47 protein-coding genes and 1 pseudogene (2 of these 48 only partly in view) are annotated in these 57,671 nt (G+C 47.4%); 34 read left to right on the plus strand and 14 right to left on the minus strand.

The annotated features are described in order from the left end of the window. Both AC4G47_RS07440 and AC4G47_RS07445 read left to right on the plus strand, forming a co-directional pair. On the plus strand, positions 1 to 136 hold the 3' portion of the coding sequence (locus AC4G47_RS07440) for an MFS transporter (protein WP_491105571.1). The gene continues 1,067 nt to the left of window position 1, outside the view; only the last 136 of its 1,203 coding nucleotides appear in the window; its start codon lies off the left edge, out of view; its stop codon occupies positions 134 to 136. Positions 137 to 327: 191 nt separating this feature from the next. Beyond that, the gene (locus tag AC4G47_RS07445) at positions 328 to 771 is read left to right on the plus strand and encodes an Hsp20/alpha crystallin family protein (protein ID WP_491105572.1); all 444 of its coding nucleotides are present in this window, start codon (positions 328 to 330) and stop codon (positions 769 to 771) included. A gap of 133 nt (positions 772 to 904) precedes the next feature. Here AC4G47_RS07445 and AC4G47_RS07450 read toward each other — a convergent pair whose 3' ends face one another. Further along, positions 905 to 1,462, minus strand: coding sequence for a DUF1697 domain-containing protein (locus AC4G47_RS07450; protein WP_491105573.1), 558 nt, complete (start codon positions 1,460 to 1,462; stop codon positions 905 to 907). Between the two features lie 33 nt (positions 1,463 to 1,495). Continuing rightward, entirely contained in the window at positions 1,496 to 2,146 is a 651-nt protein-coding gene (locus AC4G47_RS07455) for a hypothetical protein (RefSeq protein ID WP_491105575.1), read from the minus strand. Between the two features lie 327 nt (positions 2,147 to 2,473). On the opposite strand from AC4G47_RS07455, the gene AC4G47_RS07460 reads away from it, so the two are divergent. After that, complete coding sequence (locus AC4G47_RS07460; RefSeq protein WP_491105576.1) at positions 2,474 to 4,108, plus strand: nucleoside hydrolase-like domain-containing protein; 1,635 nt, start codon at positions 2,474 to 2,476, stop codon at positions 4,106 to 4,108. A gap of 84 nt (positions 4,109 to 4,192) precedes the next feature. On the opposite strand, the gene AC4G47_RS07465 is transcribed toward AC4G47_RS07460, so the two are convergent. Together AC4G47_RS07465 and AC4G47_RS07470 are read right to left on the minus strand one after the other, a co-directional pair. Further along, positions 4,193 to 4,756: a TetR/AcrR family transcriptional regulator gene (locus tag AC4G47_RS07465; protein WP_491105577.1), complete on the minus strand. Its 564-nt coding sequence runs from the start codon at positions 4,754 to 4,756 to the stop codon at positions 4,193 to 4,195. Next, positions 4,749 to 5,963: an MFS transporter gene (locus AC4G47_RS07470; protein WP_491105578.1), complete on the minus strand. Its 1,215-nt coding sequence runs from the start codon at positions 5,961 to 5,963 to the stop codon at positions 4,749 to 4,751. Before AC4G47_RS07470 ends, AC4G47_RS07465 begins: the two co-directional genes overlap by 8 nt. A 219-nt stretch (positions 5,964 to 6,182) precedes the next feature. Between AC4G47_RS07470 and AC4G47_RS07475 the strand changes: the two genes are divergently transcribed. Both AC4G47_RS07475 and AC4G47_RS07480 read left to right on the plus strand, forming a co-directional pair. Next, positions 6,183 to 6,989 carry an alpha/beta fold hydrolase gene (locus AC4G47_RS07475; protein ID WP_491105579.1) on the plus strand — a complete coding sequence of 269 codons (807 nt, stop codon included), beginning with the start codon at positions 6,183 to 6,185 and terminating at the stop codon, positions 6,987 to 6,989. A gap of 24 nt (positions 6,990 to 7,013) precedes the next feature. Continuing rightward, entirely contained in the window at positions 7,014 to 7,997 is a 984-nt protein-coding gene (locus tag AC4G47_RS07480) for a sensor domain-containing diguanylate cyclase (RefSeq protein WP_491105580.1), read from the plus strand. A 131-nt stretch (positions 7,998 to 8,128) separates the two neighbouring features. Here the strand turns inward: AC4G47_RS07480 and AC4G47_RS07485 are convergent, their stop codons facing one another. After that, positions 8,129 to 9,616, minus strand: coding sequence for a right-handed parallel beta-helix repeat-containing protein (locus AC4G47_RS07485; protein ID WP_491105582.1), 1,488 nt, complete (start codon positions 9,614 to 9,616; stop codon positions 8,129 to 8,131). A gap of 102 nt (positions 9,617 to 9,718) precedes the next feature. Between AC4G47_RS07485 and AC4G47_RS07490 the strand changes: the two genes are divergently transcribed. Next, positions 9,719 to 10,375: a DUF2625 family protein gene (locus AC4G47_RS07490; protein WP_491105583.1), complete on the plus strand. Its 657-nt coding sequence runs from the start codon at positions 9,719 to 9,721 to the stop codon at positions 10,373 to 10,375. A 135-nt stretch (positions 10,376 to 10,510) separates the two neighbouring features. On the opposite strand, the gene AC4G47_RS07495 is transcribed toward AC4G47_RS07490, so the two are convergent. Beyond that, entirely contained in the window at positions 10,511 to 11,851 is a 1,341-nt protein-coding gene (locus tag AC4G47_RS07495; protein WP_491105584.1) for an MFS transporter, read from the minus strand. A gap of 284 nt (positions 11,852 to 12,135) precedes the next feature. Here AC4G47_RS07495 and AC4G47_RS07500 point away from each other — a divergent pair, with 284 nt between their 5' ends. After that, entirely contained in the window at positions 12,136 to 12,519 is a 384-nt protein-coding gene (locus tag AC4G47_RS07500; RefSeq protein WP_491105586.1) for a VOC family protein, read from the plus strand. A 398-nt stretch (positions 12,520 to 12,917) separates the two neighbouring features. On the opposite strand, the gene AC4G47_RS07505 is transcribed toward AC4G47_RS07500, so the two are convergent. Continuing rightward, positions 12,918 to 15,569: a cation-translocating P-type ATPase gene (locus AC4G47_RS07505; RefSeq protein WP_491105587.1), complete on the minus strand. Its 2,652-nt coding sequence runs from the start codon at positions 15,567 to 15,569 to the stop codon at positions 12,918 to 12,920. Between the two features lie 315 nt (positions 15,570 to 15,884). Here AC4G47_RS07505 and hcp point away from each other — a divergent pair, with 315 nt between their 5' ends. From hcp to AC4G47_RS07555, 10 genes and pseudogenes are all read left to right on the plus strand, one after another. Continuing rightward, positions 15,885 to 17,177 carry a hydroxylamine reductase gene (gene hcp, locus AC4G47_RS07510; RefSeq protein ID WP_458123565.1) on the plus strand — a complete coding sequence of 431 codons (1,293 nt, stop codon included), beginning with the start codon at positions 15,885 to 15,887 and terminating at the stop codon, positions 17,175 to 17,177. A 236-nt stretch (positions 17,178 to 17,413) separates the two neighbouring features. Next, complete coding sequence (locus AC4G47_RS07515; RefSeq protein ID WP_491105588.1) at positions 17,414 to 18,823, plus strand: PTS sugar transporter subunit IIC; 1,410 nt, start codon at positions 17,414 to 17,416, stop codon at positions 18,821 to 18,823. Positions 18,824 to 18,870: 47 nt separating this feature from the next. Then, positions 18,871 to 19,260 (plus strand): annotated as a pseudogene (locus AC4G47_RS07520) (NAD(P)/FAD-dependent oxidoreductase); the annotation flags it as partial. A 307-nt stretch (positions 19,261 to 19,567) separates the two neighbouring features. Further along, positions 19,568 to 19,780: a sigma factor gene (locus tag AC4G47_RS07525; protein WP_491105589.1), complete on the plus strand. Its 213-nt coding sequence runs from the start codon at positions 19,568 to 19,570 to the stop codon at positions 19,778 to 19,780. A 165-nt stretch (positions 19,781 to 19,945) separates the two neighbouring features. Further along, positions 19,946 to 20,458: a hypothetical protein gene (locus AC4G47_RS07530; protein ID WP_491105591.1), complete on the plus strand. Its 513-nt coding sequence runs from the start codon at positions 19,946 to 19,948 to the stop codon at positions 20,456 to 20,458. A 93-nt stretch (positions 20,459 to 20,551) separates the two neighbouring features. After that, on the plus strand, positions 20,552 to 20,950 hold the full coding sequence (locus AC4G47_RS07535; protein ID WP_458123561.1) for a hypothetical protein: 399 nt from the start codon (positions 20,552 to 20,554) through the stop codon (positions 20,948 to 20,950). Further along, complete coding sequence (locus tag AC4G47_RS07540; RefSeq protein WP_491105592.1) at positions 20,904 to 21,683, plus strand: hypothetical protein; 780 nt, start codon at positions 20,904 to 20,906, stop codon at positions 21,681 to 21,683. Before AC4G47_RS07535 ends, AC4G47_RS07540 begins: the two co-directional genes overlap by 47 nt. Positions 21,684 to 22,444: 761 nt before the next feature. Further along, positions 22,445 to 22,987: a CueP family metal-binding protein gene (locus AC4G47_RS07545; RefSeq protein ID WP_491105593.1), complete on the plus strand. Its 543-nt coding sequence runs from the start codon at positions 22,445 to 22,447 to the stop codon at positions 22,985 to 22,987. A gap of 182 nt (positions 22,988 to 23,169) precedes the next feature. Next, a complete protein-coding gene (locus tag AC4G47_RS07550) occupies positions 23,170 to 24,171 on the plus strand; it encodes an ABC transporter substrate-binding protein (RefSeq protein ID WP_491105594.1) in 1,002 nt (333 codons plus the stop codon). After that, positions 24,168 to 26,219 carry an iron ABC transporter permease gene (locus AC4G47_RS07555; protein ID WP_491105595.1) on the plus strand — a complete coding sequence of 684 codons (2,052 nt, stop codon included), beginning with the start codon at positions 24,168 to 24,170 and terminating at the stop codon, positions 26,217 to 26,219. The genes AC4G47_RS07550 and AC4G47_RS07555 overlap by 4 nt, the downstream gene beginning before the upstream one ends. 191 nt (positions 26,220 to 26,410) lie before the next feature. Here AC4G47_RS07555 and AC4G47_RS07560 read toward each other — a convergent pair whose 3' ends face one another. Next, positions 26,411 to 27,583 (minus strand): aminotransferase class I/II-fold pyridoxal phosphate-dependent enzyme, encoded by a 1,173-nt coding sequence (locus tag AC4G47_RS07560; RefSeq protein WP_491105596.1) that lies wholly within the window; start codon positions 27,581 to 27,583, stop codon positions 26,411 to 26,413. A 151-nt stretch (positions 27,584 to 27,734) separates the two neighbouring features. Between AC4G47_RS07560 and AC4G47_RS07565 the strand changes: the two genes are divergently transcribed. Then, complete coding sequence (locus AC4G47_RS07565; protein ID WP_491105598.1) at positions 27,735 to 27,959, plus strand: hypothetical protein; 225 nt, start codon at positions 27,735 to 27,737, stop codon at positions 27,957 to 27,959. Between the two features lie 172 nt (positions 27,960 to 28,131). Here AC4G47_RS07565 and AC4G47_RS07570 read toward each other — a convergent pair whose 3' ends face one another. Continuing rightward, positions 28,132 to 30,420 carry a helix-turn-helix domain-containing protein gene (locus AC4G47_RS07570; RefSeq protein ID WP_491105600.1) on the minus strand — a complete coding sequence of 763 codons (2,289 nt, stop codon included), beginning with the start codon at positions 30,418 to 30,420 and terminating at the stop codon, positions 28,132 to 28,134. Positions 30,421 to 30,755: 335 nt separating this feature from the next. On the opposite strand from AC4G47_RS07570, the gene AC4G47_RS07575 reads away from it, so the two are divergent. From AC4G47_RS07575 to AC4G47_RS07605, 7 genes are all read left to right on the plus strand, one after another. Further along, complete coding sequence (locus tag AC4G47_RS07575; RefSeq protein WP_491106662.1) at positions 30,756 to 31,652, plus strand: ABC transporter permease; 897 nt, start codon at positions 30,756 to 30,758, stop codon at positions 31,650 to 31,652. Between the two features lie 13 nt (positions 31,653 to 31,665). Beyond that, complete coding sequence (locus tag AC4G47_RS07580) at positions 31,666 to 32,535, plus strand: carbohydrate ABC transporter permease (RefSeq protein WP_491105601.1); 870 nt, start codon at positions 31,666 to 31,668, stop codon at positions 32,533 to 32,535. 52 nt (positions 32,536 to 32,587) lie between these two features. Beyond that, positions 32,588 to 34,147, plus strand: coding sequence for an extracellular solute-binding protein (locus AC4G47_RS07585; protein ID WP_491105602.1), 1,560 nt, complete (start codon positions 32,588 to 32,590; stop codon positions 34,145 to 34,147). A 63-nt stretch (positions 34,148 to 34,210) separates the two neighbouring features. Continuing rightward, entirely contained in the window at positions 34,211 to 36,487 is a 2,277-nt protein-coding gene (locus AC4G47_RS07590; protein WP_491105603.1) for an Ig-like domain-containing protein, read from the plus strand. 30 nt (positions 36,488 to 36,517) lie between these two features. Beyond that, positions 36,518 to 37,309 (plus strand): glucosamine-6-phosphate deaminase, encoded by a 792-nt coding sequence (locus AC4G47_RS07595; RefSeq protein ID WP_491105604.1) that lies wholly within the window; start codon positions 36,518 to 36,520, stop codon positions 37,307 to 37,309. Continuing rightward, a complete protein-coding gene (locus tag AC4G47_RS07600) occupies positions 37,306 to 38,469 on the plus strand; it encodes an N-acetylglucosamine-6-phosphate deacetylase (RefSeq protein ID WP_491105605.1) in 1,164 nt (387 codons plus the stop codon). Before AC4G47_RS07595 ends, AC4G47_RS07600 begins: the two co-directional genes overlap by 4 nt. 10 nt (positions 38,470 to 38,479) lie before the next feature. Then, a complete protein-coding gene (locus AC4G47_RS07605; protein WP_491105607.1) occupies positions 38,480 to 41,911 on the plus strand; it encodes a glycoside hydrolase family 3 N-terminal domain-containing protein in 3,432 nt (1,143 codons plus the stop codon). Positions 41,912 to 42,126: 215 nt separating this feature from the next. Here AC4G47_RS07605 and AC4G47_RS07610 read toward each other — a convergent pair whose 3' ends face one another. Together AC4G47_RS07610 and AC4G47_RS07615 are read right to left on the minus strand one after the other, a co-directional pair. Beyond that, a complete protein-coding gene (locus tag AC4G47_RS07610) occupies positions 42,127 to 42,846 on the minus strand; it encodes an SDR family NAD(P)-dependent oxidoreductase (protein ID WP_491105608.1) in 720 nt (239 codons plus the stop codon). Positions 42,847 to 42,967: 121 nt separating this feature from the next. Then, positions 42,968 to 43,330, minus strand: a complete 363-nt coding sequence (locus AC4G47_RS07615; RefSeq protein WP_491105609.1) for a winged helix-turn-helix transcriptional regulator — start codon at positions 43,328 to 43,330, stop codon at positions 42,968 to 42,970. 199 nt (positions 43,331 to 43,529) lie between these two features. Here AC4G47_RS07615 and AC4G47_RS07620 point away from each other — a divergent pair, with 199 nt between their 5' ends. From AC4G47_RS07620 to AC4G47_RS07645, 6 genes are all read left to right on the plus strand, one after another. Continuing rightward, complete coding sequence (locus tag AC4G47_RS07620) at positions 43,530 to 44,093, plus strand: NAD(P)H-dependent oxidoreductase (RefSeq protein ID WP_491105610.1); 564 nt, start codon at positions 43,530 to 43,532, stop codon at positions 44,091 to 44,093. A 701-nt stretch (positions 44,094 to 44,794) separates the two neighbouring features. Then, a complete protein-coding gene (locus tag AC4G47_RS07625; RefSeq protein WP_491105612.1) occupies positions 44,795 to 45,835 on the plus strand; it encodes an NAD(P)/FAD-dependent oxidoreductase in 1,041 nt (346 codons plus the stop codon). A 341-nt stretch (positions 45,836 to 46,176) separates the two neighbouring features. Beyond that, positions 46,177 to 47,724 (plus strand): PTS transporter subunit EIIC, encoded by a 1,548-nt coding sequence (locus AC4G47_RS07630; RefSeq protein ID WP_491105614.1) that lies wholly within the window; start codon positions 46,177 to 46,179, stop codon positions 47,722 to 47,724. Positions 47,725 to 47,733: 9 nt separating this feature from the next. Continuing rightward, positions 47,734 to 48,579, plus strand: a complete 846-nt coding sequence (locus tag AC4G47_RS07635) for a PRD domain-containing protein (RefSeq protein ID WP_491105615.1) — start codon at positions 47,734 to 47,736, stop codon at positions 48,577 to 48,579. Between the two features lie 239 nt (positions 48,580 to 48,818). Continuing rightward, the gene (locus tag AC4G47_RS07640) at positions 48,819 to 50,270 is read left to right on the plus strand and encodes a glycoside hydrolase family 68 protein (RefSeq protein WP_491105617.1); all 1,452 of its coding nucleotides are present in this window, start codon (positions 48,819 to 48,821) and stop codon (positions 50,268 to 50,270) included. Between the two features lie 106 nt (positions 50,271 to 50,376). Continuing rightward, positions 50,377 to 51,909 carry a glycoside hydrolase family 32 protein gene (locus tag AC4G47_RS07645; protein ID WP_491106663.1) on the plus strand — a complete coding sequence of 511 codons (1,533 nt, stop codon included), beginning with the start codon at positions 50,377 to 50,379 and terminating at the stop codon, positions 51,907 to 51,909. Positions 51,910 to 51,959: 50 nt separating this feature from the next. Here AC4G47_RS07645 and AC4G47_RS07650 read toward each other — a convergent pair whose 3' ends face one another. Both AC4G47_RS07650 and AC4G47_RS07655 read right to left on the minus strand, forming a co-directional pair. After that, entirely contained in the window at positions 51,960 to 52,796 is an 837-nt protein-coding gene (locus AC4G47_RS07650) for a sulfurtransferase (RefSeq protein ID WP_491105618.1), read from the minus strand. A 63-nt stretch (positions 52,797 to 52,859) separates the two neighbouring features. Continuing rightward, positions 52,860 to 53,804, minus strand: a complete 945-nt coding sequence (locus tag AC4G47_RS07655) for a DMT family transporter (RefSeq protein ID WP_491105619.1) — start codon at positions 53,802 to 53,804, stop codon at positions 52,860 to 52,862. 228 nt (positions 53,805 to 54,032) lie between these two features. Between AC4G47_RS07655 and AC4G47_RS07660 the strand changes: the two genes are divergently transcribed. From AC4G47_RS07660 to AC4G47_RS07670, 3 genes are all read left to right on the plus strand, one after another. Next, entirely contained in the window at positions 54,033 to 54,935 is a 903-nt protein-coding gene (locus AC4G47_RS07660) for a polysaccharide deacetylase family protein (protein ID WP_491105620.1), read from the plus strand. A 40-nt stretch (positions 54,936 to 54,975) separates the two neighbouring features. After that, complete coding sequence (locus AC4G47_RS07665; RefSeq protein ID WP_491105622.1) at positions 54,976 to 55,629, plus strand: YkyA family protein; 654 nt, start codon at positions 54,976 to 54,978, stop codon at positions 55,627 to 55,629. A gap of 142 nt (positions 55,630 to 55,771) precedes the next feature. After that, positions 55,772 to 56,662, plus strand: a complete 891-nt coding sequence (locus AC4G47_RS07670; RefSeq protein WP_491105623.1) for a DUF8580 domain-containing lipoprotein — start codon at positions 55,772 to 55,774, stop codon at positions 56,660 to 56,662. A 244-nt stretch (positions 56,663 to 56,906) separates the two neighbouring features. On the opposite strand, the gene AC4G47_RS07675 is transcribed toward AC4G47_RS07670, so the two are convergent. Beyond that, positions 56,907 to 57,671 carry the 3' portion of a mannitol-1-phosphate 5-dehydrogenase gene (locus AC4G47_RS07675; protein WP_491105624.1) on the minus strand. The gene runs 408 nt beyond the window's last position, so only the last 765 of its 1,173 coding nucleotides appear in the window; its start codon lies beyond the right edge, outside the window — the gene reads right to left on this strand; the stop codon is at positions 56,907 to 56,909.

The following is a 57,671-nucleotide window of genomic DNA, read 5'->3' on the forward strand; positions in this document are numbered from 1 at the left end:
AACGACACTCTATCAGGTGGACAAACATATTCCATTTATGTTAGTAGCCGTTCTTGTTGTTATAATGGCAATCTTGATGCTGGGAATGCGGAAAAATGAATCCAATACTGTAGCGGACGCCATTCATTCGTTATAGTCAGACTAGGTCAGAAGGTCAAAAAAAGTCAAAATGGAAGAAAAAAGGATCTATTTTAAAATAGTGAACTAGGGTGGAAGTAAATCGTTTTATTTCGACTTTTACGGACTTTGAGCCTGATCTGCGCTGGTATTATAATAATCCATGTAAGCAACAACAATAAACCAACCACACAAAAGGAGCTGATTTTCATGTTTGATCTGATTCCGTTTCGTAAACGAAATGAAGACCCATTCGGACACATGTTGAAATCCTTCAATGACATGGTTGAGACCTCCTTCCTCTCCCCTTTTGGAACTCGCTCCCAGCCATTTCGGACCGACATTCGAGAGGAAGAAGACAAATATTCAGTAGAAGCCGAGCTGCCGGGCATCGCCAAAGAGAACATAGACATTCAGGTTCAAAGTAATGAATTAATTATTCGTGCCAAACGCAATGATATGGTGGAGCAGAAGGATGACTCCAATCGAATCATTCGGCAGGAACGCCGATCCGGTGAATTTATCCGACGTTTCTATGTTGATCATATTGATGAGGAGCATATTAAGGCCAGATTGGAAGATGGTGTGCTGAAACTCGAGATTCCGAAACGTCCTGGTAATGATCAATCTCGCAGACGCATTCAGATTGACTAATATACAGAGAAAAGAATAGTTTCCTAATATGGTGAAAAGCATGCAGGAGACATCCGTAAGGATGTGTTCTGCATGCTTTATTTTTCACTGAGTTGGAGCGATATAATTGAATATCTATTTTGCTGAGTCCGTGTTATTTCTCTGCTGCTGCCTGCATTAGTGCATATATCTTACGTGTGGTATTCACGTTTCTTACGGTCATATAAGTATAGACTTTGGACCCTACAAGCTTGTTCATGCCACTTCTACCTGCGTCCTCTCTGCTGACTGAATATAAAATGGATCCTGGAACATAGATCAGTCTACCGATTTCCGGTTTGATGGGCAGTTTGTCCAGCACAGAAGGATCATTGATTTCATCCCAGAGAAACAGTACATCACTTTTGGCCGTGTCATCATTAGCCCATTCCGCTGGCAACGCCTGTATAACGGATTGGATTTCATCCATATTCCGCACCATCACCTTGATCTGTAAGCCGAAATCGGCCGCGATGGCCTGTTCTAACACATGGGATATCTCCACATTAGCGTTGGCACGTTCCTGATGATCGGCAAAAATAATATTGCCAGAGTTGATATATGTAACGACATCCAGCATGCCTGCTTGTTCAAACGTTTCTTTCAGCTGCTTCATATTCATTTTATTGTTTCCGCCTACATTAATGCCCCGTAGCAAGGCCACATATATCATAGGGATGCCCCTCCAATTCCTTTAATTCAACGGTTAACAAAAGGACAGATACTCGAACAGATGTGCAGTATACTCTTCTCCCAATAGATCCTGCAATAAAGGTTCAACTTGCTCCAGATACTCGGGCTTGGTTTCATAGGTTTCTTCATCTTTCACTTCCCCGGCATAGCTTCGTGCCGTTTCTATTAGAATGGATAAGGCGGTGAAGAAGTCAGACAGCGATTCAGCGACACGATGAGGTTCTCCCCCTGTAAAAGCCACATATACAGGAGAATTCGGCGATTCAGTATCTACGATTAACGGATCGTCGTTAAAGTTTGCGATAACGACGTGACTTTTTGGCCAAGTAGAGGACTCCTCATATGGTTCATTCATGCCAATCCAGCGGAAACCTAGTTGCTGACGAAGCAGATGTTCAGGTGCGACAAAGGAGATTAGTGCGGCATCACCGATCTCGATGGCGGCATTTTTCATTTTAAGTGTACCTTCTGCATTGGCATCCACCATTTCATAGTGACTGTAGAGGTACTGCAGTTCCGGTGAAAGAGGTATTCGCGCGTCTACTTCCGGCTGATGATGATGTTCGCGGGGACGCAGATCATGATTTTTGAAAAGTCCATAAGCTTCATTATATAAATCCTGCTGTTCTATAAAACGGCTTAAGGCCGCATCCAGTTGTTGCATGGTGTCTGATTCCTCCTGGTAACATTCTTTTACAAGTATTGCTGATTCATTTGGTAGCTAACTATAAGCATTATACTATATCAAAGATGAATTCAAAAAAATGTTGAATACGTTTACATTCTTGCGTGAACATGGTATACTTTCATTCAAATAGGATTGTTACTGCTTCGGGCAGGCAAAACCTGAGTATCATTATGCGTGGACTTGGTCCCGTTCATAGTGATGTTCGGGTTTTTTTGCATTCTACGGTCCATATTAAGGATAGTAAACAGAGGACGTACTGATCCCAACACCAACATCACGCTGTACAGAAGAAAGGGGAACATTATGAACAAAAGAAAATGGTTAAATAGTCTTGCTGCGGCTTGCCTCAGTATGATTCTGGTGATTAGTGGATGCGCATCCCAAGCGCCACAAACCGCGAGTGATACACCGAATCAGACGACAGAACAGGCAGAAAATGAAACTCAGGAACCTGCAAACAATCAAGCGGCCAAAGGCAGAACGGTGATTACAACCGACGGTGAAGTGGATGATATGAACTCGGTCATTCGTTTCCTCTTGTATTCGAATGAGATGGACCTCGCCGGAATTGTACTGACCAGTTCGGTGTATCATTATGCTGGAGACGAGGAAGCGGGGATCGAACCGTTCCGCTGGACAGGCACACAGTGGGTATACGACATGATCGATGCCTATGGCGAGATCTATCCAAACTTGTCCAAACATGCGGATGGATACCCAGAGCCAGAACAGCTTCGAGCGATGACCAAGATCGGTAATATTTCCGATAAAGGGGAGATGGAGAAGGAAACCGAAGGTTCCGAGTTCCTCGAAACTCTTTTCCTCGATGATGACTCCCGTGATCTGATTGTTCAGACATGGGGTGGCACCAATACGACAGCCAGAGCACTGAAATCGATTGAGGAACAGTACAAGGACACGGCTGAATGGGAAACGATCCGCAAAAAAGTGAGTGACAAACTGGTCCTGTATATCATTCTGGATCAGGATGACAGCTACAACGAATACATTGCGAAGAATTGGCCGGATATCCGCATTCTTAATGACCAATCGAACTTCTGGCATTTTGCCTATGCATGGAAGATGCATGCCGAAGAAGTGAACAGCAAGCTTCATGGTGACTGGATGATCAAGAACATTCTGGACGGACATGGCAAGCTGATGGATATGTATGCATCGATGGGTGACGGCAAAATGATCGAGGGCGAACTGGCCGAAGAACAACGTGGAAGTGCTGAATATCTCAAGAACAATCCGCAATATGACAAATACGATTTTATATCTGAGGGTGATTCTCCTTCCTTCTTTTATCTGATCGATAATGGGCTGCGCAGTATGGAAGACCCTTCCTACGGCGGTTGGGGTGGACGCTTTGGCGTCGTGAACGACAAGCTGTTTAGAAATAATGTGCTTGATTACGATCCCTATACCAAACGGTATGAAGCCGAGTACTCTTTGATGAGATGGTTTGACGATGTCCAGGATGATTTTGCAGCGCGTGCAGACTGGGCAGTTGCAGACACTTACGAAGGTGCCAACCATAATCCGTCATTAACGATTAAGGAAGGGCTGGATTTGAGTGTTAGTCCTGGGGAGGAAGTTACTCTTCACGCGGAGGGCACAGACCCGGATGGAGATCAACTGACGTATACGTGGTGGAGATATTTCGAAGCTGACACGTACGAGGATTCCAAAGTAGAACCGAACAAAGTTCAGCCGGAAATGGCGGGTGACTTATTGCTTGGCTTGCATCGTGAACTTGCCAAGGATGAGCAGGTGGATACGATTAAATTGCAAGGCAGTGATACCGAAGCGGTGACATTCACCATACCTGATGATGCCAAATCGGGCGATACCATTCATATCGTTGCTGAAGTACAGGATGATGGAGAGCATCAGTTGAAGCATTATCAACGTGTGATCTTAACCGTGAAATAAGAAATAGAGGGGCTGTCCCAAAAGTCATTAACATGGCTGGCGGGACGCCCCTCTTATTTGTATAGTCTCATCGTAATCGATCCGTTAACGCTGGATGCCTGACCAGAAGACATTCCAGGTAATCGCTAAAGCCTGCTCATAGGATTGCCGTGTCTCATACACGAGCTGCACATCCAGTCCATCCATCACGGTAACAAATGCTACGGTAGCTTCTTCCGGACTCAGGCGTATATCGGGATGTCTGGTAAATACGGCTGCCAGCTCTTCCTTCAGTGTCCCGAGGTACGTTCGATACTGCGCGAGCACAAAATCATGCACCTCCAGCGGTGTGATAAAGGACAGGATATACATAAAAGCAACGTTCGGGTGAGTCAGGAAACGATTTTTGTGTTCATGCAAAAAGGCATATAGCTGCTGATCCAGCGTTTGGGCAGCAGACGTACTAAAAAATTGGCGCACAAACTGCTGTTCCTCCTGCACAACTTCCTCATATAACTCCAGCAATAACGCTTTTTTGGATGAATAATGATAAGCCAGAGATTGCTTGCGAATGCCTGCCTCTTCGGCAATCTGCGCCATCTTGGTTCCCTCGTAACCCAGGCGATTAAAATGTTGAATGGCAATTTCCTTGATTCGTTTTTTACTCAATGTCTACCTCCAATTGGTGAGCTGTATGCCTCTGCTGTTTTTGGGAGTATACCAAATATAACAAGATATATACCACAAAAATGCCTATAGAGATAGCATACACCACCGTATAGGAAAATGCAGAAGCCACAACGCCCAGGATCAACGAACCACCGCCAATCCCAAGGTCAAAGAAATTAAAGAAGGAAGCCATCGCATTTTCATGCTCATGTTCTTCCACAAGATTCACACACCAGGTCTGAATCGCCGGGAATATGGCACCAAAGCCAAAGCCGTATAACGCGCCGGCGATCAGGAATTGCACATCACTCTGCGCGATAATCAGAACCAGCAGTCCTGCAATTGCAAACAAGGCAGAAGGCAATAACACGGAGCCTGGCCCCAATCGATCAAACATTTTTCCCGAGAACAGTCGGACGGCGAAGCTGGCGATGGCGACGATGAAGAAAAACCAGGCTATATTCTCAAACCCTCTTTCGGCGGCGAATAAAGCTACGAAAGACATGATCGAACCGGCTGCAACACCAACGAGCATAATCAACAGGGAAGGGAAAAGTACTTTCTTCTCGATGAGTTTCACTGAAGGGACATGGGTTTGCGTGGACTCGCTACGTACTCCGGTTTTCGGCTTTCTGGATACAAATACTGTCATCAGGAGAGCTAACAGCAAAATGCACGTGCCTCCCATAAACAGGCTCTGATAGTCGTAACTAAACAACAGACTGGTGCCGATCAACGGACCAATGGATATGGCGACGGTTTCCCCTACACCGAAGTACCCCATGCCTTCTCCCCGGCGATCCTTGGGTATGTTTTCTGTGGCAATCGTCGCAAAATATGTCGTTGCCAAACCAAATCCGAATCCATGGATCACTCGGAATACGAGAATCATCCATATACCTGACGATAGGTAGTATGCACCTGTCATTAATGCACAGATGGTGATACCGATAATCAACAGATATTTTTTATCTATTCGAGCTGCCAAAACAGATGTGAAGGGTCGAATTAAAATGGCAGAAAACATAAATATGCCAGTAACAAGTCCAATCTGGGATGCTCCTCCACCCAGACTTGAGACGAACAAGGGCAAGGTGGGAAGTAACATTTCAAAGGCCATAAACAATAATGCGTTGGCTAACATGATAAAAATGAATGATCTTCCCCAGAGTTGCTGAGGTGTTGGACTGTGTGTTGAAGTAATCATGGTTCTCCTCCGTAAATGTTAATCTCTGTCGCGCGACATGTTAACTGAGTTTACCTGACGTTAGTCAGATTGTAAAGTGTATATTTAGAGCAATGGTTCATGAATTATTTGTGGATGAGAGAAGCAATTAATAATTTTTAATCCATATCCCAACATTTTCCGATATAATAATCAGATAAAATGATTCAAGAGAGTACTACCTCAGAGAGGTGATATGAAATGACGATTGATGTGCTTGTCAGAAATAATGTTAAAGTGCTTGGCTCAGGTAGCCAAACCATTGTATTTGCGCATGGTTTTGGATGTGATCAGGACATGTGGCGTTACATCGTCCCGGCTTTTAGCGAAAACTATCGTGTGGTTTTGTTTGATTATGTTGGATCTGGCGAATCTCAAATTAACTATTATGATGCTGTCAAATATAGCAACCTTGAAGGATACGCCCAGGATGTGCTGGAAATTATGGAAGCACTTGAACTAAGAGATACCATATTTGTCGGACATTCTGTCAGCAGTATGATCGGCATGCTGGCATCCATTCAGACCCCCCAATATTTCAAACAGATCGTCATGTTGGGGCCTTCCCCACGTTATGTGAATGATCTTCCAAGTTATTATGGAGGTTTTGACCGGAATGATATTGATGAATTGCTTGAGATGATGCAGATGAATTTTATTGGCTGGGCAAGTTATCTGGCACCCATTGTGATGAACAATCCGGAACGGAAAGATCTGGCGAAAGAGTTGGAAAAAAGCTTCTGTTCCAGAGATCCGCATATTGCGAGACAATTTGCCGAAGTGACGTTTTTATCCGACTGTCGTATTGATCTGGAGCAGGCAACTGTACCAACGCTGATTCTTCAGTGTTCCGAGGACAGTATTGCCCCGGTTGAAGTAGGGGATTATTTACACGCTCATCTGAAAAATAGCAGGTTGCAACAGATGACGGCCAAGGGACATTATCCGCATCTAAGTCAACCGGAAGAAACGATCCGAATGATTAAGAATTATTTGACGAGCGCATAGAACTCGGAAGAAAGGCTGTTATTGATGGATACCCAACTAGATTCAGCGCCCTGTGGATACTTCTCTATCTCTGATTCGGGCATTGTACAATCGATGAATCAAACTTTTCTGACGATGCTTGGATATGAACGCGATGAGTTGACAGGGCAACATATTGAGTCAACCATGTCGGCGAGCAATAAGGTATTTTTCCATACGTATTTCTATCCCTACATCCAGTTATATGGACATGTGGACGAGATGTATTTCACGTTCCGTACTCGTGACCAGCAGGCTATTCCTGTGCTGCTTAACGGAGTTCGTCAGACCCATAATGGGGAAAGTGTCGTGGATTGTGTCGTTGTAGTCATGCGTAAGCGAATCGAACATGAGAAGGATATTTTGCATACCAAAACCAAACTGCAAGAGCTGTATCAAGCGACCCAAGAAGCGAACAAGGAGCTTGAACGATTACACGAGGAATACAAGATCAAAGAGCAGGCGCTAATCAAGGTGAATGATCAGTTGGAGACTCTGGCTTCCACCGACCTCCTGACAGGACTGAAGAATCGCAGGTTCTTCCAGGAAAAAATGGCTGAGAACTTATTGCTGTTCCAGGAGAAGCAACGTTATTTCTCTCTGCTGGTTGTGGATATTGATCATTTCAAAAGTATTAATGATACGTACGGACATCCGATCGGTGATCTGGTACTCGGCAATCTGGCGGGGTTGCTGCAATCGGTATCACGAGGTACGGATGTGGTGGCACGTTACGGCGGAGAGGAATTTGTCATCATCCTTTCGGATTGTGAAGAGGAGCAAGCGAGTGGCATCGCAGAACAATATCGTTCACAGGTTGCTTCAGCCGATTGGGGCGAATATAACATTACCGTGAGTATTGGTGCGGCCACTGTAGTCGAGGGAGATACAGAACAGTCCTTGTTCCAAAGAGCGGATAACGCCCTGTATGCCTCCAAAGCTGGAGGACGAAACCGGGTGACACATGCAGCGCAGATGGAAAGAAGTTAAGGGTTGGGTTGGGTCAAAGGAAAACCATAAGGAGCCTGTGCAATATGAGGGAGATAATTCCCTCATGCACAGGCTCCTTATATTTGCGTGAAATAGGCTGGCTAATCCACTTAAGTAGTATCTGATTAACTTTACCTTGGGGCAAGATAACCATACGCCTTCGCAGGAGAATTCGCCTGAAGACGAAAATCTTCGTTGGGTTCGTCCATAAATGCCGGGTTCACATATATGGAGTGTGCATCGTTACCAGATCCCTTGATGTAGGCGGCGATGCCGGAGTAGGCTTTATTTTTCCAAACCCACAGAGCATCTTCCTGTTGTCCCGGTGAGTAATAGACATTATGGTCAAATACATTGCCTATATTACTGGTATATTCATTGTATATCAGCACATCCGAGCTGCCCGATACGAGAATGTTATGCATGAACGTATTGTTCATCGTCCGTGATTGCATGAATAACTGTCCATTGCCTGCATCCAGCGTATCATTCCCAACCAGGGTATTATACATGATCTTACTATCCTCGGTAGCTCCTCGTTCCTCGTCATAACCTCCCATGGCAATCCCCGTCAATCTGTTGGAATAAATCAGGTTATCACGCACGGTAATGTTGCTGGTTGAACGTCCGGCATGCTCTGAGGCAATCTCAATTCCGATGTCGCTCCGGTATACCCGGTTCTGGTCGATGATATGATCTTTCCCGCCATCTACATAGATGCCACCGGCCGAGTTGGTATCATTGGGTAGGTCTGTACCGTAGGAGGGATTGTTATTGGACGTAATATCGTATACTTCGTTGCCTCGCACCATACCGTTCCGGGCCTGATCGTATGTATCGTCCTCGGACGTGCCTTCAAACCCAATCAGATCAATGCCAATATTGTCGGAATCATGGATGGTATTGTCCAATATAGCAAAGGTATCGACATTGCCGTTGACTGCAAGTGACTCACTGGAACCGAGTGTGAGGTCATACAATTCATTATCCTTGACGATGATATCGCGCAATGCTTGAGGGTGCTCTGTGCCATATATGGCAATACCGTGGGCATCTCTACCTTGCAAATCGGGACCTTCAGGTGGTGCGTGATTAGCGATCGCGTGTATGGTGTTGCCCAACAGCTGAATGTGCTCACCTGCTCCGTGGATATAGATCCCGGTTGGAACTTGGCCCCCAAGTGTGGTTGTAAAGTTACGAATTTCGAGATTCTGAATCGTGATATAACTGGCATTCTCAATTTCAATTAACCCTTCAATGCCCCGGACAGTTAGACCTTTACCATCCATGATAACCTTCTCCTGAGGATAGTTGGTAAATCGGGTTGGATTAGCGGAAGAATTACCGCTCCGGGTGATTTTGACTTTCTGATGATACACACCTTCCCGCATATAAATCGTGCTTCCCGGTGAAGCGTGGTTTGCTGCGTGCTGCAACGTTTTCCATGGAGATTGAATGGTTCCTTTATTCGAGTCGTTTCCTTGGGGTGATATGTAATGGATTACCTGGGGATCGGACTTTTGAACAGAAACAGGTTCCTTCATGGAAGCTGTATGATTCTGACATCCGGATACGAGCAGCATCAGCATCGGAATCATAAGTAAAACGAAGCGAGTCATATCGTTTCCCCCTTGCATTTAGCCTTGAAGATAGATTATAGCAGATTTGAACGGGTTAATAAGCCATGATATGCTCTTATAAAATCAGCGAGGAGAGTGCTCATGAATACATTAACTATAGCTGAATTAGTAGATCGGGAGAACTACGCATGGGAAGAACTCAAGCAACTCCTGGACGGCGGGCAAAATACATATGTGTATGTTCCAGCAAAGCGGGAGGCTGGAGAGGATACTCTCTATCGTCTGCAAATAAGCATCAAATCCTATTTGGGGGCTGTTGCTTATGAAACAGAAGGCATTGTACTGGACCATGGCTGGATCACGCTGCTTGGTGCGGGTGGTGACAGTATATCTGGGAGTCTAACCAGTTGGAATGGTGTGAGTGAGCAACCTTGGGTAGATGTACTGGAAGGCATGATGGTTGTCGCATATGATGCGGCAGGCGGTTTCTTCGGAATGGATACAGGCAAGTATGGCCGCACGGGACAGGTCTATTATTTTGCACCGGATGCATTGGAATGGGAATCGACAGAACTGACATATTCAGGTTTCATGAATTGGCTCGCAAATGGGGATCTGGAGCAGTTCTATCAGACCTTTCGCTGGAAAGGCTGGCAGGAAGATATGTCTCAGCTACAGACAGGACAAGTATTTGGCTATTATCCACCACTTTGGACACAGGAAGGCAGCGGTGAGAGCAGTAGTAAAGCCCCAATTAGCATAATGGAGGCCTGGAAGTTCGCACTGGACGGGAAATAGTCAACAAGCTGCTGTAGTATGAAATAAGGAAAGTAACCGGTAAGTTCATTGAGTGATCCACTTTTAAAAATCGGCATTTCTGTTTCAAACTAAAAGAGGATCGCGCTTGGCGCGGGCCTTTTTTAGTTTGAACGTTTAATTATCGGATGCAAGCTGTTTAATGCCTGAGCGTGATGCTCTGCTATGCCAGATGGTCAACCCGAGTGAAACAAGGCAGATGAACAACAGACACGCATACACCACATGATAAGCTTCCTCTACTGAGACTCCCGGAATGCTGTGCAGCAGTAGCCCACACACCGCTACAGACACTGAACCACCGAAGAACTGAATCAGTTGTAGCATGCCCATACCGGAACCTATTTGCGCTTTGGGCAGCACTCGTGACGCTTCATTATTCAGTGAAGCCATGGAGGCTGAGAGTGCCGGTGAGAAAAAGAGATAACCACTGGTAATGATCAAAGCGGACTGATCAAGTCCGAGCATGAATAAGGCTAGTACCGCTGCGAGCAGGGTGTGCCCGATGATCATGAATCGCATATTGCCATAACGGTCGACCCAGCGCCCGACGAAACGAGTGCAGAATGCTGCAACGATTGCTCCAGGAGCAATCAGCAAACCAATGGCGAGTGAAGAGCGCCCATACAGATCAGCGAGCACAAGCGGCATCAAAAACAGATTGCCCAGATTCACGACGAGCACGCAGAATCCGATAAGAATTAACCGGGTGTATCCCGGCGTTCGGAACACTTGTGGATTCACAAACGGCAGATTCGCTTTACGAATATACAAGAGGTGTGCAATAAGCGAGATAACGCCTATGGCGAACCATAACCAGGATTGCTGGGTGATCGCTACCAGAAGTGTAGTGGCATTAATGACTGTTAATATGGCTCCAATCAAGTCGAACGGCTGATTCGTTTTGACCGTTTCCCGGGGGAGGAAATAGAGCAATACGGGCAGGGCGAGCAGGACAAGCACCGTTATGGCAAAAAGTCCATTCCAGCCCCAGTACTCACTAATGAGTCCGCCGACAATGGGACCCAGCCCAAAGGCCATCGCACTACCTGATGAGATCAGCGCGATGGCAGCTCCGCGCCGTTCCACCGGGATGTAACGACTCGCAATGACGAGACCCAGACCGGCCATAACTCCTGCACCCGCAGATTGCAGTATGCGTGTCAGCAACAGGATCGCGAAGCTATGCGCGAACAATCCCAGTAAGGAAGATAATCCCAGGATCAGGAGCCCAACCGTTAGCAATTTGCGTACCGGGATGCGGTCTGACAATCGACTGTAGATCACCGTCGACAAAGCGTAACCAATCGAATAGCTTGAGATAACCCAGGACCCCAGATCTGAGGTGATCTGAAGATCATGAATAATGACTGGCAAAGAAACATTGAACATGGTGGTGTTCATCACAACGATGAACAGACAGCATGTCCAGAGTGGCATGACAATTTTATCTTTCACGTAACCATTCCTGTCTTGGGTATGAATATGAATTCGGATAGAACCTCAAAGGAAATTTGTATAAAAGCAATATATCATTTTACACTCCATTTCATCATATGGCAATAATGTCATACTGATTCGTTCGAATGTGATGAGCACAGATAAATATTAATAATAAACCATAGACGAATTTCCTGAATTTAACTAAAATGATCATTGAACATACATAAGCAGATGGATCAGCGGTTATGTAACTAGATATCTGAGTAATTAGCATGCTGAAAATGAAGGAGATTATACCCATGACTCATGCATTATTAATGTCCCACAGCGTATTTCCGACGCTTGATATGAGGCGAACCGCGCAGTTTTATGAAGAGAAGATGGGCTTTCGGATGGTCGAATATCTCGATGCCGAGGAACCTCATGTCTGTCTGTATCGTGATCTTACCGAGATTATTTTGACCCAAAGCAATGGACAGAAGGTCATTCCCAACAGAGAATTATATGGCTATGGATATGACGCATATTTTATTACCAAGAACCAGGAAGATCTTCAGCAGGAATTGATCAACGCAGATGTAAAAATCGTACGTGCCCTTAATCACACAGACTATAATAACAAAGAATTTGTGATTGAAGATATAGATGGACGCTGGATTGCTTTTGGCATCAAACAGGGGTAACTAGGTACAGACAACGGATGTATTAATCGCTAATGATGTTCAAATCAATACCTGAGTATGTGAGGGAGCAATCTACATGGTAGAAGGGTTTTTGTTGTTGTTTGCCCAGATCGGTATAATAATTGGAGTGGCTTTAATAGCATCTGGATTAACCAAGGGTTCAAACGGAAAAGAAAAGTTTAAGTGGTCGGCGACCATCCCCTTGGTATCCTGGGGATTATTTATCCTTATCGTGTCAATCTATTGGTTAGTAAGTAGATATTATTTTAATGCTTAAACATTGTGCGGGGAAGTTATAGTAAACAACAGCAAGTCTGTAAAGTGTACTTTGTCTGTGTAAAAAATAAACGGCGCCCTGATGAAGGGCGCCTGTTTGTTTAAACGCATGCCTATAACTTTTATGCCACAGTAACTTGTTTACCGCGATTGCGAATCCACTTGATGACATCCATCAGAATGACGGCAACGAGAGCGAGTCCGCCTGCAATCAGGAACTCATTCCAGCCAAACGTATCCGGGATGGCGAAGACGCCGCGAACACCTGGAATCAGTGTGATTGCATAGAGACAGAGACATACCAGGATGGAGCCAAGCACGAATTTGTTGGTCGTAAAGCCCACCTGTAAGATGGTCTGTGTGTTGGAACGTGCTGCAAAAGTCTGAAGACTGCGTGCCAGAATCAGTGTTGTAAAGGCCATAGCCACACTGATTTCCTCCGAGATACCAAGTCCGATATATTGGGATACGATAACAGCCGCCCCAATCAGGACACCACGCGTAATCACAGCTTGCAGGGTTCCACCTGCGAAGATGCCTTCGTTAATATCACGTGGTTTGCGCCGCATGACATCCGGCTCGGCCTTCTCGGTACCCAGTGCAATGGCAGGCAGGGAGTCATTCACCAGATTAATGAACAGCAGTTGAAGGGCCGTAAATGGATTAACCCAGCCGACGATCAAGGCAAACAAAATGGCGATAATGGCGCCGAGGTTACCGGCAAACAGGTATGCGATGGCTTTTTTGATATTATCAAATACCATCCGCCCAACACTGACCGCATTCACGATGGAGACAAAGTTATCATCGGTCAGAATCATGGCAGCCGCATCTTTGGCAACATCTGTTCCGCTACCCATTGCTACGCCGATGTCAGCTTGTTTCAGCGCTGGTGCGTCATTAACGCCATCTCCGGTCATGGCTGCAACCTTGCCTTTACGCTGCCAAGCCCGAACAATCCGAATTTTGTTCTCAGGAGATACCCTTGCGTAGACCGAGATGTGTTCGAGTTGTTGATCCAGCTCCTCATCAGACATTTTGTCCAGTTCGGCTCCGGTAATGGCGAGATCGTCCGGTTCGGCAAGGCCAATATCCACACCGATGGCCTGAGCCGTCGTTTTGTGGTCACCGGTAATCATGATGGTGCGAATGCCCGCTTTTTTGGACTCTTCAATAGAGCCGTATACCGCTTCGCGCGGTGGGTCAATCATCGCTGTCAGGCCAACAAGCGTCAGATCATGCTCGTCATCAATGGTGACCTGGTTTTTATCATCGAATTTTTTGTACGCATAAGCCAACACACGGAAAGCCCGTTTGGAGAAGGCTTCGTTCTTTTCTTCAAATTGTGTACGAATCTCAGGTGTCAGGGGCTGAACTTCACCATTAATAAACACATGACTACAGCGGCTGAACAACACATCCGGCCCACCTTTGGTCAGTAAAGCTGTCTGTCCCTCAAACGTATGAACCGTACTCATGAGTTTTCGATCCGAGTCAAAAGGAAGCTCGGCTTCACGCGGGAATTGGTCACGGATTTCATTGTAATCCTTATTCATCCGGTTGCTGAAGGCGATGAGGGCCACTTCGGTTGGATCACCCAGTTCCTTGCCTTCCTGGTTAATATTCGAATCATTGCAGAGCACTGCAATATGTAACAAACGTCGTTCCTCATCAGACCATTGATCGGGATCATCGGGGAATTCGTCCTTGGTGCCATGGGGAATGTAATAATCCACGACCGTCATCTTGTTTTGCGTTAGTGTTCCTGTTTTATCAGTACAGATGATGCTGGCAGAACCGAGCGCTTCCACGGCAGGCAGTCTGCGAATGATCGCATGCTGTTTGGCCATCTTATTCGTTCCGAGTGACAATACAATGGTCACAATGGAGGAGAGTGCTTCAGGAATGGCAGCAACCGCAACGGCTACCGCAAACATCAGTGCATTTACAATGGACGGTCCGATATTTTCCGTACCTTCGGTCAACCATACCCGACCGGCTTCAATGGCAAAGATGAGAATCGACAAGCCAAGAATGAAAAAGCCCAGTTTTTTGCTGAATGATTCCAATTTACGCTGTAATGGCGTGTTCTTGGCTTCGGCATTTTCAATTAATTCGGCAATTTTGCCGATTTCGGTTTTGAGTGCCGTACCTGTAATGACGAGCATGCCGCGTCCATATACGACCAGTGAACCACTGAAGGCCATATTGCGGCGATCTCCAATTGGAGCTTCATCCGGGATGACATCGGCGTGTTTTTCCGCAGCTTCGGATTCTCCGGTCAGCATGCCTTCGTTAATTTTCAGACTGCCTGATTCCAAGATACGTCCGTCGGCCGGGACATAATCTCCTGCGTCGAGCATAACAATATCACCGGGCACGAGTTCCCTCGCTGGTATGGTCTTTTTCTGGCCATCACGAATGACCTTGGCTTCGGGTGCAGACATTTGTTTTAACGCGTCAAGCGAACTCTCGGCTTTTTTGGTCTGCACTACACTGATCACGGCATTAAGCAAAATAACCAGGAATATGATCAACGATTCAATCAGGTGTCCAAGTACAACCTGTACGGCGGCTGCAATCAGCAGCACGATGACCATAGGGTCTTTGAAATTTTCGAGGAACAGTTTCCAGACTGGCGTTGCATCTTTACCTTTTAACTCATTATATCCTTCCGTTTCAAGTCTCTTGGCAGCTTCGGAGTTCGTGAGTCCCTTAGAGGAACTCTGCACATCCTGAAGGGTTTCCTCTGCACTGTGTCTATAGTGTTGCAATTGACCAGCTCCTTGAATATTAGATTTCTCTGTGTATTACCCTTACGAACAAAATCTAGAATCGTTTCATTTCCATAATTTTTTATGATTATAGAATTTATAAGTTTTCAGCTGTTATGTACACAGTATTTTTCATAATGAGCCGAGATATGCTTCATTCCCAATGTTATTATTTCCAGTGATGCAGAGACATACGGAGAACCCTATATAGGTGTTGGATCAGAAAACTGTGTGCACCATCACACATGGACATATCGGGGTCTGTTACGCTATTTCATAACGAACAGTGTTTAATCTAGTTTGGAGGGGACCCATATGTTTTGTTATCAGTGTGAACAGACGCCAAGTGGCGGGTGTACCGTGGTTGGGGTATGCGGCAAAAATGAAACGATCGCAAGTTTGCAGGATACGATGATCTTTGCGTTAAAAGGGATTGCTGCTTATGCAACACATGCACGCCAGTTGGGATATCATGATCCTGAGGTGGATCGGATTACACATGAGGCGTTATATATGACATTAACGAATTCGAATTTTAATGTTCAAGAGCATCTGGAGATGGCGATGAAAGTCGGCAATGCAGCAATCCGCATCATGGACGTGCTGGATCGTGCGCACACAGACCGCTTTGGTGTACCGCAGCCGATTACGGTTAGTCAGAATCAGATCGAAGGACAGTGCATCGTGGTAACGGGACATAATCTGTATGCACTGGAGGAGTTACTGCGTCAAACCGAAGGCAAAGGAATTAACATCTATACCCACTCGGAAATGTTACCTGCGCACGGTTATCCGGCGCTGAAGAAATATGCCCATCTCAAGGGCAATATCGGCAAAGCCTGGTATGATCAGCGCAGACTGTTCGAGCAATTCCCGGGTGCCATTCTTGCAACGACCAACTGTGTCATGCCGATCAAAGGCACGTATGCAGACCGCTTTTTCTCATACGAAGTGGCGGGTCTGGAGGGTGTTGCCAAGATTATGGATGACGACTTCTCACCTCTGATTGAACGCGCATTGTCACTGCCTGCGGCTGATGTACAATCCGAGCAAGTCTTAACGACAGGATACCATCATGAGACAGTCATCGGACTTGCGCCCGAAATTATTCAAGCGGTAAAAGACGGCCATATCCGAAGATTCTTCGTGATTGCGGGCTGTGATGCGCCAGGCAAAGGCGGCAACTACTATCGTGAACTCGCTACATCGTTGCCGAATGATACCGTTATACTGACAACCTCTTGTGGCAAGTTCCGCTTCAATGATGTGGATTATGGTACGGTTGGGGACACGGGCATACCGCGTTATATCGACCTGGGACAATGCAATAATTCCGGTTCCACCGTGAAGATTGCAATGGCATTGGCCGATGCTTTTGGCTGTACCGTGAACGAGTTGCCTGTCAGCATTGTGCTGTCCTGGTTTGAACAAAAAGCAGTGGCGATCCTGCTCGGACTGTTCAGCCTGGGCATTCAGGACATTCGGATCGGACCGAAACCACCTGAGTTCATATCGGAAGGTGTATTGGATGTACTGGTGGATATGTTCGGTCTGAAGTTAATTACAACGGCAGAAGAAGATATGAACGCGATGTTGGCATTGTCATAAGTGGATAAATGGAACATATAGAAATGTGTTAGAGCCTGCGCTTGAGCAGGCTTTTTTGTTACGTAAACGATGTCATAGGTCCATATACCTTGTATAAATAAACATGCAATGTAAGGAAAATTAGTTTTATTATCCTATTGAAGTTCTTTCGTGGAAATGTGTATATAGATAGAGGCATATTAGATCGAACACATCACAAAACACGGGTTTACCGTAACATGAGGAGATTGTACATAATGCATGACACACAGATTGAAGATTGGTTGAAACTCGCAGGTGGCGAGGAGAACATCAAGCTTGTAGAGCACGATAAGGGTACAACGATGCTGATACTGAAGGACAGTACCCAATTGAACATGCCGGTTTTGGCCTCCACAGATTATGAGGCAGATATTCGGGTAACGGGGGAGCAGTGCCATCTGGCAATAAAGGATGAATCTTCACAGATCTACAATACTTTACTGAATATGGGCGTGGGGGAAGCGAAAGGAACAGCATTGCAGGAAGCAGGACACGCGATGAAGAACAGATTCTCGATCTTACATTTTGTATCCGATGTGTTTAGGCCCTTGATGCCAGCGATTCTCGGAGCCGCCGTTATTAAGATTTTACTCGCTATTATTACGTTAGTGGATACCTACAGTTCAGGGGATTCTTCTGCACTGATGGACAGCCAGACCTTTACGATATTCAGGATCATTGGAGACAGTGTTGTTCATCTATTGCCTGTATTGGTAGCAATCAGCACAGCGTACCGGTTGAAGAGCAATATCTATGTTGCTGCATCTATTGGCGGATTGATGTTCCATCCGGAGATGATCTTGCTAATGTCAGGTGAAAAAGACGTCCATTTCCTGGGCTTGCCACTCGTGTCCCAGCCTGCTTTTTACACGACTGCCATCTGGGTTATTTTAACAATCTGTGCCGCGTCTTATCTGGAAAGAGCCGTTCAACGAATAAGTCCAAAATTCTCCAAAGGGATTGTTGCTCCGTTCCTGACGTTATTGATCCTGGTTCCACTGGTATTCATGATATTTGGTCCTATCGGTACCTGGATCGATGAATATCTGCCGGAGGCATTGGATTTACTGTTAGCTAATGTTCCAGTGTTGACGGTGATGTTACTGGGAGCGGTCTTCTCACTGATGTTAATTATGGGATTACACTACTGGCTGATTGCCATCCTAATTAATGAAATGGTTATGAATGGTGGTTCGATGATGATTGCTGCCATGTTAGTGGCGATTGTTGGACAAGCGGGGGCCGCGCTTGCAAACGGAATTCGCTCGAAAGAGCCAGCATCCAGAAGACTTGCTTTCTGGGCAACGGGAACAGCCCTCCTTGGAGTCGTAGAGCCTGCATTGTATGCGGTCAACATGAGAAAGAGATCCTCTTTCTACGCGGCAATGCTGGGTGGAGCTGCGGGTGGATTGTATTACGGATTGTTATCTGTCAAGGCATTCGCTGTCGTTGGGAATCCAAGCTTGATCAACCTGCCGCTATTCATCGAAGAGGGTAGCCTGAATCTGTTACACACTTGCATTGGTGTGGTTATTGCTTTTGGTGTTTCAGGTGGACTGACATATTGGATGGCGGGAAAAGGACAGAAACGGGGACAGGGATCACTGAAAGCTAGCATCGAATAGTTGTAAAATGTTACAAAATGAGCTAAGCGAACATAGTAAGCCTGTACCTGGAAAGACAAGCGAGAACGTTCGATCCAACGATTGTATTTGGTCAGGAAATTGCTGAGCTTGAACGAAGCGAGGACGGTGTATTTGAACTCATTTCCAAAACAGGCGAACGTCATTACACACGTACGATCCTGCTATGTGCTGGGAGAGGTATGACGCAGGTGCAAAAGCTGGATGTTGAAGGTGCCAACCGTTATGAGCTTACGAATCTGCATTATACGATAACCGATCTGTCCCGATTTGCCGGGAAGCGTGTTCTGATCTCGGATGGCGGCGATTCCGCAGTCGACTGGGCGAATGAAATGGGCAAGATAGCAAGTGAAGTCACGGTAGCACACAGACGCCATGAATTTACCGGACACGAGTCGCCTGTTGCTCAAATGAAAGCTCTCTTCAATACGTAAAACTGCATATGAATAAAAGATAACATGTCATAGCAAGAAGCCCGATCTGTGTCGAGATTTTTCTCAAACACGCATCGGGCTTCTTTGTGAGAAAATCGTGTGTTTCTCGTAATGAAAGAGATATTAAGGTGCTTATCAATCCAGAATTAAATTATTTCTATGAGAACCTAGATAAGATATTTTGTCATAAAAACCACGTTACTGTTGATTAGTTAAAACCTTTGACGAATGAAAGATTTCCCTCAACTATTAAATTATAATTGTAGAAATGATGATATCTGGGGACTTGCATTTGATTCAGCCTCAATCCACCGAGATAACAATAGAAGAAGCCATATATAAACACGCCAAAAACGTAAAAAGAACAGCAAAAAGATTTTTCTACTCCAGAATGTTATACGGCAAGTGGCTATTGGATGATCTTACACAACAAGGCTATTTAGGACTTATAGAGGCGTATTCGAAATTTGATTTTAAAAAAGGACATGAGTTTTTTTGGCGTTAGGCTTATAAATTCGTAAAGGGAAGAATGATAGAGTTTACAATACAACACTATAATATTGTACGACCTAGCCAAAAAATAAATAGTATAATCCTTAAAATAATGAGTCGAAACCTATCGGGTATGTCACCAGATGTTATCTCGCAAGAACTCGGATGCTCTTACAATATGGCCGTTCAAGCTTTGCATTTTTATGTAATTAGGCGTCAATTATACTTATTTGACTCAATTAATTCAAAGCAAGAAAACCAAGATGAAAGACAGCTTATAGATGTGATTGCGGTCGAAGAAAATCAGGATCAAATATTTCAAATCGAAGTTGTAGGAAGCTTTTCTACAATAGAACAGAAAGTTGCTGACAAGCTAATAGAAGGCTACAGCAGAGAGAATATAATAGAATATTTTACGATCTCCGCAGCTCAATTAAGAATAAATATTGATGAAATATTAAGAAAATGCGATTTCGACTACCAAAAAATTATCAATAGAAATGAGGCGTTACTATTGCAAATTTCAGCACTCAATCTAAATGGTCAACCACAGCAGAATAGTGATGATAATTTTAAATGGGTGCCAATTGAATATATTTTTGCTAATCCCAGTAACCCCAGAAGAGATCTAGCCGTCGACACAAATCAATTACAACCTGGGAATCACAGTTTTTTTTATCTGAGAATTTAGACGGATGAAATATAATATGTTTTAAGAAATGGTATAATATTGTCGAATAACATCAAAATCTGTTAGCTGATAAAAAAATGTTGGAGGTAGCAGATGAAAAAAATAAACAAATTTATATCTTCTCCTCTTGAATTTGAGGTCTTGGAGCATGACCAGGTGATTGCCAAAGTGAAGTTGGATTATAGCAATCAAACGGTTGATGTGTGGCAAGATAAAAGTGTATCGCCTGTTTTTCTCCCTTTTCCAAGCAAGTCTAAGGTGACCGTAGGGGATGTACTGGATTATTTTGAATCAAGATGTTTCCCTCGCACCAGACATCATGCCGATAAAATTTTGCAATTATTAGGTCTGAATGATTATGTAGCTTCGGAGATCGTAAAACAAACACATGGCGTGTTATATGATGATTATGTCTGGATTCGATTTTCTAATGAGGAGTTGACCTGTGCTGATGTCCATCCCCGTTTTGCAGGTGAGCAAGGATTCTCGTAAGACTTTTGTCAGTAGCAGCAAGGGTGACCAATTAAAATGGAAAATTGAGAATAAGTGGGGAAAAGCTAATAAATTTGGTTATGAAGGACTGGCGGAGTGGGTAGCATTCGAGCTAATTAGTCGATCCAATATTCCATCAGGACTTATAGTTCCTTATACGCAGTGTGTTCTGCTTGAGGAAAACGTTGAATATCCGGGTTGTTATTCTGAAGATTTTCTGCAGCCGGGAGAGAGTATCATTACTTTGCATCGCATTTTGGAGAGTTATGGTGTCAAATTTGATGATTTACAGCAAGGACAGAGCACACGAGATTCCGTGCTTTTAGTTGTTGATTTTCTCAAGGATGTATTGAAATTAGATACGCTAGAGTACTTCTCAATCATGTTACCACTGGACGCGATTCTGCTAAATGAAGACCGACATTTGAATAATATCGCTTTTATACATGGTCCTGATGGATATAGACTCTGTCCACTTTTTGATCACGGTCTAAGCCTTTTGTCAGATACAACAGACTATCCGCTAAGCATGCCAACAAGTATTGCGTTGCGCAAGATTAAGGCGAAGCCATTTAGCAGTGATTTTTCAAAACAAGCACGTGCGCTGGAAACAAATCTTCGATTTGATCGATCTTCAGTTATTCAATTCATTGAACAGCATGATCAAGTTCTTGGGAGAGTTACTCAAATTTTAAGATCCCAGATTCGAAAGTATGAACACTTATTTGTGTGATTAGATAAAATATGTCGACGTATCCTTATTGAAAATAGCGACATATTCATACCAAATAAACAGCGCCACCTGAATCGTTCTGGTGGGCGCTGTTTGTGTAACCTTTTTTTGAGATGGATAAAGAGTCTTGAATCCCCAGACTGCCGATCTTGGCGAATGGATAGATGATTTTTTAAGGAACTCAGGACATCTTAATTGGCCTTCAGGTCCTCTTTTTAAATTCTAAGGAACATCAGACACGTTATCTACCAAAGTTCCCTTATAAAAACACTGAAAACGGCTTTTTAATTGGATATAGAGTGCCTCAGGTTCCTTAGATTTCTGCACGCGCTTCAAATCGTTGAATAAGACGCCTCAGATTCGTTAGCGCTCGCTCCATGCTATGATCCAACCGCGAGCCGAGAGGACGACCCCGAATCCCGCGATAATGGTCCAGTACATGGACTTGACCAATCTTCAGGCAAACCATGGCAGAAGTCCATCGAGACAGATCGTGTTATTAGCCTTGACTGGAATAGATATTTCCTCTCCGACCCGTTGTCTGCGGTGCTGCAAGCCGAGGAAATGGCAGATCGAATTATGGCATATTAATTGTCGCTCACGCAATGAGCAGTAAGACTTATCGACCAGATATCATATATGCATATCCCGAATTGAGCCAACCATATATGTGAATATCTGGTGAATTCCGTGCTGTATAAGTCCATGTTGGTTCGTTCTCCATTATACTTAAGTAAAACAGACGAGGAGATGGACTCCAGATGAAGAAACAAATGTGGATTATTGCTAGTGTTGCAGTTGTAATTGTAATTGGAACCTATCTGTTTGCGCACAATACGGGCAAGGAAGGTGCGGGTACAACCAGTGCGCCCAACATTAGAAAATTGGTGGAAGATATCAGCACAGGTAAAGAGACACCTGAATCAGCTTCCATCAATGCCAAACAGTTAATTGTCACCGATCAGGATAAAAAGACCACTACATATGATTTGCCTGAAAATGAATTTTTCCTTTCCATTGCGCCTTACGTGGACCAGACCCATCCCTGTGCAATTCATAGCTTGACCGGCTGTCAGGGGGAAATGGTAGATGAGGAGTTCAATGTTACCATTCACGATTCCGAGGGCAACACCTTAATGAAGGATTCCATGATGAAATCGGGTGCAAACGGATTTATGGATCTATGGGTGCCCAGAGATAGAACTTATCTCATTCGTGTAGTTCATGATGGGAAAGTTGCAGAGACCCAATTGTCTACATATGACAACGATGATACGTGTATCACTACAATGCAGCTAAGTTAAATCAGATCTGATCGATCCAAGGGAAGGGGATTGCTGAAGAGCAGTTCCTTTTTCCTGTTATTCGGAGAATATAGATCACAAGTGACTTTGCATTGACAAAAATCCATTCCTACGGCATAATCCAATAGTGATAATGATAATTGTTATCATATAAATACATATAAACAGGGGAGAATAAAGATATGAAAAAAGGATTAAACGGACTGTTGATCATGCTGGCCTTTGTGCTGGTCTTGGCGGGTTGTGGTAAAACCACGAATACAACAGATACAAGTCAAGGTAGTGACTCCGGTAGTGCTCCGGCTGAAGAGACAGCAGGTCCTGTTACCGTGAAGCATAAACGTGGAGAGCTTCAGCTGGACAAGCCGGCTGAGCGTGTCGTTACACTTGAATGGACGTATACAGAAGATGTCGTTGCCCTGGGAGTTCAACCAGTAGGTAACGCAGATAATGCTAACTATAAACTTTATGTAACATCCGAAGCAGCACTGGATGACAGTGTTACGGATATCGGAACACGCAGTGAGCCGAATCTGGAAGCTATTGCTGCTTTGAAGCCAGATCTGATCATTGCCAATGCGGATAATAATACAGCGGTCTACGATCAGCTGAATGCAATTGCACCAACGATTGAATATGATCCGTATGATGGTGACGGCTATGATTATGACAAGATGACAGAGATCTTTAATAACATTGCAACGGCTCTGGGTAAAGAAGACAAAGCAAAAGAAGTTCTGAGTGATCTTGATCAGCACTATGTAGAAGCCAAAGAAAAACTCGCTGCTGCGGGGAAAGAAAACTTCAACTTTGCACTGACACAAGCGTTCACATATCAAAATGCAGCCAGCCTGCGTATGTTTACGGATAACTCTGTTGTTATTGGTACGCTCGACAAGATTGGCTTGGTTAATGATTGGCAGCCGGACAAGATGGAGAGTTATGGCTTCTCTACAGTAGGCATTGAGTCATTATCCACTGTACAGGACAGTAACTTCATTTATATTACACAGCCAGACGATGACGTTTTTGGCACAGCCATGAAAGATAACTCCGTTTGGAATGGACTCAACTTTGTGAAGGATAAACGCATATATCAACTCGATAGCACAACATGGACATTTGGCGGACCGATCTCCTCCAAAGTATTGGTTGATGGGGTAGTAGAGGCGATTACAAAATGAGCTCGGTTCAAGGATCTAAGCCAGCTATGAATTGGCGCACAATAAGCATATATGGGGGCGGTCTAACCGCTCTTATCGTGCTTTTTTTTGTAAGTCTATGTTATGGAGAGGCATCCATTCCTTTGCATGTCGTATGGGACGCTCTTACGAGCAGACAAAATACATTAGAGCACAATATGGTCTGGGACTTGCGTATGCCACGTACAGTGATCGGTATTCTTGCAGGAGGTGCACTGGCTGTTGCGGGCGCATTGTTGCAGACCATTACTCGTAATCCACTGGCTGCTTCAGATACACTGGGCATTAATGCAGGAGCATACTTTGTGGTGGTGCTGGGAGCTATCGCTTTTCCAGGTCTGATAAGTCAGTCGCCTTTTCTCTTCGCAGCTCTGGGTGGTTTGCTGGCAGCATTTGCGGCTTATTTCATGGGCGGCGGACGAACATCAAGCCCGGTTCGACTTGCGTTGTCCGGTATGATTGTATCGATGGTGCTTGGTTCATTTACAAGCGCATTACATATTTTTTTCTCGATGGAGACACAAGGGTTATTCCTGTGGGGCTCCGGAACACTCGTTCAGAATGACTGGAGTGGTGTGTCCTATGCTTGGCCTTGGGTAGTTGGCATTACTATTCTCGCGTTAATCCTGTCCAGACAGTGGGATATGCTTGAACTGGATGAATCAACGGCTTCTTCCTTGGGACAAAAGGTTGGATTGGCTCGTGCCGGTGGTTTAATTCTCGCGGTATTGCTGGCTGCTGTGATTGTCAGTGTAATCGGGCCGATTGGCTTCGTCGGACTGGTTGCACCTCATCTGGTTCGATTGAGTGGTGTACGTTCCAATCGATTACTTTTACCTGGTGTGTTCATATGGGGAGCAGCACTCCTGGTTGGGGCAGACGTCCTCGCCAAGATGGTGCATAACTCCAGCATGGAGCTGCCAACGGGTGCCGTTATGGCGATCATTGGTGCACCATGGCTCATCTGGCTTGTTCTTACACGCATGAAGGCTGCGAACGGATCAGGCATGTCTACTTCAATGAGCACAGGAGGAGCCTCGCGTCGCTTTGCATTTGGCCCGATGGCTGTATTATTCTCAGTCATAACGGTCGTGCTTATCTTGATCAGTACGATGTTTGGCGGTATGCGAATTCCGCTGGCCGATTGGTTGCCGAGTCTGTTCCAATCGGATGGACTGTTCTCCGCGCTGATTCAGCTTCGGATTCCGCGTACACTTGTTGCCGCAGGTGCAGGAGCTGCACTGGCAATCAGTGGCGTGCTTATTCAGATGGCGGTACGTAACCCTCTGGCAGATGCTTCAATTGTCGGTGTGTCCTCAGGTGCAGGGCTTGGAGCGATGATGGTCATCATCTTATGGCCGGGTCTTCCGATATACTTGCTGCCCATTGCGGCAATCATCGGTGCAGCCATTGCTGCAGTGGTTGTGTTCTCCCTCGCCTGGAAGAAAGGACTGAACCCTTCGGCGGTTGTGTTGCTAGGGATCGCGATGTCTGCCATTGCTGGAGCAGGTATTCAGATTCTGATTGTACGTGGTGCCGTCTACGGTAGCAGCGGGTATATCTGGCTGACAGGAAGCACCTATGCTCGTACCTGGGAACAGGTGAAGGTTATCGGATTATTTTTAGTTATTCTGTTACCTGTGGCCTGGTGGCTGGCGCGTAGATTCGAACTGTTGGTATTCGACGACAATAGTGCATCTGGACTTGGACTGGGTGTACGCCGTACACGATTACTGGCCATGGCAGTTGGTGTATTACTTGCAGCAGGTGCTGTTGCTTGTGTAGGAACCGTCGGTTTTATCGGTCTGATTGCACCACATATGGTTCGGTTACTGACGGGGAATAAGTTAAGACGTTCGATGTTTTTATCCGCATTAGCCGGTGCAGTCATGTTGGTACTGGCCGATACGATCGGCAGAACCGTCATGGCGCCAACAGAGATTCCATCAGGCATACTCATTGCAATTATCGGAACGCCGTACTTCCTGTATCTGATGTATCGTTCCAACTGGCGGAAGTCGATAAAGTAAAAGTGTACTTCAAAAATATCACATATGAATAAATGCTAAAAAGCCCGCATGCAGCGGGCTTTTTAGCGTTTATTCTCATTTATTTATAATGATGGATGAATATCTGGAGGAGGATCATGACCCGGGTTTTTGCATGAGAGCAGAAAGAGCACCCCTTCACCGAATAAGGAACGGGTGCTCTTTGCTGATGATTAATTCGGTACCAGTATGCTGCTGTTTTCCACGGATTGCAGTGCCAGTTCCAATTGTTCCCGATCCTGGACAAGGGCGAGCCGGACATATCCTTCACCTGAAGGACCAAATGCACTTCCAGGCGTAACGATGACGCCCGCCCGACCGACCAGATCCATGGCAAATTGCTCGGAACTGTCATAATGAGCGGGAATCCGTGTCCAAATAAACATCGTGGCATCAGGCTTCGTTATTTCCCATCCGAGTCTGCTAAAGCCTTCGCACAGAATGTCCCGACGATCCTCATAGATTGCCCGTACCCGATCTACGTCACTCTGATCCCCGGTAATGGCGGCAATGGCTGCCTTCTGAATCGGGAGGAACATGCCGTAATCCATGTTGGATTTCAGCTTTTTCAACATGGATACTATCGTTGCGTTGCCCATGCAAAATCCGATTCGAGCCCCGGCGAGCCCATAGGTTTTGGACAGAGAGTTGAATTCAACACCGACGTCCATGGCACCAGGAAAGGCCAGAAAACTTCCGCATGATTCCCCTTCGAACACGAGCTCGCTGTATGCATTGTCATGGAGAACGATGATATCATGTTTCTTGGCAAATGCGATCAGGTCCAGGTAGAACTGCTCTGGTGCCATTGCTGTTGTTGGATTGTTGGGATAGGAAACCAGCATGAATTTGGCTCTCTGTGCTATATCCTCGGGTATCTCTTCCAGCTGAATGACATAATGATGCTCTTCCTTTTGAGGCATGTAATACAGCTCTGCTCCCGCCAGAAGCGGCCCGTCCGCGAATACCGGATAACAGGGGTCCGGAACAAGGACAAGATCGCCTTCATTCACGATGGATAATGAGATATGTGCCAGACCCTCTTGTGAGCCAAGCAGGGAGCATACTTCGGTTTTGGGGTCCAGATCGACCTCGTACCTGCGTTGGTACCACTCACTGACAGCCTTCAGCAACTCACTCTGGTCATTGAGGGCATAGGTATAATTCTGTACATCTGCTGCTGCCTCACATAGAGCCTGAATAATATGCTGCGCTGGCGGGGTGTTGGGTGCGCCTACGCTAAGATCGATGACGCCCAATCCCTGTTCCAGACGTTGTCTCTTAATTTCAGATAATCGAGTAAATATGCCTTCATTAAAATGGTCCATTCGTTTGGCAAATTGCATGCTGCGTATCCTCCAGTCTGTTCAAACGCTTATATCTATAATAGATTGGCGAGCTGCAAATGAGAAGAGACGCTGACAAACTCTGTTACATCGTTTGGCCTTTCTGCACCTGTCACTGCCTAAAGTCGAGCGTCTGTGCGACTTTTCAAACATGCAGAACCTGCTTCAGCTCGAATTGGATTTTATGAAATCATTACAGGAGATCGACAACCTGTGGACTGCGGAACAACTAGAGGTGCTGGAATTGAAGGAGATACATACAGGGATTAAGGCGGAAGACTTTTCTGGTTTATTAAAAATGGATTCTCTAATGCAGTTTGATTTCTGCTTTATCGATCACGGCAAAGGCCGTATTGCTGCGCAGACAAATGACTGATGCGGGGAAAGGGTATCTTCTCTACGAAAATATTCCTGAGGAACAACGGATCCCCTCCATGGCTCATGTGCATCTTTCCAAATTTCTGATGTAGAAAAATAATGAACAAGCCCGCTGTCAGAGCGGGCTTTTGTGTATTTAGAACGACCCAGCTTCTCCTTCTAGCGCTTGATTAGCCATGACCGGAGGAGAGGAACGGGTCATCACCCGCATGACGCTTGCGATATTCTCCGGGAGTCAGCCCGTATCGACGCTTGAACATGCGGATGAACGAGTTCGCGTTTTGATAACCGACCTGCATGGCGATGTCCTGAATCCGCAGATCCACATTCACAAGCAGCTCCTTGGCCCGTTCAACCCGAAGATTATTCAGATACTCGCTGAAGTTGATGTTGGTCTTTTCCTTAAAAATACTGGAGAGGTACCCTGGGGTTAAATTTAACTTGTCGGCGACGATATTCAAATTAATATCTTCCCCATAGTGATGATCCAAATAGTCCAGCACAAAGCTGATGACCGGATCGCGCGTTTCCGATTGACTGCGGACTGCCGCAAGTACTGGTTGAACGAGCTCCCGAAGCCATTGCCTGTACTGCTGCACGGAATGAAAACCCGCAAATGGCTCACCCAGTGGAGAAGGATGAAGGTCAGACCCGATGGGACTCAAATTCAGCTTCATCACTGTTTTGCCGATTTGTTCCACTGCGCCAAGAGCAAAGGTGCGGAAGTCCTCTGCGGCCGCATCCTTGTGCTGCAGTTGTTCCAGCTGGCGATTCACCCAAGCGAAAACGGCCTCCTCATTACCTGATTGCAGCAGATTGTGCAGCTCCTCCCCATAGGTTACCTTCACATGAAAGGCATTGGAGGAGGAAGCGCGCGGCTCTACAATTATCTGCGTTTCCCCATTCAGTCTCCGCTCTTTCAACAGGATGGACAGATTGCTGTACGCATCGGTAAACGGGATTTCTCCGGAATATACTGGACTCACTGCGATGGTCAGGTAGAGGGATTCTTCGGTAGCGAGTAATTCCTTAAGTGTATCCAGCGCCTGTAATATACCGCTCTGCGGACCGGGATCAAACATCAGCAGTAACAGCTGATCCTGCTCGGGCTGAAGGGCAACACTGTTGTTTTGGCTGCTGCTGAACAGGCTCTGAATCAGCTTCCATAATAACAGGGTATGCTGCCCGAATTCATCTGGCAGGGATTTGAAGCCAACCTTAAACAAAATGGAGACATAGGGCTGCTCGGGTTGCCGAACATCCTCAAGCTCTGCCAGGTAGGAGCTGAGCGGGATATTTTTCACTTTATGGGTATAAGCATACTGGCGTACAAGAGAGTTCTTCTGCGCAAGATCGCTTTGAATGTAGCGGTTATTCTCCAGAATAGAGCTCAAACGGTCGCCGATCATGGCGAATTCCTTTACACTGCTCAACTTGTCTGGCCCGCTGCCGGAATCTCGGTCAAGAGCGGCAATAAGGCGCTGAAGCGGCTGATTTAATCGCAGGCTGAAAAACAGGGACGAGAGCACGCTGATCAGTACAGCGGCTCCGAGCAGGAGCGCCAGCAGCAGTTGCATGCCGCGCATTTCCGCGCTAATTACCGCGGCCTGGGTTACCTGGACATAGGTGAACCCGGTTTGCTTGCCTTTCTCATAGAAGTAATACTGATCTCCAATGCGTTCATATCTGCCTCCGTCTGCAGGAAGCCGTGGATTTTGCACGTTTCCTTCTACCGTGGTGAACAGAAGGCGCCCCTCGTTGTCCAGAATGTAGAACGGATTATTACCTGCATCGCCATAAGTGTCCTGCATACGCTGGGGATTCAGCATAACGATGCCGTACACGTCCTCATAAGGAATGGCTTTCATCATGACTGGCATCAGTTGCCCGAGGGAGCGGGAAGAATGAATGGTGTTTTCCATAAAAGCTGCCGCAGGCATTACTTTGAGGAACTGATTGTTCATGGTTTGAGTTTTCCAGTATTCCGGTGGATATTCCTTACTGTAATAATATTTGCCGAACATATCGCTGACACTGCTGAGACCTTCCTTCTCCAATATATAGTCTTCTTGCTTGAAATAGAGGATGAAATTGTCGATATGCAAAAAAGGATTGGCATACAGGGTGGAGAGGTCCAATTTGACCTCAGCGGGAACATCGTAACGGCGATTCTCCTTAATGTGGCTCAAAATGCCCAAATTGGCTGTCCAGGTGTCCGATTGAGTGAGGGCCAGAATCATGTTCTGGGTCAGCCGAAAGTGATTCTCATACCCTTCGACGGTCTGTGCAAGGCCCATTTCATTTTGTCTGACCATCTCCTGGTAAACTTTGTTGCTCAAGTACAGATGGGAGAACAAATTAAATGAAGCCAAAATCAGGATGACACTGAGGAAGCTCAGCATTAGCTTGGCAAACAGGCCATTCGACGCGAATTTGCTTGTAAGCAGTCCCTTCATCATGACATTCCCCCTTGGATACAGCCGAAAATCGTTTGGTCTAATCCTATCATAGCGGCATAAAGCTGACACAAACAATATGCACTTTTACTGATTTATACGCGGATATCTGGAAAATAGGTGTTTAGGCGAAAAGTTATATAACATGTAGATAGCGCTTTCCTTGGATTAATCGGTATAATTCGGAGACAAACCCGGGATATTCAGGGTAAGTTATCTAACATTCAAGTCCGTTTTCAATCATCCAATAAAGAGGGGGCATGCTGATGGCTGATGCTGGCTTAATGCAAGACAAACTGCAAAAGAAAGTGAACCATCCACCTCGACGGAAGGCGCCGATGGTCCGAATCTGGAACAAAAACAAGGCGCTATGGCTGCTCTTCCTGCCATGCCTCCTGTATTATTTGATCTTCCGCTATGCGCCGATGTTTGGGCTGGTCATCACCTTCAAGGATTACAATCTGTTCAAAGGAATTTGGGCCAGTGATTGGGTGGGATTCAAATATTACCGGATGTTTCTAGAGAATCCCGATTTTTGGCCCCTGATGAAGAATACGTTTCTGCTGGGACTGTATAAGCTGGTGTTCGGCTTTCCAGCCCCGATCCTGCTCGCGATTCTGCTGAATGAGGTGCGCAGGGCAGCATTCAAGCGTTTTGTGCAGACGGTCAGTTATCTGCCGCATTTCATCTCGAATGTCATTGTGGCAAGTATGGTGATTATGTTCCTGTCTCCGACCGGAGGACTGATTAACAATCTGCTGGCAGTGATCGGCATTGGACCCATCAATTTTATGAATGAGCCAGGATTGTTTCGTGGCATCTATGTTCTGTCGGAAATCTGGCAGCATATCGGCTGGGAGACCATTATTTATCTGGCCGCACTGACGACCATTGACCCGCAGCTGTATGAGGCCGCTGATATGGACGGGGCAAGCCGAGTACACAAAATCTGGCATGTCACACTTCCCGGTATATCTCCCGCCATCGTCATTACGCTGATTCTGAATATTGGCAAAGTGCTGGAGATTGGTTTCGAGAAGGTGTTCCTGATGCAGAATCCGGCAATCTACGATACGGCGGATATTATTAGCACATATGTCTACAGAGTGGGCATGGTACAGGGGAACTTCAGCTATGGTGCGTCCATTGATTTGTTCATGGGAGTCATCAGTCTCATTTTCATCTATACGGCCAACTGGCTCAGCCGCCGATTAAGTGAGACCAGTTTATGGTAGAAAGAGGTGTGGCGTGAAATCATTCCAATTTTCCTGGTTTAACGTTGTGGCATCCCTGATCCTGCTGCTGGTTGTGGTGGTCACACTCTATCCGTTTCTTCATATGCTGGCCGTCTCCCTCAGCAGCAACGTGAACGTCATTCAAAACAATATTTCCTTCTGGCCCAAGGGCTTCAATCTGAGCATGTATAAACTTGTGCTGGGAGATCCGCAGATCTGGACGGCTTACCGAAATACGCTCCTTTACACCGTGCTTGGCACACTGATCTCGCTGGTGGTCACCTCGACGGGAGCCTACGCATTGTCCAGAAAAGATATGGCGCTGCGCAATAGCTTCACCGTGCTGATTGTCATTACGATGTTCTTCAGCGGGGGGATGATTCCAACCTTCCTGGTGGTTCGTTCCCTGAATCTGGTGGACACCATCTGGGGAATGGTTCTTCCAGGAGCAGTCAGCACCTGGAACCTGATTCTGATGCGCACGTTTTTCTCGGGCATCCCCAAAGAGCTGGAGGAATCGGGCCGTATGGACGGCCTGAATGATATCGGCATCTTCATTCGGATTGTCGTTCCGCTGTCCAAGGCATCCTTCGCCACCATTGCCTTGTTCTATGCCGTGGGCATGTGGAATAACTTTATTTTCCCTCTGCTCTATCTAAGGTCTCCCGATTTGTTCCCGCTGCAGGTACTGCTGCGTAATCTGGTGCTTGCCGGCACGGCAAGCTCAGGCGACGTAACGTCCATTGGGGGAGATAACCTGGTGGTGGAGGAATCGCTCAAATATGCAACCATCATGGTCTCAACCCTGCCGATTCTGGTCATCTATCCGTTTGTACAGAAGTATTTCGTTAAGGGAGCTATGGTCGGAGCGGTCAAAGGCTAGATTTGGAAAACAAAGCAATTCAACGCAAATTCGGATTAAGGGAGAGAAGCTTATGGGCAAATGGAAATCGGTAATACTTCCCCTGCTGGTTGCAGTAACGATGATAGTGGGGTGCAGTGGAGGCGGCAACGGTTCCGGCTCGCAGACGGATGCGCAGGGGGATAACGGCGTAACGGATAACTCCAAGGGAACGGGAAAGACTTTTACGGCGCTGCTGGATAACAATGCCACGTTTCCTTATTCCAAGAGCTGGCCCATTTGGAACTGGCTGAAGGAAAAGACCGGCGTCACGCTTGAAGTACAGACGCCTTCCGGCAAGCTGGAAGAGAGCTTGAATCTGGCGATTGCCTCCAAAACGCTGCCTGATCTGATGTATATGCCCAATCGCAAGGAATCGAACAAGTTTGGACAGCAGGGCGCGCTGGTAGATTTAATGGAGCATATGGACAACATGCCGAATCTGCAAGCATGGATGAAACAATATCCCGAGGAAGCGAAGGCTACCCTCTCCGCCGACGGCAAGATGTATATGTTCCCCAATCAGGGGTTCGGCGAGACGAACCGCATGATCTGGATGTACCGCAAGGATGTGTTCGACAAGGAAGGCATTCAGGTTCCTACAACCTACGAAGAGCTGCATGCGGCCCTGAAGACGCTGAAGGAGAAATACCCGGACAGTTACCCTCTCTCCATCCGTTACGGGCAGATCCCGGATGAGATGAATGCAAATATGACGGTGAACTACGGAACCGGGGAAGGTGCCTACTATGATTTTGACCAGAAAGAATGGCGCTATGGACCGACCGAAGACAACTATAAAACGATGGTGGGGATGTGGAAAAGTTTCTATGACGAAGGATTGGTTCCGCCCGACTTCTTATCGCTGCAGACTAAGCAGTGGCAGGACATGGTCTCTACAGGCAAATCATTCGTGACCATCGATTATATCAGTCGGATTGATTTCTTTAACAATGCCATGCAGCAGGAGAACCCCGAGTACGACATGCAGTTCATGGCACCTCCGGCCGGCATTTCCGGCGGCAAACAGCTGAATCCGTATTTTCATTATATGGAAGGCGGGTTGACGGTAGCTTCCACCTCCAAGAACATTGACGATGTCATGAAGTACATGGACTTTTTCTATTCCGAGGAAGGGCGTACGCTCAGCAGTTGGGGCATAGAGGGCGAGACCTACGTGAAGGAAGGAGATGCGATCAAGTTCAAGCCGGAATATAACGATGTCATTGAAATGCGCAAACAGACGGGACTTCAGACCAGCGGCACCTATACCTGGATTGATTTTAATGCCCATTTGTCGCTGTTCTCGGATGGCCTGAAGCACGCTTATGAAGAAGCAGTGAAGTATGATCCTTCCGCCATGCAGCCAAGACCTGCGTTTACAGAGGCGGAAAATGAAATCATATCCATTACCGGGCAGGCCATCAAAAAGCACCGCGATGAGAGCTTTGCCAAATTCGTGACTGGCTCCCGAAGTCTGGCGGATTGGGAGAAGTATGTAGAGGAGATGAATAATCTTGGCGTAGATCAGCTGCTGAGCACCTATAAGGAAGCGTATGACCGTGTTCTGAATATTCAGTTGAGCGCAAAATAGAGCGAATATACGGCACAGCAATGCTAGACCATTAGTACAGAATGGCAAAAGGAGGCTTCGCTTATGAAAAAGCAGCATCTGCGTGTGTACTCCGGATTCAGGCTAGCCATGGTTCTGTTGATAGGTATGGTATTGGTTGGAATACCCTTTCCTGGTAAGGTGGGAGCTGCCGGTTCAATCTCGCTGGATGCGCCCGTGGGTGGATATGTGTCGGACGGAGGGATGGTAGAGATCAGGGGCAGTTATACCGATGTGTACGACATTCGGCTGTATGTGAACGGAACGTCCCAATATGAGGTGTTGATGGATGATCCCGACGGGGATGACAGTGGCACTTGGTCTTATATGCTGGATACCTCGGGATATAACGGGATTGTCGAACTGGTGGTTCGTGGGCTGGATACGACCTCTCGCTATGGGGTATGGGGTGTGCCCGCCATCCTTACAGTGAATAACCCGGCAGGTGCTGTCCCTGATGTAACGATTATAAGTCCATCCGAAGGCGTGTCGCTTAGTGGTCCGGTGGAGATTTCGGTCCAGGCCAGCTCGCCAATCCCAATCACACTGGTCGAGATACGGGTGAACCGCGGGCCTTGGAAGGAGGCTGTTCAGCAAGGTTCTGCGTATGTATACACCTGGGACACGGCGGGACTTGGCGATCGGACGGTCAGCTTGGAGGCCAGAGCGACCAATGCACCGGAACGGTATGGTTATAGTCCAACGGTGTATGCACAGGTTGGAAACGGGACGCATGAACCAGCGGTGTCTTTGCCCGGTCAGGACCGGGCCATGTGGATCTGGGAACCGGAAAGCTACAAGCTGCTTCTAAACCCCGGCTCACGCCAGGTGCTGGAGTCTTTCATCACGGACACACAGACATTCGGCCAAGAGCCGGTCCGGACGCTGTATCTCGCAGTGGGCAGTTATGCCGGATACAATGCGCTGGAAGAGCAGGAGGTGGAGCTGCGCTCGTTCCTAAGCTGGGCTCACAGCAAAAATCTGCAGGTACATGCATTAATTGCTGGCGGCACTTCTCCGGCCTATATGGGTGCATACGAGAAATATCACAGCCACGCGGTGCAGGAAATGGAGAAGGTTATTAATTACAATCTTGCTGCGGCGGATACGGAGAAGTTCGACGGCATCAATGTGGATATTGAGCCGTACATTTCCCCTGACTTTAGAGATCCAAGCCGATTCCTGCAGAAGGAATACCTGGATGTTTTGCAAAAGATGATTAATCGCCGAGATGTTGCGGGGATCCGGCTGCCATTCGGCCCAGCTGTGCCCAAGTGGTATGACACTTCGGAGCAAGGGGCGAATATTGTGTGGAACGGCACCACCAAGTGGCTGTCCGAGCATGTTCAAGATATCTCCGACTATATCTCCATCATGGATTACCGGGATACAGCGGATGGCTCTGCCGGCATAATTGCCGGGGCTGCCGGAGAATTGGCTTACGCCGACCAGATCGGCAAGCCGAATTCCGTAGTGATTGGTGTGGAAACACTGGATATTGCGAGTAGCGGCGATCCGGAGACGATCACTTTTTGGGAGGAAGGACGCAGTCATATGGAATCCGAGCTGGATAAGGTATACACGGCTTACGGGCAAAGCAGCGCTTTCGGCGGCATTGCCGTCCATCACTATGATTCCTATCGGGCCCTGCCTTCTTACTGGGGACCGGGCGGTGTATTTTGGACAGCTCCGGAGGACCAGGAGGCCCCTTCTGCCCTTGCAGGACTGCCGTTCGTTGAGGCGACGGATTATCAAACTGTACAACTGAAATATGGAATAGCTTCGGATAACATGGAAGTGGAGCGCTATGTGATTTATCGGAGTACCGTTCAGGGTTTCACACCTGCTGCTTCGGAAGTGGTCGGACTCGCTCGCGGCCTGAATTACCAAGACAAGGGACTGCTGCCGGATACAACGTACTATTATCGGATTGCGGCCCGCGATTTGCAGGGCAACATCGGACCACTTACCGATGAAGTGTCGGCGACCACTGGAAGTACTATACTGAAACCCATGATTGTCTCGGATATGAATCTGGCTTATAGCGGTTCAGGAGTATCCGTCAACATGAAGGTTAGAGATTACGCTACAGGCGAGGTACTGGAAGGGGCGAAAGTGGAGGGAAGATTCACTTATGCTGCGGGACGGTACACCAGCGGAATCACAGGAGCGGACGGAAGTGTAACGCTGGCTTCGGAGACGGTGATGCCGGAAAGGCAGGCTGGTTTTGAACCACGAAGAATCCGTTATAACGGTTATTACTATGCGGGAGAGCATGATTTTCCGCATACGACACTGCTGATGCAAAATGCCGACAATTGAAGCATCGGGTAAGAAGCTGTTTGGAGGAGGATGAGGAACATTAATGTAAATGGCATGATAAAGCCGTTGGAGTCGCGAGTCGTAGAGCGCATGTCTGTACAGGTTTATGCAGACCGTGATCAGATGGGGGCAGCTGCAGCTGCTGCGGTTGGAGCTGAGTTAAGACAGCTGCTTCAGGATTCAGGGCGCCGGGTCCGCATGGTATTCGCTGCGGCACCTTCGCAGAATGAATTGTATGAGGGGCTTGTGATGGAGCAAGGCATTGACTGGGCGCGGGTGTGTGCCTTTCATATGGATGAATACATTGGTCTGCCGGATACGGCCCCCCAGCGGTTCGGACGATATTTGACAGAACGGCTGTTCAGCCGGGTCCAGCCTGGGCGGGTGGAGCTGATCGACGGTTTGGGCGATGTGGAGCAGGAATGCCAGAGGTATGGAGAACTATTACGCTTGGATCCAATAGATATCGTCTGTCTCGGGATCGGAGAAAATGGTCACATTGCCTTCAATGATCCGCCTGTAGCCAATTTCGAAGATCCGCTGCTTGTGAAAGCAGTGAAGCTGGATGATGCTTGTCGCCGTCAGCAGGTAAACGATGGTTGCTTTGCCCGGCTGGATGACGTGCCTGCGGAGGCGTTGACCCTGACTGTACCGGCGTTAATGGCAGGGAGCAAACTGTTCGGGATCGTGCCAGGGGCGTCCAAGCGGAGTGCGCTTGCAGCAACTTTATATGATCCAGTCAGTACGGCATGTCCAGCTACCATCCTGCGTACACATCCCGCAATCACGATGTTTACGGACCGGGAAGCCTTCGGCCTGTGAGCGCGCCGATTGTTGGGAGACACTACCGGACAGGACTGCCCATTGAGGTGAGATTCACAGAAGAGCGAATTACTGCCGTTACCGAGCTTGACGTGACGCCTTCCACGGAACATCTTCCCTGGATTGCTCCCGGTCTGGTCGATTTGCAGGTCAACGGCGGCTGGGGGCTGGATCTGAATACAGCTCCGCTGAATCCTGATACGGTATTGAAGCTGACGTGGATGCTGCAAAACCAGGGTATTACAAGCTATTGTCCGACGTTGATTACAAACAGTTCCGACCGGCTGGCTGAGGCAGCTTCCACTATTGCGGAAGCTGTTCGGCTGAACCCGGATGCGAGCGGAGGGATTGCAGGTATTCATCTGGAAGGACCGTTTCTTTCACCGGAGGACGGTCCGCGCGGTGCACATCCGCGGCAATATATTGTTCCCCCGGATTGGGAGATCTTTAGCCGCTGGCAGGAAGCGGCTGAGGGGTTGATTCGCATCATTACTCTCTCCCCGGAGTGGCCGAATGCGACTTCATTTATCGCCCGGTGCTGCGAATCCGGCATCCTTGTCTCGATTGGTCATACGGCGGCAACGCCCAAGCAGATCAGGGAAGCGGTCGCCGCAGGAGCCGTCATGTCCACGCATCTGGGCAATGGCACGCATCTGTCGCTTCCGCGTCATCCCAACTACCTGTGGGAACAGCTCGCGGCAGATGAACTGTATGGCTGTATGATCGCGGACGGCCATCATCTCCCGCCGTCCGTGCTGGCGGTGATTCTCCGAATGAAGAGGAACCGTGCTGTTCTGGTCAGCGATGCTGTCTCACTGAGCGGTATGCCACCAGGGTCGTATCGACTGCACATTGGCGGAGATGTAGTGCTAACCGCGGAAGGTCGGCTGCACATTGCCGGACAGCCGCAGCTGCTGGCTGGCTCGGCGATGATGCTGCCGGAACAGGTGGGCTATCTCGTGGAAGCAGGGTTGATCGGGCTTGCCGATGCCTGGGATTGCGCTTCAGTGAATCCTGCCGGGCTGCTTGGGCTTGAACAGGCAGCGGGGCTTAAGGCGGGAGCACCTGCGGATATGGTTAGTTTTACCATGAACGGTGGGAAGTTGAGTATGATGCAATGCTGGAGGAATGGCCGGTTGAGTCCACGGAGCAACGAATAGGAGGAGAGCGATGCAGAGCTTGATACCACAACCGAAGCAGATTGCAGCGATTGAGGGAGGCCCCTTGCGATTAGATGGCGAGACAAGACTGAGTCTTTACATGGAGCAGGATGAATCGAGACTGGAAATCCATTGCCGCCGCGCATTTCCGGGGATGGAGTATACATGCTCAAGGGTAGACAAAGGTTATTTGCTTATTGTAGAACGTCTCTCAGAGCAGGAAACCCAGCAGGGAGACCGTGAGGTACATGGCGCCCATGCAGTACATGAAGTTTTGGGAGCGCAAAAGAAGAGCCCGGACATCTCTAATTTCAGTTCATTTACCGAAGAGGGCCAGACAGACTTGGGACTTACCGGACACCCACAAGGGTACAGGTTGAAGGTATCAGCCATAAGGGCGGAGGTCTGCGCCCAAGATGCGGAGGGTTTGTTTTACGGATTGCAGACTTTGGTACAACTGCTTGGGGCGGATGGAGACATCCCGGCGGTGTCCATAACCGATTGGCCGGATACGGCTGTGCGGGCAATGAATTTGGATCTGCGCCAGACGTTCTCGAAGCCGGGACTGCTGACAGCATATTTGGCGGAATTTGCCCGGTATAAGACAAACGCGGTTCTGATTGAATATGAGGATAAATTTCCGTTCCAGGTGTACCCCGAGTTCGCACATTCGAAGCATGCGTTAAGTCGTTCGCAGCTGGAAGAACTGAAGCGTAACGCCCACGAGCATTTTATGGAGATTATTCCGCTTCAGCAGAGCTTCGGACATCTGGAATATGTACTGCGCCACGAAGCTTGGCGGCATCTCCGCGAGACAGAACAGTCCACCGGGGAAATCTGCCCGTCCCACACGGAATCCTTCGGACTGATTACCACGTTGCTCGGAGAGATGATCGATGCGCATCCGGACTCGCGCTATATCCATCTCGGCTGTGACGAGGTCTACAGCTTATGCGAATGCGAACGCTGCAAAATCGAGTTTGGAGGTGTGCGGGAACGAGCCTTTATCGCCTTTTTGAACCGTCTGATTGCATTTACGGCAGAGCGGGGGAAACAGCCGATTTTCTGGCATGACATGCTGGATAAATGTCCGCCAGAGGAACTGGCCAAACTGGATCGGCGGAGTGCGGCCATGATCTGGATCTACAACGGGCGTAATATCGAAATGGAGGTTACTTCACATGCGGATAAATTCAGGTCGCTGGGCATTGATGTCATGGGAGCTCCAGCCGTCCGCAGCTTTGACTGGGCGGAGCATCAGAATTATCCGGTTTTATCGAACCGTACGGACAACTTGATTCAGTGGGCAGAGACGGCAGGCAAGTTGGATCTGGACTGCATCGTTGCCACCAACTGGACGGGGCCTTTCAGCCTCGGTGTGCCCTATGGTATTTTCGAAACCACTTGGTACCCCATGCTGCTGCATGCGGATCTGGCTTGGAACCGCAAGGCGGATGCCTCAACCTTCATCGACCGATTCCTGGAACGCTTCCATGGCATTGATCCGGTTACCGGGCATAATCGGCTCGGAAATTATCGACTGGAGGATTATTACGAGGTGATCTGGAAGCTCCTGGACGAGGTGCGCGAGCATAAGGAAGAAGCGGAACTGATTGCGATTATGCATGATTTTGAGGTGGCGACAGATCGTTCGCGGGCGATTCACAAATACGCCTACCGCTGGGAACTGTATCCTGGCGATGAGGCGGAGTGGCGCTCACTCCAAAACAATTACACGAGAAACCACCGTGGACGCGAGGAGGTTTTTCCACGCATGAAAGCTGCGCTGGAGCGTTACCAGCCGTCTGATATGGCGGAACATTTTGTGAAATCCAGGTTCTATCTGCATGATTATTTGGAGCGCACGCTATATCATGAGCTGGGACTGAACGCCATCCATCCGCAATCTGATCTGACGGCAATGAGCTTGGAAGACAAAATAGCCATGATGTGCGTAATAGGCACACCATCTACCCGCGCCGAGCCAGAATTTCGGGGAAGAATAGCGCAGCAGCGGTTTGGCGGAATAGGCATCTTTCCCCACAATGTCGAGAGTGAGCAGCAGACGCTTGCGCTACTCACAGAGGTACAGAACATAGCTGGAAATCATGGAAGCCCGCTGCCTTATTACGTTTCGGTAGATGAAGAGGGAGGCACCCTGTCCAAATTCAAAACCTTCTTCCCCTATATCCCGGGAAACCGCGCAGTTGGATTAAGTGAAGACCCGGAAACCGCCTATTTACTCGGTAAATTCATCGGCAGTCAGCTGCATTCTCTCGGTATTCCGATGAACTGGGCACCTGTATTGGATGTGAACACGAATATAGATAATCCGGTCGTGGGTGTTCGCTCCTTCGGAGAGGACCCGCAGCTGGTAGCCCGATTCGGCCGCTCCTACATCCAGGGGATGCATGAAGCAGGTGTGGCCGTGACGGCAAAGCACTTTCCAGGTCACGGGCAAGTGAGCGGAGATTCTCATATCGTTCTGCCAGAATGTGATCTGACGCTTGAGCAGTTAATGGAAGGTCCTCTGCTCCCCTTTGTGGAGGCGATTGAAGCTGGAGTGGACTCAATCATGATGGGGCATCTGGTGTTTCCGAACATCCCGGAATCCGGCGGACTTCCGGCTTCGCTCAGTCCTTATTTTGCCTCGGAGCTGCTGCGGAACAAGCTGGGTTTTGAAGGCGTAATCTGCACTGATGATATTGAAATGGGGGCAATCCGCAATCATTTCAATCCGGATGAAGTAGGCGTACTGGCTGTTCAGGCGGGGAACGATATGATCCTGATGTGTCATACGCCAGAGTATCAAAGCAGGGTGATCGAGGGTATTTTGGCCGCTGTACGGGATGGACGAATCAACGAGGCGCAAATCGACGAGTCAGTTCTTCGTATCCAGCAGCTCTACGGTAAATTCCAACAGTATCAAGCGGCTGCAAAGCCCATTCTCAGGGGACAGTGGGAGGAGCAGGCACTGAAGTTGGCTCGTATGACCGTGAAAGTTAGTCGGGACCCGCAAGGCCTGCTTCCGCTTAACCCTTCGCTGAAATATTTGCTCATTCTGCCGCAGCAGGAGCAGCTGACCCGGGCCGATAACAGCGGTGCAGCCGAGATCAAACTGGCATCCTTGTTGAAGGATGCAGGCTTGGCTGTGGAGACGCGCTGCTGCGCAATGAAGCCTGATGCGAAGGAGATTGCATCACTTGTGCAGCAGGCTGCTACCGCGGATGTCGTTATCCAAGGCACTCTTAATGCTCATCTGTTCACAGGTCAGCTGGCGATGGCCGAGGCACTGGCTGCGGTTAAACCACTGTTTAATCTGGTGCTGCGCAATCCCTATGACGACGCTTTTCTGCCGCAGACAGCCGGAAGCATACTGCTGTGTTCGACCTCTGATTATTCACTGCGGGCGCTGGTGGAACGGATGACAGCTTCGAAGTGACTTGTTAGCACCGGACTCGGACTGTATACAGGAGCGGTGAAACGTAGCTAAGAGATTAAATGTCGTATAGACTTGCCGACCTTCATCCTTGGAAGTGGTTTAACACTTTATTCCATAGTGAAAAGGTAAAAGCCCGCGATAATAGCGGGCTTTTGATATCAAAGTAATTTATTTTTCCTGGTTATGAGGGTTCTTCATAATTGGAGCGGACCCAATTATGTGTTTAAATCTGTTATTGCTGGAATATTAATTTCTTTTACGCAGGCTGCTTTGGACAGGCTGACAATGCATTTTACGATGGAAACCATATCCTGGAGGGGGATACGTGTGCCATTATATTCAGCAAGTGCACGTTCGCTGCCCTCTTCATAAGGAATTTCAGCAGCAAGCTCCCCGGGGTTGATGCATGTAACGGCAATGCCATCGTGTCGCGTATGCTCCCTCAAGGCCTCTGTGATTCCTCGAATGGCAAACTTGGAGGCGACAAAAGAAACTTGTGTACTATTGGCGTTATTCAGACCCGCTGTTGAACCAATAAGAATGATTTTGCCCGCTGCTGATTGCCGTAGATGAGGCAATAATGCCTGAATACATACTATGGTTGAAGTGATATTCACATGGATCAGCTGACTGATATCCGCGGGCTCGTCTTTGTCGAACGTGTAGTGATCCTCGAAGCCTTCTTTCTCCCAAATGCCTACATTGTATATGAGTACATCCAAAGGTTCGTTCTTTAACTGTTCCTTGACAATGGTCGCGGCGCTCAGCTCAGAGAGATCAGCTTGTATCCATATCCGCTGTACACCATCACTCAAATCCAGGCTTTCCGGTCTGCTTCGAGAAACGACCCAGACTTTGTCGCCCTGTTCGGGTACACCTCTGACGAAGGCATCTCCTAATCCTTTACTTGCACCGAACACAAGATAACTTTTCATGTGGACATCCTCCTTGTGGAATTGAGTATCTGTAGTTTATTGGAAAGTCCACATCATCTTACGATAGAAGTGAGGGGGAGAGAATGAAGCTTGAATGAAGATATGTTAAATGTCGATATTTCTACGAAGTCGGATTTTTGTCTTCCAACAATACGATATCTTCTCCTCGGTGTTGCCTAAGTGCTATGTTGTCTCGTCCCCACGCACACATGACATCGACAATGGTATTGGCGGTTATTCCATATTCGGTCAGGCCATATTCAACTTTGGGCGGCATCTGTTGATACACATGCCTTCTGACAATCCCGTCCCGTTCAAGCTCACGCAGCTGCTGAATCAGTACTTTTTGCGAAATACCTTGTATGCTGCGTTGTAGTTCACTTGTTCTTTTCACGTCGCACATTAGTAAACAAATAATTAACGCTTTCCACTTGCCCCCGATGATTTCGAGTGTGGCTTCAATGCCAAGGTTATATTGCTTCATTACGTCTCACCTCGTATATACTGCTACTTGTTCATAGGGTATAAATATATACTTTCTCACGATGATGGGGAAGAAGTCCATACACACTTTGAAGTAACCATCTTACTTTATTGTGTGTATTTTCTTTTGCTCGGGCTTATATGATAATGGCGATATTCAAAAAAAGATATGATTTTGACCGAAGAAAGGGATGGAATCAATGAAAACACTTGTCATTCTGGCACATCCGAATATGGATGATTCGAGAGTAAACCAGCGCTGGAAAGAGGAACTAGGGCAGCATGCGAGCGAAATTACAATCCATGAACTATATAGAGAATATCCTGATTGGAATATCGATGTTTCCAGAGAACAGAAGCTGTTGGAGGCATATGACCATGTCATCTTGCAGTTTCCGTTATATTGGTACAGTTATCCGCCTTTGTTGAAAAAATGGTTTGATGATGTTTTTGCCTATGGGTGGGCTTATGGATCAAAAGGTAATAAATTGCATGGGAAGAAGCTGGGATTGGCCATGTCCATTGGGGATAAAAAGATAAATTACACGCGGGATGGTTCAGTTTCCTTCACTGTAGATGAAGTGATCGTGCCTTTCAAAGCCAGCATTAATCACGTTGGGGCAGTAGCTTTACCGTATTTTGCAGTTTTCGGTGCCTCATTTCAAGCAACCGATGAAGAAATCAACCAAAGTGCTCAAGAGTATCTTCGCTATATTCGTAAGTATCAGAATGAAGTCGATAACGAGCCATATGTTGCTGGATGAGTTTCCTAAGATGATTACTGAAGTTTATTAATGATGGTCAATTTCCTCCTGTGTTTTGTACACTATCGACTGGATTGATAGAAAACAATCCGGTTTCCGGGGTTAGACGACACAACAGGTAACAATTAGATTGGTAAATCGGGCTGCTGTGGACTCTATAACAGTATCCGTTCAGGGGTATGTGATTATGCTTAAAATCTAGTCAAAAAACAGGGATCCCTTGCCGATCATGGTGAGTGGTCCCTGTCTATGTGTAAGCACAAGTAGAGCATAGCGATAGCGAAAATTAACTCTCGGAATTTGCTTAACTGCTTACTGATGCACTTGGGCTTACAGCACAGGAACTAAAGATGTGTTACTAATGCAACAGGTCATTTTGTTGAAAAGGTATGATTTGTACGATCCATAACGTTACATTCATCTTTTCTTTTCCCCTCACTTGCTCGATTTTGATATCTGACTCTATACTAAAGTGTGCAGGCACAATCTGGAAGTAGGCACTTAAACCTAACCAGGTAACCAAAAGTATATCTGGGCATGGTCAGAAGTGAGGAATAAGAATGACGGTATATTGCAAATTCGGAACAGCGCTGGATCACATGGAGAAGCTGCACGGCGAAGAAGACGAAATAGGAGCAAACCCATCCGAACTTCGGAAGATCGATTCCTTGGGGTGATAGGGTGACAAGGGAGAGTTGGCTTTGAAGAAACAAAAAATTGTGATTGTTGGCGCAGGGATCGTTGGGGCGTGTATGGCCTATCATCTAGCCAAACGAAATCAAGACGTAACCGTTATTGAACGGCACCACGCCGCGGCGCGTGAAGTCACGGAAAAATCTTTTGCCTGGATACATACGACTCATAGGGTGGCTCCGGAATACTGGCATTTGTACGATGCAGCTGTGGAAGAATACCACACACTTCAGCAAGAGTTGTCCGAACTGAAAATTCATTGGCATGGAGCGCTAACTTGGGACACTCCGCCTCTAAGGGAGCAACACCACTTTCAAAAATTGAACCGTGAGCAGCTTGAGGCATTGGAGCCGAATCTGAAGGAATATCCGGATGAAGCGATGTTTGTCAGCGAAGAAGGTGCGGTGGACCCTATCGGGGTAACGGAGCTGTTGTTGAGCAAAGCGCAAGAGTACGGAGCAAAGATTCAGTTCGGCACCAACGTTACACAGCTGCAGCAAGGGGGTTCCCGCCTGCTTGGCGTTCATACGTCCAAGGGTTTTGTGGAGGCGGATGTTGTAGTATTGGCCGCAGGTACAGGCACACCCGAACTTTGTAACCCGTTAGGTTGTCATGTGCCGGTAACGTCGTCACCTTCCATTCTGATTCGGATGAAAACTGCGAATAAACTGATACACACATTAATCTCCAATGCGCAATTTGAAGCGCGTCAGCTGACGGATTATACGCTGCTGGCTGCGGAAGATTATATCGACGAGTCGGAGGAAAACGGACCACAGGTTGTCGCTAAGCGAGCGTACGACACATTGCGTCGCAGTCTAAAGCACGGAAATCAACTGGAACTTGAAAGAGTAAAGGTCGGATGGAGACCCATGCCTGAAGACGGCTATCCGATCGTGGGCTTCCAAGATCAGATTAAAGGACTTTATCTGACGGTGATGCATTCTGCAATTACGCTGGCGCCGCTGATTGCGCATCTGGCTGTAAGTGAAATTATTGATAGGGAATCGAGAAATGAATTAGACCCTTGTCGCCTCTCCCGGTTTTAGGATCACTCCACAACGAAAAGTACATTCATATTTGTTGGAGTCTTCTACACTTCCCCCGTAGCCACTGCATTCCCCTCATAACTGATCCAGTCACTTCAGCTTCCGGCATACACTTCGAATTCGTCGTGGGGTTCTGCTAGAACTGAATGCAAAGCCAAGATGGGCCATTGTCCTCAGAGGAGTGGTATTTACTGACCATTGATTTTGGAAAGTGAAGTGGTCACAATAGTAATATTGCCATAAATGACGGAATTGTTATTTTTGAAAAAGCTCAACTTTCAATGATAGATCGTCGATCCTTCGATGTCCGTTTAATGCTAAGTAACAGGGAGGAGCCATCCATGCAGCAGGATGACCGGAGTGTCACAAAGGGACGTAGTTCCGCAAGGGCATTGGCCACGCAACTTATTGAATGGTCTGGAGGAACGGACAATATTATCGAAAGCACCCATTGCACGACACGACTCCGACTCCGATTGCAGAACAGTGATCTGGTGGAACAAGAACGTCTTGACGGTATGCAGGAAATTCAAGGGGTGTACGTTCGTGCTGGACAACTTCAGATTATCCTGGGTCCCGCTCTTGTGTCGAAGGTTAATCGCCAGGTGAATGGCATGCTTCAGTCAGCTGCTTCGTCCATACCAAATGAAGACGACTCGAATGGTACTATCACACCACGGCTACACGAAAAAGATCATACTGATTCCTATCCACTGCCGTCCGTGTCTACCGCTAGTATGTTATCCAATGAAAAGGGGCTTCATTTACGAGCGTTGTTACACAGGTTGATGGACGCAATCCAATTTTTTTCGGATATCGTTGTGCCCATTATTCCGCTCTTCGTCGGTGCTGGACTGCTGTTGGGTCTCATGGGACTTGCAGGGGCATTCGGTTGGGATGATCCAGGCCAAATGTGGTTCCGGATTCTGTCACTGCTGACGGGCTCAGCGTTCCAGTTGATGGCGGTTCTTTTCGGATACAACACGGCCAAACGGTTTGGGGGAACCCCGGCGCTTGGTGCCGCTGTTGGGATTGTCATGACTCACCCGGGGATTCTTCCGTTCACCGACATCGGTGGAGATCCAGCCTTTGCTCAAGTTTTGCCGGTATCACCGCAATTCGGGTATCAGGGAGCCATAATCCCAACCGTTCTTGCGGCGTTTATGCTTACGATAATTGAGAAAGGACTACGGCGATGGATACCGTCATCCGGAGCTGTTCTTCTCGTTCCCTTTTTAAGCTTTAGCATCGCGGGCAGCCTTGCGGTACTGGTGATTGAACCCCTTGCTCTGGGTCTAGGCCGCTCGCTGGGAAGTATTCTGGAATACGTCTTCAACTACGGGAGCTTGCTATTTGGCCTTCTGCTTGGCGGGATGTACAGCTCCATAGTGATCACCGGTCTTCATCACGGGATTCAGGCTGTCGAAGTTGGACTGATTTCCAATCCGGATATCGGCTTCAATTTCTTGCTTCCGATCTGGTCCATGGCGAATATCGCGCAAGCAGGCGCTGGGCTTGCAGTGTATGCCAGAACCCGGGACGAAGCATTGAGGAAAATAGCTTTGCCTGCCTCGATCACGGCGCTGTTCGGTATCACCGAGCCAGTCACCTATGGTGTTAATCTTAAACTTGGGCGCCCCTTTCTGGGTGCTGCTGCAGGGGGAGCCGCCGGAGGGGCATATGTCGCTTTTCATCAGGTTGTGGCCAATTCATTTGGACTAACCGGAATCCCGATGATCGCTTTTATCGTACAGCCGGGGCTGATGAATCTTTTTCATTATCTGATCGGTTTTGTGCTTGCTCTGGCTACGGCTTTTAGCGTTACCTTGCTGCTCGGTGTGGATCGCGTTGTTCGACCAGAAGCTGATAAACTTAACGAACAGGCATAGGAGACTAACATGAAGATCAAAAAAATACTCAACAATAACGCCGCTGTGGTTAACGATCATGGAGAAGACAAAATTGTCATGGGGGCGGGGGTTGTTTTCCGAAAAGGAAAAAATGATATTGTAGACCCGAGCCTTGTTGAAAAAGTGTTTGTGATGACTGATCCGAAACAGTACAACCACCTTCAGGAAATGCTGGGGACCCTACCCGAAGAAGAAATTGCGGTCACCCAGCAGATCATCACTTTCGCCGAGAAGGCATTGGGTGTCACGTTTCATGAGCATATCCATATCGCGCTTACAGACCATCTCTCGTTTGCCTTGGAGCGGATTGGCAAGGGAATCGAAATTCGGAATACGCTTCTTGAGGAGATTCGTATCCTCTACCCAAGAGAGTTTCAGCTCGCGCTTCATGCCAAGAGTCTGATCTACAAGAAATTACAGGTAGTCATCCCGGAAGATGAGGTTGGTTATATCGCCATGCATATCCATACTGCCTGGAAGAATGCAGGCATGCGCCATAAGGCTCCGGAAAAGACGGCCATGATCAGGGATATCGCGGAAGGTGTGGGACAAGTTGCTGGTGTGCTGGATCGTGGGTCTGCGAACTATGAGCGACTTTTGACCCAGCTTGAGAATATGCTGCAAACGGATGAATCAGGCAAACTCCGCAATGAACTGAATCCGGAGCTTGTAGCGATTGCGAGGATGAATTTTACCGAAGCATATACACAGGCCCGCGAGATCGGTGAAATGGTTGAAGAGGATTATGGATATGCTTTGACCGAAAGTCAACTGGTTGTGATCGCCATGGAGATCAACCGGATAGATCATCGACTTCATCCATCCTCGGATTGATTCTTATGCTTGGTAAACTGAGTCTCTGGTCCTTGATCTGAATCGGGAGTTTTGATCTATAGCCAAGTTTTGATCCGACCATATAGAATAGTTATCGACAGTTGAATATGTCGGGATTGTTACTGGTAAGCAGGCAAGACCTAAAAGTCCGTTGGGATCGGTGTATCCACCATACCCTAGCGATTTTTAGGTCTTTTTCTGTTCTCCGGAAAAAAATGACAAGAGAGAGGGATTAATCAATGAATTTCCAGAAGATGATGAGAAGAGTGACAGCAGTAACGTTTGCAACAACATTATTGGCAGGTGGGGGAGTTTCGGCTTTGGCAAAAGAAAGTTCAGACTACAAAGAGAGTTATGGCATCTCCCATATTACACGCGCAGACGCCCTGAAAATCCCTAAGGAACAAATCAAAGAACAATTCAAAATTCCTCAGTTTGATGCTACTGCTATCCAAAATATTCCTTCCGCAAAAGGATATGATGAACATGGTAACGTCATCGACATGGATGTGTGGGATACCTGGCCGCTGCAGAATGCGGATGGTACCGTAGCTAACTATCATGGTTATCAAATTGTTTTTGGTCTGGCGGGTGACCCGGATCGGGGATGGGACACATTCATCTATATGTTCTACAAAAAAGCAGGAGACACATCCATTGATGCCTGGAAAAATGCAGGCAGAGTGTTCAAGAACACCGACAAGGACGTTCCGAATGACCCAATTCTGAATCACCAGGCAGAGGAATGGTCCGGCTCTTCTACACTGACTGCGGATGGTCATATTCGTCTGTTCTACACCAATCGTCATGGCTGGGACCCGGCCAACGGATTTTATGGCAAGCAAACCCTGACGACTGCTCAGATCAATGTCTCCGAACTTTCGGAGAACACGCTTAAGGTGGACGGTGTTGAAGATTTCAAGTCGATCTTTGATGGTGACGGCAAAATGTATCAAACCGTGGATCAGGCTTTCAGCGGTGGGGATTATTCCGACAATCATACATTGAGAGATCCTCACTATGTGGAAGATAATGGTCACAAATACCTTGTTTTCGAAGCCAATACTGGAACAGAGATGGGCTACCAGGGCGATGATGCATTCAATAACAGGGCCTTCTACGAAGGAAGCAAGAAGTTCTTCCAGGCCGAGAGGGAAAAATTGCTGCAAAGCCCTAATAAAAAGTTTACTTCCTTAGCCAATGGCGCTTTGGGGATCATTGAACTGAATGATGACTATAGCTTAAAACAAGTGATGAAGCCGCTGATTGCATCCAATACGGTAACCGATGAAATTGAACGCGCAAATATCTTTAAGTTGAATGGAAAATGGTATTTGTTCACGGATACAAGAGGAGCCAAAATGGTTGTGGATGGTGTCGATGCTGAAGATATCTACATGTTGGGATATGTATCTGATTCTCTGACAGGACCTTACAAGCCGTTGAATGGTACTGGACTTGTATTGCATCAAGATCTGGATCCTAAGGATGTTACCTGGACTTACGCACATTTTGCTATTCCGCAGGTGCAAGGCAACAACGTGGTGATCACGAGTTATATGACCAACCGGGGAATGTTTGAAGATCATCATTCTACCTTTGCACCAAGTTTCCTGGTGAATATCAAAGGGTCCAAAACATCCGTAGTGAAGGACAGCATTCTGGCACAAGGACAATTAACAGTGGAATAAACAAATTTCACAGAGAGTCTAAAAGAAAGAAAATGTCGATATCTATTGGCGTTTTCTTTTTTTTACAAACGAGGTATCTGTTATGAATAACAAAATCAGAAAGCAAATGGTCATAGGGTCTGCTGTCTGTGGTGTGATCACGCTCGCCTTCACTGTCATTCCGATCCTGACCAACAGCCCATGGACTACAGTGGATACGGGAGCAGCCTCTCCTAGCGCGAGCCTGCGAGCTAACTTTCATTTTACAACGCCAGACAAATGGAAGAATGATCCCCAAAGGCCGATATATCTGGACGGGAAGTACCACTATTATTATCTGTATAACGGTGATTACCCCAAAGGCAATGGTACGGGATGGCGGCATGCAACATCGGTCGATCTGGTTCATTGGAAGGATGAAGGAGTGGCAATCCCCAAATACACGAACCGGAACGGTGATCCATGGTCTGGCTCATTGGTTGTGGATGAGTCAGGTACAGCTGGATTCGGCAAGGGAGCAATTGTTGCGATCATGACGCAGCCCTCTGCCAGCAGCGGACAGCAGGAACAATATTTATGGTACAGCACCAATCAAGGGAAAACGTTTAAGCCTTATGGAGATCAACCGGTGTTAAAGAATCCGGGACAAAAGGATTTTAGAGACCCTAAAATCATCTGGGATGATCATTCCCAAAAATGGGTTATGGCTCTGGCTGAAGGGACGAAGATTGGGTTCTATGAATCGGTTAATCTGAAAAATTGGCGGTATACCGGCGGCTTCTTCACGGAAAACGTGGGGTTGGTGGAATGTCCTGATCTATTTGTGATGCGGGCAGATAACGGAACCTATAAATGGGTGCTCGGCGTAAGTGCCAACGGCAGATCATCAGGACAACCCAACACCTATGCTTACTGGACCGGAAGCTTTAATGGCAAAGAATTTGTTCCCGACCTTCATGAACCACAATGGCTGGACTATGGCTTCGACTGGTATGGAGGAGTTACATTTGAAGATGGGGCTAGCAGTGACAAAACCGATCATCGCTACGCATTCGCCTGGATGAATAACTGGAGTTATGCCAACAATACGCCGACACTGCAGGAAGGTTACAACGGCATGGATTCAATTGTTCGTGAAATTAAACTTATTACATCAAAAACGGGTCAATATCGACTGATCTCAAGACCGATCGATGCTATGGAGCAGGCGGCAGTCTCGGAGATGGCGTTCAAGCCATTTACAGTAAACGGAGCCCGCTCGCTTATTGTAAAGGGGAATTCATATTATATGGAGGCCGATATATCGTGGACTCAGGTCAATAACATTGGACTAAGGCTGCGCGAATCTGATGACCAGAGCAGACATGTGGATGCAGGTGTTAATGTAAAAGATGGTTATGTGTATGTGAACCGGACATATACGGGGAACCCTGATCGCAGTGGTCGAGACTTGGAGAGTCGGGCGGCGTTTGTTCCCGAGAAGAACAAGGTTCATCTCAAGATTCTGGTAGACAAGACCAGTATCGAGGTCTTCGTTGACGATGGCTCATTGGTGTTATCCAATATCATTTTCCCCCACTTGAACGACCGCGGAATCACGTTATATGCTGAAGGGGGGACGGCAGTATTTAGCAACCTGCAGATTAAATATTTCGATTAATCAGCGGCATGACAAAAAGCCCGCATCGTTGGATGTGGGCTTCTTTGCATTTACTCTTCCCCCGTCGCCACCGGATTCCCCTCATAACTAATCCAGTCGCTCCAGCTCCCGGAATACAACTTCACATTCGAGAATCCCGCTTCTTCCAGTGCAATCACGTTCGGGCAAGCTGATACGCCGGAGCCGCAATACACGATAATCGCACCATCCTTGTCCAGCTTACTAAAACGCTCTTCTAACACCCCAGTACCTGTCCAACGTCCATCCCAATCCAACACATCTTTCCAAAAATAATTCACCGCACCCGGAATATGTCCGGCCTTGGCATCAATGGGTTCCTCCAGACCCGCGTAGCGGCGGGCATCGCGAGAATCTATTAACACAGCACTGCCACTTGCCGAAGCCTGCTGAACATCCTCAACACTTGCCAACATGCCCGGCTGCACATTCACCTCAAAAGAAGCCGGGATCTGAACTGGCACATCCACGGTCACCGGGAATTTGGCGTTTTTCCAAGCGGAGAAACCTTCGTCCATGATATACACCTGCTCATGACCGATGTAGCGAAGCAGCCACCATAACCGAGAAGCATTCATGCCGCCTTGGTCATCGTAAGCAACAATTCGACTATTGGAGCCGATGCCAGCTTTGGAGAGACGACTTGCGAGCACAACCGGATCAGGAAGCGGATGACGTCCTCCGTGTGCAGAGACAGGAGCGGACAGATCTTTTTCCAAATCGAGATAGACAGCCCCTGGAATATGTCCAGCTTCATAGGCTTGCTTTCCAGCCTCCGGCTGACCGAGCAAGAATCGGCAATCTGCAATGACGACATCCGGTTCATACATTCTGGCGAGCAGCCAGCGCATGGATACAATATTTTTCATGAAAATACACCGCCTTATGAGAGTGGTAGAGTCGTATATAACTATAGATTAAGAAAAAATACGTTATACCGTTGTAGGTTCAATAGGCCCTTTTCCCGTAACCGAAGCTTCTGTTGAAGCCATTTGAGGTTTGGTTTTACCATATCGAATGAAGATCCATACCCCGAATATAATGACGACGCCGGCAGACATCTGTAATGCACTGAGGGATTCGCTGAGCAGCATCCAGGCCAGCAAAGAGGAGAAAACGGGTTCCCCAAGTACGCCCATCGATACCGTCGTGGCATTCATATATTGAAGCAGCCAGTTGAAGAGATAATGTCCGAAGATCGTTGGCACAATGGCCAGCAGCAGGAAGATTCCCCACTCCGAAGCAGCGTAACCCCCGAACGGATGGCCCATGATCAGATTATATACCGCCAACGTACAAGCAGCGACAAAGAATACCCAGAAGTTATACGAAAATGCACTAAGCCCCGCACGCAAAAATTGACCCAACAGCATATGAACGGCGACTGCGATTGTACCAAGCAAAGACAGAACATCACCTTGCAGAGCAGTACCCGCCAACTGGAAATCTCCTGCACCAATGACGATCGACCCAAGCAGGGCAATTCCCATGCCGATGATCATCATGCGGTTAATTTTGGCTTTGAACAGCCATACCGAACCCGCGAGAATCAATATAGGCTCCAATGCGAGAATGACGGTGGAACTGGCAACACTGGTGAGTCGCAGCGAACCCATCCAGAGTAGAAAATGAAGAGCCAGCATCACACCGGATGCAAGCAGCAAGCCCCACTGCCGTAAGCTCAGACGCATCATCTCATGTCTGTATTTCCAGACAAAAGGGAGCATCAGCAGATTGGTCAGGAACAGACGGTACATCGCAATGACCGCAACATCTGCAGTAGACCAACGTACAAAGATCGAAGAGAAAGAAATGGCGATAATGCCGACAAAGAATAGCAGATAAATGGATCTGCCGGCACGGTTCAAGCTTGTCATGGGTGTAGCTCCTTCTTGAAGTCTGATGGCGTAAATCACTTCATTATACAGGAGAAGGTAACTGCAGGAAAGATAAAGAGAACGAAGAGATAAGTAGATTGTAACCGGGCTTGTAACTATTCTGTCATTCTCCCGAACCATTTTTCTATTAATCTTCTATATAGAGGCATGGAACGAGATAATACACCAATAATCGGGAAAAATTGAAAGTAAGGAAGTGGCCTGGCAGTGAGAGTTCAACAAGAGAGAGCGGGAGAACGTGGCAGTATTCCGCCCAGCACAAGTCGCACGAAAACACATAAACGAAGAAAAATCCGGTATGGAAGGCTGAGCATAGCTCTAATGCTCCTGGTACTGTTCGTTACCGGTATTACATATGTATTCCTTGGAATGACGCATTGGATCAAAAGCGTTGTTGCGCCGCCTCCGATTACTGTAATAGAACAGCCCGCCAAGCTCGGCATGATACAAGTTACTCCGGATGCGAAAGAGGAACCGGCGCGGTTCCAGGGTCAGGTTCGCAAATTGGCATACATAACGTTTGATGATGGGCCAACAGAATATACGGAACAACTGCTGGATATATTGAAGCAGCATGAGGCGAAGGCTACCTTTTTCATGATCGGACGCCAGTTGAATCAGCATCCAGAAGCAGTGAAACGGCTGTTGAAGGAAGGAAGTTATCCTGGGCTCCACAGCATGACACATAATTATAAAAAACTGTATAAGAGCGGCAGCTCTGCAAACTTTGTGAAAGAGTTTAAGAAAGAGCAGAAGATGGTGCAGGACCTGATTGGTTTTACACCTCATCTGATTCGTGCACCTTATGGAAGCAGCCCGCAGATCGGAGAAAAATTCAGGGGTGATATTGCTGCAGCCGGCTTCAAAATGTGGGACTGGACGATAGATTCACTTGATTGGAATCTCCCCGGTCAGCCGGATAAGATTGTGGCCCGGGTGAGCAAAAGTGTACATCGGGATAAGGAAGTAATTCTGATGCATGAGCGCGAGCAGACCGTTCAGGCTCTGCCTCGTATTCTGAAACTGCTTGAAGATCGGGGTTATGAGTTCGAAGTATACGATCCGGATGCACACTGGGTAACCAATTTTAGCGGAGATAGCCGCTTGTAATATAACAACAAGATGATGATGCAAGAGAGGAAGGACTTGGGTGCTAACGAGTAAAAAAGTGGCGCTTGCGGCAGTCAGCGTATTGCTAATTCTGCTGGCAAGTGGTTGTGGAGAGCCGCAGGAGCCTGCGGCAAATCAGGTGAACCAATTGGTGCTCAGCGGACAGGAGATTGAACAGAGTTTGAAGGCTCTGGCCAGTCATGAGCAGGAAGACATGAAGTTATACAAGTCCATTTTAGACAAAGGCAAGAACAAAAACAGTGATCTCGAAGCACTGCTGGATCAGGCAGCAAATCATATTCATGAACGAAGAACGTTGTTGAAGCAGGCCGAAGGGGTCATGAAACAGACCAGCGAGCAGACGGTAGCTCTGCGCAGTTCACTGAAAGACCTATCATTTGAAAACGAAGAAACATTGGCCCAGGCTGAGAAGGTGCTGGATCAATATGAAGCAAGAGTACGTGCTTTTGACAATTTCGTAGCTTCGTATCAGCTGAGTCTGGATGCCGATGAGCAGTTATATGGCCTGATGAGGGGAACTGTAGAACCTAATCTGGTTAAGATCAAGCGAGCCATTCGAGTACGGAATAGTGAATATGCGCAGCTTGCTGAATTCCGTAAGCAATTCAACCTGCAGACCAAAGCATTTAACGGAGCCAATGCGAAACTGGTACAGATGGATCAGGCCAGTTAGGTAGAGGACTACAGTAATCGTTCAGACATTTTGCATGATTGAGCTGCCTTTCTCCCGTGTAAGTACTAGTATACAGCCAAGCCAATGAATAAAAAGCAACATGGACAAGCATCATTGCGTATAAGCTAACGGAGGTGTTCATATGCGAAAAGGAAATACAATGAAAGTTAGTACATCACTACTGGTTTTACTTATGGGATTCTCGCTTGTGGCCTGTGGGAACAGTAGTCCTGCTGCACAACCACCTGTCAATAATACGGAAGAACAGTCCCCAGCACCGGAGCAAAAGCCGGATGAAAGTGCTGCAATAGAAGCGGAAGGTATTCTCACTGGATGGGCTGATCCGCACACCGTCGAGATTCGAGTGAATGAAAAACCGATGTCTTTCCAGGTGGGCGAAGATCTGCAGAAGTCACTGGATGATATCGATGACGAAGATTCCGTGCGTTTCAAATATGTAGAGAAAACCATTGATGCAACGACGAAACAGTTGATACTTACAGAGATTGCAAAGATTGAATCAAATGATGACAACAACGGCTCCAGTGCAGGCGGTGCTGTAACGTCCGATCGCCCGAAGACGTCAGAGCTGGAAGTATCGGTAGAAGGAATGACCGAGAAGCGCCCAGTGACATTGGCACAAGCGAAAGGTTATTCACTTTATATCTTTGAACCGATGGCTTTTGACGCGGAAGATCATGAATTAACAATGAAGATTGATCCGGCTTATGAGGTAGAGATTGAGAAACTGCCTGCGGACTTCAATCTGGATATGCTGAAGATGGATGCCAAGGAAGAGTTGTCCGAGACCGGAGAAGTGAAGCAGTTAACGACTGAACAACTCAGTAACGGCCCGATGAAGGATGCCAGATTGTACATGATGTCCCAGAATGATAAGAAAACAGAGTATTATATTGTCAAAGAATTGGACGGTAATGGTTTCATTTTCCACATCCAAGCACCCATTGGTGAACCTTCGGAAGGTTTCCTGCCGATGGCATACGCATCCCTCAATTCCATCATGAATGAGTAGAAAAGGGATGAGCCACGCGGGTTAAACCGAACGGCTAAGTGAATGATAACGATCAATAAAAAAACAGCGTGTTTCCTTGAGAGAGGAGATACGCTGTTTTATTGATGTTGCTATCCTATGAATGACCTTGCCGTGCAAAGACAAAGAGCCGGAAGGAGCGATGCTGACGCATAGGTTCCTCCCGGCTTCTTGGCCGTACTTCTATTCAGTTTGCGGGATCGAACCAATGACCCTGATCCATTACTCAGGTTAGTATAGTCGATTCCTTGCGCCCTCTGAGTTCTTGATAGCGGGCGATCACATTCTGATGAACGGGATGTTCGTCGGGAATTCCCATGCGTTCACGGATAAAGGCGGAGACGCCATCTTCGTGAATCATGTGCTTAAGCTTCATGGCTTCCTCGTCGCGTTCATCATTGAACAGCATTGCGGCCGCCATAGCAGAAGTTAAATGGGGAATTTCAATTCCGAATTCACTGGCCTGCAGCGCTGGGCGAACAAGCCGGTCATGAGGCGAAAGCTTGCGAAGGGGGGAACGTCCGACCCGGGTAACCTGGTCCGTCAGGTTAGGATTGGCGAAGCGCTCCAGTATGGTATCGATATATTTGTTATGCTTCTGTGCGTTGAATCCGTGCTTCTGGATGAGCATCTGACCCGTCTCTTCCATAACATGGCGGACCTTGGCCCGAAGGGTGGAGTTACTCATGACCTGTCTGATCGTCTTGAATCCTTCGAGATAGCCGAAGTATGCGGCGACACAATGGCCTGTATTTACCGTAAACATTTTACGCTCAATATAAGGCTCAAGGGAATCCACATAATGGACACCATCAATTTCCTTGTAACCATCCAGAAAGGCAGGACGATGAACGACCCATTCATAAAAAGGTTCAACAGTGACCTGCAGCGGGTCCTTGTGGTTTTGAGCCGGAACAATCCGGTCCACAGCTGCATTGGGGAAAGAAATATAGCGTTCGGCTTTTTTACGAGTAGGTTCATCCAGGAATGG

It is taken from the genome of Paenibacillus sp. Negev47, from assembly GCF_058313655.1.

What these genes read in the sequence shown, in the direction of transcription:
- AC4G47_RS07565 (WP_491105598.1), top strand. Translation starts at nt 27,735, where the DNA reads ATGCAGAACCTGCTTCAGCTCGAATTGGATTTTATGAAATCATTACAG.
- AC4G47_RS07485 (WP_491105582.1), bottom strand. Translation starts at nt 9,616, where the DNA reads ATGACTCGCTTCGTTTTACTTATGATTCCGATGCTGATGCTGCTCGTA.
- AC4G47_RS07605 (WP_491105607.1), top strand. Translation starts at nt 38,480, where the DNA reads ATGCAGAGCTTGATACCACAACCGAAGCAGATTGCAGCGATTGAGGGA.
- AC4G47_RS07655 (WP_491105619.1), bottom strand. Translation starts at nt 53,804, where the DNA reads ATGACAAGCTTGAACCGTGCCGGCAGATCCATTTATCTGCTATTCTTT.
- AC4G47_RS07500 (WP_491105586.1), top strand. Translation starts at nt 12,136, where the DNA reads ATGACTCATGCATTATTAATGTCCCACAGCGTATTTCCGACGCTTGAT.
- AC4G47_RS07460 (WP_491105576.1), top strand. Translation starts at nt 2,474, where the DNA reads ATGAACAAAAGAAAATGGTTAAATAGTCTTGCTGCGGCTTGCCTCAGT.
- AC4G47_RS07555 (WP_491105595.1), top strand. Translation starts at nt 24,168, where the DNA reads ATGAGCTCGGTTCAAGGATCTAAGCCAGCTATGAATTGGCGCACAATA.
- AC4G47_RS07645 (WP_491106663.1), top strand. Translation starts at nt 50,377, where the DNA reads ATGGTCATAGGGTCTGCTGTCTGTGGTGTGATCACGCTCGCCTTCACT.
- AC4G47_RS07445 (WP_491105572.1), top strand. Translation starts at nt 328, where the DNA reads ATGTTTGATCTGATTCCGTTTCGTAAACGAAATGAAGACCCATTCGGA.
- AC4G47_RS07480 (WP_491105580.1), top strand. Translation starts at nt 7,014, where the DNA reads ATGGATACCCAACTAGATTCAGCGCCCTGTGGATACTTCTCTATCTCT.
- AC4G47_RS07585 (WP_491105602.1), top strand. Translation starts at nt 32,588, where the DNA reads ATGGGCAAATGGAAATCGGTAATACTTCCCCTGCTGGTTGCAGTAACG.
- AC4G47_RS07670 (WP_491105623.1), top strand. Translation starts at nt 55,772, where the DNA reads ATGCGAAAAGGAAATACAATGAAAGTTAGTACATCACTACTGGTTTTA.
- AC4G47_RS07620 (WP_491105610.1), top strand. Translation starts at nt 43,530, where the DNA reads ATGAAAACACTTGTCATTCTGGCACATCCGAATATGGATGATTCGAGA.
- AC4G47_RS07450 (WP_491105573.1), bottom strand. Translation starts at nt 1,462, where the DNA reads ATGATATATGTGGCCTTGCTACGGGGCATTAATGTAGGCGGAAACAAT.
- AC4G47_RS07515 (WP_491105588.1), top strand. Translation starts at nt 17,414, where the DNA reads ATGCATGACACACAGATTGAAGATTGGTTGAAACTCGCAGGTGGCGAG.
- AC4G47_RS07535 (WP_458123561.1), top strand. Translation starts at nt 20,552, where the DNA reads ATGAAAAAAATAAACAAATTTATATCTTCTCCTCTTGAATTTGAGGTC.
- AC4G47_RS07455 (WP_491105575.1), bottom strand. Translation starts at nt 2,146, where the DNA reads ATGCAACAACTGGATGCGGCCTTAAGCCGTTTTATAGAACAGCAGGAT.
- AC4G47_RS07615 (WP_491105609.1), bottom strand. Translation starts at nt 43,330, where the DNA reads ATGAAGCAATATAACCTTGGCATTGAAGCCACACTCGAAATCATCGGG.
- AC4G47_RS07630 (WP_491105614.1), top strand. Translation starts at nt 46,177, where the DNA reads ATGCAGCAGGATGACCGGAGTGTCACAAAGGGACGTAGTTCCGCAAGG.
- AC4G47_RS07490 (WP_491105583.1), top strand. Translation starts at nt 9,719, where the DNA reads ATGAATACATTAACTATAGCTGAATTAGTAGATCGGGAGAACTACGCA.
- hcp (WP_458123565.1), top strand. Translation starts at nt 15,885, where the DNA reads ATGTTTTGTTATCAGTGTGAACAGACGCCAAGTGGCGGGTGTACCGTG.
- AC4G47_RS07475 (WP_491105579.1), top strand. Translation starts at nt 6,183, where the DNA reads ATGACGATTGATGTGCTTGTCAGAAATAATGTTAAAGTGCTTGGCTCA.
- AC4G47_RS07610 (WP_491105608.1), bottom strand. Translation starts at nt 42,846, where the DNA reads ATGAAAAGTTATCTTGTGTTCGGTGCAAGTAAAGGATTAGGAGATGCC.
- AC4G47_RS07595 (WP_491105604.1), top strand. Translation starts at nt 36,518, where the DNA reads ATGAGGAACATTAATGTAAATGGCATGATAAAGCCGTTGGAGTCGCGA.
- AC4G47_RS07635 (WP_491105615.1), top strand. Translation starts at nt 47,734, where the DNA reads ATGAAGATCAAAAAAATACTCAACAATAACGCCGCTGTGGTTAACGAT.
- AC4G47_RS07470 (WP_491105578.1), bottom strand. Translation starts at nt 5,963, where the DNA reads ATGATTACTTCAACACACAGTCCAACACCTCAGCAACTCTGGGGAAGA.
- AC4G47_RS07530 (WP_491105591.1), top strand. Translation starts at nt 19,946, where the DNA reads ATGGCCGTTCAAGCTTTGCATTTTTATGTAATTAGGCGTCAATTATAC.
- AC4G47_RS07550 (WP_491105594.1), top strand. Translation starts at nt 23,170, where the DNA reads ATGAAAAAAGGATTAAACGGACTGTTGATCATGCTGGCCTTTGTGCTG.
- AC4G47_RS07570 (WP_491105600.1), bottom strand. Translation starts at nt 30,420, where the DNA reads ATGATGAAGGGACTGCTTACAAGCAAATTCGCGTCGAATGGCCTGTTT.
- AC4G47_RS07590 (WP_491105603.1), top strand. Translation starts at nt 34,211, where the DNA reads ATGAAAAAGCAGCATCTGCGTGTGTACTCCGGATTCAGGCTAGCCATG.
- AC4G47_RS07575 (WP_491106662.1), top strand. Translation starts at nt 30,756, where the DNA reads ATGGTCCGAATCTGGAACAAAAACAAGGCGCTATGGCTGCTCTTCCTG.
- AC4G47_RS07650 (WP_491105618.1), bottom strand. Translation starts at nt 52,796, where the DNA reads ATGAAAAATATTGTATCCATGCGCTGGCTGCTCGCCAGAATGTATGAA.
- AC4G47_RS07545 (WP_491105593.1), top strand. Translation starts at nt 22,445, where the DNA reads ATGAAGAAACAAATGTGGATTATTGCTAGTGTTGCAGTTGTAATTGTA.
- AC4G47_RS07640 (WP_491105617.1), top strand. Translation starts at nt 48,819, where the DNA reads ATGAATTTCCAGAAGATGATGAGAAGAGTGACAGCAGTAACGTTTGCA.
- AC4G47_RS07560 (WP_491105596.1), bottom strand. Translation starts at nt 27,583, where the DNA reads ATGCAATTTGCCAAACGAATGGACCATTTTAATGAAGGCATATTTACT.